This is a genomic window from Salipaludibacillus daqingensis (genome assembly GCF_029891575.1).
GTDB classification, from domain to species: domain Bacteria; phylum Bacillota; class Bacilli; order Bacillales; family Salisediminibacteriaceae; genus Salipaludibacillus; species Salipaludibacillus daqingensis.
The window spans coordinates 1-57671 of record NZ_JARZHF010000006.1; the positions used below are offsets into that span (position 1 = coordinate 1).

51 protein-coding genes and 1 pseudogene (1 of these 52 running past the window's edge) are annotated in these 57671 nt (G+C 42.7%); 47 read left to right on the forward strand and 5 right to left on the reverse strand.

From position 1 onward, the window contains the following. Positions 1-233 precede the first annotated feature (233 nt). The 6 genes from speE to QDN89_RS12460 all read left to right on the forward strand — a co-directional run bounded on the left by speE (position 234) and on the right by QDN89_RS12460 (position 5902). Positions 234-1064: a spermidine synthase gene (speE, locus tag QDN89_RS12435; protein WP_280770472.1), complete on the forward strand. Its 831-nt coding sequence runs from the start codon at positions 234-236 to the stop codon at positions 1062-1064. Between the two features lie 12 nt (positions 1065-1076). After that, positions 1077-1949: an agmatinase gene (gene speB, locus QDN89_RS12440; protein ID WP_280770473.1), complete on the forward strand. Its 873-nt coding sequence runs from the start codon at positions 1077-1079 to the stop codon at positions 1947-1949. 421 nt (positions 1950-2370) lie between these two features. Continuing rightward, positions 2371-2808, forward strand: a complete 438-nt coding sequence (locus tag QDN89_RS12445) for a YwiB family protein (RefSeq protein WP_280770474.1) — start codon at positions 2371-2373, stop codon at positions 2806-2808. A 7-nt stretch (positions 2809-2815) separates the two neighbouring features. Continuing rightward, positions 2816-4483: an arginine--tRNA ligase gene (gene argS, locus QDN89_RS12450; protein ID WP_280770475.1), complete on the forward strand. Its 1668-nt coding sequence runs from the start codon at positions 2816-2818 to the stop codon at positions 4481-4483. 411 nt (positions 4484-4894) lie between these two features. Further along, a complete protein-coding gene (locus tag QDN89_RS12455; RefSeq protein WP_280770476.1) occupies positions 4895-5065 on the forward strand; it encodes a XapX domain-containing protein in 171 nt (56 codons plus the stop codon). Positions 5066-5125: 60 nt separating this feature from the next. Beyond that, positions 5126-5902, forward strand: a complete 777-nt coding sequence (locus tag QDN89_RS12460; protein WP_280770477.1) for an alpha/beta fold hydrolase — start codon at positions 5126-5128, stop codon at positions 5900-5902. A 70-nt stretch (positions 5903-5972) separates the two neighbouring features. Here the strand turns inward: QDN89_RS12460 and QDN89_RS12465 are convergent, their stop codons facing one another. From QDN89_RS12465 to QDN89_RS12475, 3 genes are all read right to left on the reverse strand, one after another. After that, positions 5973-7910, reverse strand: coding sequence for a heavy metal translocating P-type ATPase (locus tag QDN89_RS12465; protein WP_280770478.1), 1938 nt, complete (start codon positions 7908-7910; stop codon positions 5973-5975). Positions 7911-8180: 270 nt separating this feature from the next. Beyond that, positions 8181-9380, reverse strand: coding sequence for a cardiolipin synthase (gene cls / locus QDN89_RS12470; protein WP_280770479.1), 1200 nt, complete (start codon positions 9378-9380; stop codon positions 8181-8183). 388 nt (positions 9381-9768) lie between these two features. Then, positions 9769-10185, reverse strand: a complete 417-nt coding sequence (locus QDN89_RS12475) for a hypothetical protein (RefSeq protein WP_280770480.1) — start codon at positions 10183-10185, stop codon at positions 9769-9771. 555 nt (positions 10186-10740) lie between these two features. On the opposite strand from QDN89_RS12475, the gene QDN89_RS12480 reads away from it, so the two are divergent. The 10 genes from QDN89_RS12480 to QDN89_RS12525 all read left to right on the forward strand — a co-directional run bounded on the left by QDN89_RS12480 (position 10741) and on the right by QDN89_RS12525 (position 25821). Next, a complete protein-coding gene (locus tag QDN89_RS12480) occupies positions 10741-12846 on the forward strand; it encodes a (Fe-S)-binding protein (RefSeq protein ID WP_280770481.1) in 2106 nt (701 codons plus the stop codon). Positions 12847-13068: 222 nt separating this feature from the next. After that, the gene (locus tag QDN89_RS12485) at positions 13069-14247 is read left to right on the forward strand and encodes an acetyl-CoA C-acetyltransferase (RefSeq protein ID WP_280770482.1); all 1179 of its coding nucleotides are present in this window, start codon (positions 13069-13071) and stop codon (positions 14245-14247) included. A 171-nt stretch (positions 14248-14418) separates the two neighbouring features. After that, positions 14419-15273: a 3-hydroxybutyryl-CoA dehydrogenase gene (locus QDN89_RS12490; protein WP_280770483.1), complete on the forward strand. Its 855-nt coding sequence runs from the start codon at positions 14419-14421 to the stop codon at positions 15271-15273. An 18-nt stretch (positions 15274-15291) separates the two neighbouring features. Beyond that, entirely contained in the window at positions 15292-16434 is a 1143-nt protein-coding gene (locus QDN89_RS12495) for an acyl-CoA dehydrogenase (RefSeq protein WP_280770484.1), read from the forward strand. Positions 16435-16494: 60 nt separating this feature from the next. Continuing rightward, entirely contained in the window at positions 16495-17637 is a 1143-nt protein-coding gene (locus QDN89_RS12500; protein WP_280770485.1) for an acyl-CoA dehydrogenase, read from the forward strand. A 126-nt stretch (positions 17638-17763) separates the two neighbouring features. Next, positions 17764-18726: a methylmalonyl Co-A mutase-associated GTPase MeaB gene (gene meaB / locus QDN89_RS12505; RefSeq protein WP_280770486.1), complete on the forward strand. Its 963-nt coding sequence runs from the start codon at positions 17764-17766 to the stop codon at positions 18724-18726. A gap of 17 nt (positions 18727-18743) precedes the next feature. Continuing rightward, complete coding sequence (locus QDN89_RS12510; protein WP_280770487.1) at positions 18744-19415, forward strand: TetR/AcrR family transcriptional regulator; 672 nt, start codon at positions 18744-18746, stop codon at positions 19413-19415. Further along, positions 19412-22666, forward strand: a complete 3255-nt coding sequence (icmF, locus tag QDN89_RS12515; protein ID WP_280770488.1) for a fused isobutyryl-CoA mutase/GTPase IcmF — start codon at positions 19412-19414, stop codon at positions 22664-22666. Before QDN89_RS12510 ends, icmF begins: the two co-directional genes overlap by 4 nt. A 606-nt stretch (positions 22667-23272) precedes the next feature. Further along, on the forward strand, positions 23273-23773 hold the full coding sequence (rpoE, locus tag QDN89_RS12520) for a DNA-directed RNA polymerase subunit delta (protein ID WP_280770489.1): 501 nt from the start codon (positions 23273-23275) through the stop codon (positions 23771-23773). A gap of 446 nt (positions 23774-24219) precedes the next feature. Then, complete coding sequence (locus tag QDN89_RS12525) at positions 24220-25821, forward strand: CTP synthase (RefSeq protein WP_280770490.1); 1602 nt, start codon at positions 24220-24222, stop codon at positions 25819-25821. A 78-nt stretch (positions 25822-25899) separates the two neighbouring features. Here QDN89_RS12525 and QDN89_RS12530 read toward each other — a convergent pair whose 3' ends face one another. Then, entirely contained in the window at positions 25900-26412 is a 513-nt protein-coding gene (locus QDN89_RS12530) for a DUF2529 family protein (RefSeq protein ID WP_280770491.1), read from the reverse strand. A gap of 470 nt (positions 26413-26882) precedes the next feature. On the opposite strand from QDN89_RS12530, the gene QDN89_RS12535 reads away from it, so the two are divergent. The 10 genes from QDN89_RS12535 (at position 26883) to QDN89_RS12580 (ending at position 36035) form a co-directional block, all read left to right on the forward strand. Then, complete coding sequence (locus QDN89_RS12535) at positions 26883-27251, forward strand: response regulator (protein ID WP_280770492.1); 369 nt, start codon at positions 26883-26885, stop codon at positions 27249-27251. Between the two features lie 270 nt (positions 27252-27521). Then, the gene (fba, locus tag QDN89_RS12540; RefSeq protein ID WP_280770493.1) at positions 27522-28385 is read left to right on the forward strand and encodes a class II fructose-1,6-bisphosphate aldolase; all 864 of its coding nucleotides are present in this window, start codon (positions 27522-27524) and stop codon (positions 28383-28385) included. Between the two features lie 109 nt (positions 28386-28494). Next, entirely contained in the window at positions 28495-29139 is a 645-nt protein-coding gene (gene fsa, locus QDN89_RS12545) for a fructose-6-phosphate aldolase (RefSeq protein WP_280770494.1), read from the forward strand. 192 nt (positions 29140-29331) lie between these two features. Continuing rightward, positions 29332-30618 (forward strand): UDP-N-acetylglucosamine 1-carboxyvinyltransferase, encoded by a 1287-nt coding sequence (locus QDN89_RS12550; RefSeq protein WP_280770495.1) that lies wholly within the window; start codon positions 29332-29334, stop codon positions 30616-30618. 604 nt (positions 30619-31222) lie between these two features. Further along, positions 31223-32497: a transcription termination factor Rho gene (rho, locus tag QDN89_RS12555; protein WP_280770496.1), complete on the forward strand. Its 1275-nt coding sequence runs from the start codon at positions 31223-31225 to the stop codon at positions 32495-32497. Between the two features lie 228 nt (positions 32498-32725). Continuing rightward, a complete protein-coding gene (locus QDN89_RS12560) occupies positions 32726-32965 on the forward strand; it encodes a type B 50S ribosomal protein L31 (RefSeq protein WP_280770746.1) in 240 nt (79 codons plus the stop codon). Positions 32966-33684: 719 nt separating this feature from the next. Continuing rightward, entirely contained in the window at positions 33685-34308 is a 624-nt protein-coding gene (locus QDN89_RS12565; RefSeq protein WP_280770497.1) for a thymidine kinase, read from the forward strand. A gap of 208 nt (positions 34309-34516) precedes the next feature. Continuing rightward, a complete protein-coding gene (locus QDN89_RS12570) occupies positions 34517-35032 on the forward strand; it encodes a hypothetical protein (RefSeq protein WP_280770498.1) in 516 nt (171 codons plus the stop codon). A 118-nt stretch (positions 35033-35150) separates the two neighbouring features. Beyond that, complete coding sequence (locus QDN89_RS12575; protein ID WP_280770499.1) at positions 35151-35534, forward strand: hypothetical protein; 384 nt, start codon at positions 35151-35153, stop codon at positions 35532-35534. 45 nt (positions 35535-35579) lie between these two features. Further along, positions 35580-36035, forward strand: coding sequence for a hypothetical protein (locus QDN89_RS12580; protein WP_280770500.1), 456 nt, complete (start codon positions 35580-35582; stop codon positions 36033-36035). Positions 36036-36198: 163 nt separating this feature from the next. Here the strand turns inward: QDN89_RS12580 and QDN89_RS12585 are convergent, their stop codons facing one another. Further along, complete coding sequence (locus QDN89_RS12585) at positions 36199-37524, reverse strand: CoA-disulfide reductase (RefSeq protein WP_280770501.1); 1326 nt, start codon at positions 37522-37524, stop codon at positions 36199-36201. Positions 37525-37789: 265 nt separating this feature from the next. Here QDN89_RS12585 and prfA point away from each other — a divergent pair, with 265 nt between their 5' ends. The 21 genes and pseudogenes from prfA to atpA all read left to right on the forward strand — a co-directional run. Then, positions 37790-38860 carry a peptide chain release factor 1 gene (prfA, locus tag QDN89_RS12590; protein ID WP_280770502.1) on the forward strand — a complete coding sequence of 357 codons (1071 nt, stop codon included), beginning with the start codon at positions 37790-37792 and terminating at the stop codon, positions 38858-38860. Positions 38861-38862: 2 nt separating this feature from the next. Then, a pseudogene (locus QDN89_RS12595) lies at positions 38863-39039 on the forward strand (peptide chain release factor N(5)-glutamine methyltransferase); the annotation flags it as partial. A gap of 213 nt (positions 39040-39252) precedes the next feature. Further along, a complete protein-coding gene (locus QDN89_RS12600) occupies positions 39253-39900 on the forward strand; it encodes a N5-glutamine methyltransferase family protein (RefSeq protein ID WP_280770747.1) in 648 nt (215 codons plus the stop codon). Between the two features lie 1256 nt (positions 39901-41156). Continuing rightward, positions 41157-41825 (forward strand): stage II sporulation protein R, encoded by a 669-nt coding sequence (spoIIR, locus tag QDN89_RS12605; protein ID WP_280770503.1) that lies wholly within the window; start codon positions 41157-41159, stop codon positions 41823-41825. Positions 41826-42026: 201 nt separating this feature from the next. After that, positions 42027-42479, forward strand: coding sequence for a GNAT family N-acetyltransferase (locus tag QDN89_RS12610; RefSeq protein ID WP_280770504.1), 453 nt, complete (start codon positions 42027-42029; stop codon positions 42477-42479). A gap of 251 nt (positions 42480-42730) precedes the next feature. After that, positions 42731-43792 (forward strand): L-threonylcarbamoyladenylate synthase, encoded by a 1062-nt coding sequence (locus QDN89_RS12615; protein ID WP_280770505.1) that lies wholly within the window; start codon positions 42731-42733, stop codon positions 43790-43792. A gap of 64 nt (positions 43793-43856) precedes the next feature. Beyond that, positions 43857-44402 carry a manganese efflux pump MntP gene (locus QDN89_RS12620; RefSeq protein ID WP_280770506.1) on the forward strand — a complete coding sequence of 182 codons (546 nt, stop codon included), beginning with the start codon at positions 43857-43859 and terminating at the stop codon, positions 44400-44402. A gap of 198 nt (positions 44403-44600) precedes the next feature. After that, the gene (locus tag QDN89_RS12625; RefSeq protein WP_280770748.1) at positions 44601-45266 is read left to right on the forward strand and encodes a low molecular weight protein arginine phosphatase; all 666 of its coding nucleotides are present in this window, start codon (positions 44601-44603) and stop codon (positions 45264-45266) included. A 26-nt stretch (positions 45267-45292) separates the two neighbouring features. Then, entirely contained in the window at positions 45293-46579 is a 1287-nt protein-coding gene (locus QDN89_RS12630; protein WP_280770507.1) for a methyl-accepting chemotaxis protein, read from the forward strand. 144 nt (positions 46580-46723) lie between these two features. Continuing rightward, on the forward strand, positions 46724-47161 hold the full coding sequence (rpiB, locus tag QDN89_RS12635) for a ribose 5-phosphate isomerase B (protein WP_280770508.1): 438 nt from the start codon (positions 46724-46726) through the stop codon (positions 47159-47161). An 87-nt stretch (positions 47162-47248) separates the two neighbouring features. After that, positions 47249-47824, forward strand: coding sequence for a TIGR01440 family protein (locus tag QDN89_RS12640; protein WP_280770509.1), 576 nt, complete (start codon positions 47249-47251; stop codon positions 47822-47824). A gap of 873 nt (positions 47825-48697) precedes the next feature. After that, positions 48698-49957 carry a serine hydroxymethyltransferase gene (locus tag QDN89_RS12645; RefSeq protein ID WP_280770510.1) on the forward strand — a complete coding sequence of 420 codons (1260 nt, stop codon included), beginning with the start codon at positions 48698-48700 and terminating at the stop codon, positions 49955-49957. A gap of 219 nt (positions 49958-50176) precedes the next feature. Beyond that, positions 50177-50806: a uracil phosphoribosyltransferase gene (upp, locus tag QDN89_RS12650; protein WP_280770511.1), complete on the forward strand. Its 630-nt coding sequence runs from the start codon at positions 50177-50179 to the stop codon at positions 50804-50806. 451 nt (positions 50807-51257) lie between these two features. Further along, positions 51258-53798: a S8 family serine peptidase gene (locus QDN89_RS12655; RefSeq protein ID WP_280770512.1), complete on the forward strand. Its 2541-nt coding sequence runs from the start codon at positions 51258-51260 to the stop codon at positions 53796-53798. Between the two features lie 559 nt (positions 53799-54357). Further along, positions 54358-54591 carry an AtpZ/AtpI family protein gene (locus tag QDN89_RS12660; RefSeq protein ID WP_280770513.1) on the forward strand — a complete coding sequence of 78 codons (234 nt, stop codon included), beginning with the start codon at positions 54358-54360 and terminating at the stop codon, positions 54589-54591. Continuing rightward, positions 54588-54968 (forward strand): ATP synthase subunit I, encoded by a 381-nt coding sequence (locus QDN89_RS12665; protein ID WP_280770514.1) that lies wholly within the window; start codon positions 54588-54590, stop codon positions 54966-54968. The genes QDN89_RS12660 and QDN89_RS12665 overlap by 4 nt, the downstream gene beginning before the upstream one ends. 98 nt (positions 54969-55066) lie before the next feature. Beyond that, a complete protein-coding gene (gene atpB / locus QDN89_RS12670; RefSeq protein ID WP_280770515.1) occupies positions 55067-55792 on the forward strand; it encodes a F0F1 ATP synthase subunit A in 726 nt (241 codons plus the stop codon). A gap of 128 nt (positions 55793-55920) precedes the next feature. Next, entirely contained in the window at positions 55921-56142 is a 222-nt protein-coding gene (atpE, locus tag QDN89_RS12675; RefSeq protein WP_280770516.1) for a F0F1 ATP synthase subunit C, read from the forward strand. Positions 56143-56437: 295 nt separating this feature from the next. Further along, on the forward strand, positions 56438-56935 hold the full coding sequence (atpF, locus tag QDN89_RS12680) for a F0F1 ATP synthase subunit B (protein ID WP_280770517.1): 498 nt from the start codon (positions 56438-56440) through the stop codon (positions 56933-56935). Next, positions 56932-57486, forward strand: coding sequence for a F0F1 ATP synthase subunit delta (locus tag QDN89_RS12685; protein WP_280770518.1), 555 nt, complete (start codon positions 56932-56934; stop codon positions 57484-57486). Before atpF ends, QDN89_RS12685 begins: the two co-directional genes overlap by 4 nt. An 11-nt stretch (positions 57487-57497) precedes the next feature. Further along, on the forward strand, positions 57498-57671 hold the beginning of the coding sequence (atpA, locus tag QDN89_RS12690) for a F0F1 ATP synthase subunit alpha (protein ID WP_280770519.1). Its footprint extends 1332 nt past the window's final position; only the first 174 of its 1506 coding nucleotides appear in the window; it begins with the start codon at positions 57498-57500; its stop codon lies beyond the right edge, outside the window.

Here is a 57671-nt window from a genome sequence, read left to right on the forward strand (position 1 = left end):
CGGGGTTGGGTGTTTTTAGCACACCACTGTGTCAACTCCACTAGCGGTTAATCGTCATCTTGAAAGTCGATACCCTAGAAACCCCCACTTCAAATTTCGTTAGAAATTAAGTGGCGGGAGTATTCATTTGTGTCTGTTTTCGATATACTTTTACTGTAGTTTCATTCATGGATAAAATGAAAATAAACATACTGTAAACGGGGAAACCCGATAAATTAGAAGAGGTGACGAGATTGAGTATTTGGTTCACAGAGAAACAAACAGAGAATTTTGGTATTACCGCAAAAATCAAGCAGACGTATGTCAGTGAAAAAACAGATTTTCAACAACTGGATATGGTCGAAACAGAAGAGTTTGGCAACATGCTTTTACTTGACGGCATGGTTATGACAACAGAAAAAGATGAGTTTGTGTATCACGAAATGATCGCGCACGTTCCACTTCACACCCATCCCAACCCAAAGAAAGTCCTCGTCGTTGGTGGGGGAGACGGTGGCGTCATTCGAGAAATTCTTAAGCACCCTGAAGTAGAAAAAGCAACACTCGTTGATATTGATGGCAAAGTCATTGAGTATTCCAAACAGTACTTGCCGACAATTGCTGGCAAATTGGACGACCCTCGTGTAGACGTCCAAGTGGACGACGGTTTCATGCACATAGCCAAAAGTGAAAAAGAATATGACGTGATTTTGGTTGATTCCACGGAACCCGTTGGTCCAGCCGTCAACTTATTCACGAAAGGTTTCTATGAAGGTATTGCCAAAGCATTAAAAGATGATGGTGTTTTTGTTGCGCAAACGGACAACCCTTGGTTCCAACAAGACCTGATTCGAAATGCATACCAAGACGTGTCGGAGACGTTTCCAATTACACGACTATACACTGCCAACATTCCAACGTACCCAAGTGGCCTTTGGACATTTACACTCGGTTCAAAAACATATGATCCACTAGAAGTAACGGAAGAACGCTTCCATGAGTTAGATACGAAATATTACACAAACGACATCCACCGTGCTGCTTTTGCCTTGCCTAAGTTCGTGGCTGATTTGTTGAAAAAATAAGGGGGGAATCGGATGTTTTTCGATGAAGGTTACTCAGGAAGAAAATTTATTATGGCCGATAAATCCTATGACGAAGGAGATATCGTGCTGTTTGGAATGCCAATGGACTTCACCGCTAGTTTTCGCCCAGGCTCTCGCTTCGGTCCAAACCGAATTCGAGAAGCGTCCATCGGCCTAGAAGAATACAGCGTCTATTTGGATCGGCATTTAGAAGAGATTTCAGTGCACGATGCCGGCGACATGCTATTGCCATTCGGAAATGCAGCGAAAAGCATTGATATGATTGAACAGTTTGCCGATCAGCTCGTTGCGGAAGGGAAGTTTCCCGTTGGACTCGGTGGCGAGCATTTGGTCACGTGGCCAATCATCCGCTCAATGTTCAAAAAACACGATGATCTCGCTGTCATTCATATTGATGCTCATGCCGATTTAAGAGAGTCCTATGAAGGGGAAGCACTCTCTCACTCGACACCGATTCGCAAATCATGCGAACTAATCGGACCGGAAAATGTCTACTCATTCGGTATTCGTTCAGGCATGCGTGAAGAATTCGACTATGCAAAAGAGTCTGGCATGCACATGAGCAAGTTTGAGGTGGCCGCACCATTAAAGCAGGTGCTTCCGAAGCTATCAGGACGCCCTGTATATGTGACGATAGACATTGATGTTCTCGATCCAGCATTTGCGCCTGGTACGGGGACAGCTGAAGCGGGTGGAATCTCATCGAAAGAGCTTCTAGAAGCGATCCATTTGATTGCTGGATCTGATGTAAATGTTGTCGGCTGTGACCTAGTCGAAGTTGCCCCAGCTTATGATCCATCAGAACAAACGTCGATTGCAGCAAGTAAATTCATCCGTGAAATGCTACTTGGCTTTAAAAAATAAGAATACGAGAGCCTCATTTCGGTTGAATACTGAATTGGGGCCTTTTGTTTCTAGCAACCCAATTCACTAGCATGGTAAAAGAAAGGTCACTAGAGCGACTGGCTAGTGCCCCTAAAACGAGCATTATGGTAAAAGAAAGGTCACTAGAGCGACTGGCTAGTGCCCCTAAACGAGCATTATGGTAAAAGAAAGGTCACTAGAGCGACTGACTAGTGCCCCTAAACGAGCATTATGGTAAAAGAAAGGTCACTAGAGCGACTGACTAGTGCCCCTAAACGAGCATTATGGCAAAAGAAAGGTCACTAGAGCGACCAACTAGCGCCCCTAAACGAGAACGATTAAACCTGCCTCTTGAACTCGTGCTACCTTTTTCGTTATAATAGATAAGTTATTAAAAGGAAGGATCAGGTGATCAAACGCCATGTCTTCAAGCGGACTAGCAGTAACGATTGAAATGAAAACAACCATCAAAGATGGCAAGCGAAAAGAAGTCCATACGATGGAAGCGACCGGTGAACTATTTCAGCGTGGACAACTGACCGTCCTTCGTTTTTCGGAACCGAAAGAAGAAGGACAAGAGCAATCCACAACGCAGACGGTAAGGCTTACCGATGAAGGAATGACTGTTCAGCGCAAAGGTGCGATTACGATGAATCAACGGTTTATCCCGGGAGTAGAGACGGAAGGGATGTATCATAGTGCTTTCGGACCGATGAGTATGCGGACAGATACGAGTAAAATAGATTATGACTGGGATCAAGACGCACAGGAAGGGTTTATTGTGTTGCAATATGCGCTCGAGCTGCAAGGGTCTGATACTGGAAATTACGATATGTACGTAAAAATCAAGGAGGTTTAAACGAACCATGAGCCAAGTAGAAAAGTTAAAAGATGGCCTGAAAGATCAGCTTATTGCAGCTGTGAAAAAAGCCGAACTAGCATCAGAGGAACAAATACCGACGATCATTATTGAAACACCAAAAGACAAAACGCACGGTGACTTCGCATCGAATCTAGCGATGCAATTAGCCCGTGTTGCAAAAAAAGCACCTAAGATGATTGCCGAAGATATTGAAGCGAATTTCGATTATGAAGCAGCTCAAGTAGAAAAACTCGACATTGCCGGACCGGGATTCATTAATTTTTTCATGAAAAAAGATTACTTAACAGACATTGTCGCCACCGTTCTTAGTCAAAAAGAAGCATTCGGTGAAACAAATGTCGGGAATGGCAAAAAAGTTCAAGTGGAGTTTGTTTCGGCAAACCCAACAGGGACGTTGCACCTTGGACATGCTCGTGGAGCGGCAGTCGGAGATTCGTTAAGCCACGTGTTGGAAAAAGCAGGTTACGAGGTAGCGAGAGAGTATTACATTAACGATGCAGGAAATCAAATTGACAATTTAACACTATCGTTAGAGGCGCGTTACTTACAAGAGTTAGGCGAAGACGTAGCGATGCCTGAAGATGGTTACCAAGGCAAAGATATCATTGGATTTGCGAAAGAAATCGTGGATAACTATGGAGATCGTTTTAAAGATGTGGAAGTGGAAGGCCGACGGGAATTTTTCCGTGAGTACGGATTGAAGCGTGAGTTAGATAAGCTGAAAAACGACTTAGCGGACTTTCGCGTTGAGTTTGACAACTGGTTCTCAGAATCATCCCTTTATACGAACAATAAAGTAGTGGAAGCTTTACAAGAGTTGACAGAACGAGGCGAAACATACGAGCAAGATGGCGCTACATGGTTCCGATCTACGACATACGGCGACGATAAAGATCGAGTACTCGTGAAAAGCGATGGCTCTTATACGTATTTAACACCGGACATTTCTTATCATAAAGATAAGTTTGCTCGTGGATTCGATGAATTGATCAACATTTGGGGAGCGGATCATCACGGCTACATCCCACGGATGAAAGCGGCGATCCAAGCTCTTGGTCACAAAGAAGACGAGCTAGACGTTCAAATTATCCAAATGGTCAACTTGTTTGAAAACGGCGAAAAAGTGAAGATGAGTAAACGAACGGGGAAAGCCGTAACGATGCGAGAGTTGATGGAAGAAGTTGGCATTGATGCAACGCGTTACTTCTTTGCCATGAGAGCAGCCGACACCCATCTCGACTTTGATTTGGACTTGGCGAAATCGAGCTCCAATGAAAACCCTGTTTACTATGTGCAATACGCGCACGCTCGTATTTGTAGCATGATTCGCCAAGGTGAAGAGAAAGGATTTACCGTTGATACAAACGCAGATCTTTCTAGCCTTAAAGCCGAGAAAGAGCAAGATTTAATGAAAAAAATTGGAGAATTTCCGGAAGCAGTTGCAGATGCGGCGAAACGCCGATCTCCACACCGCATCACGAATTACGTTCACGAATTAGCGCAAGCGTTGCATAGTTTTTATAATGCAGAAAAAGTGATTAGTGAGGACGAAGCATTAACAAAAGCTCGCCTAGCTTTAATGGAAGCTGTCAGAATCACATTAAACAATGCGCTCCGTCTTGTCGGCGTAAAAGCCCCAGAAAAAATGTAATAGATAGTTGGAATCCCCTCGCCGGTCGAGGGGATTTTTTGGTTGTTGTTGTGGCGGATATTTGCTATGGGAGGTGGAGATGAAGGTGGTAAAGACTATTTAGTGCCCTTAAAAGAGCAATTTTGATTGAGTAAGGACAGTAGAGAAGGCGACTAGTGCCCCTAAACGAGCAATATGGCAAAAGAAAGGTCACTAGAGCCCCCGTCTGCCGTCTAGCCCCCAAAAAAAGCAATTTAACAAATTAATCTTTCTATCCATTCCTCGTAAGAAAAATTTACATAATTAAATTTTAGAAAAATATAGATGTACGTACCTCTTTCTGTTAGGATAGAGAGAGCTTATAGTTGTCAAACTATAATGGAACAAATGACGTACAATGGTTGCGTTATCAAACAAAAGAAGGTGAAAAAAATGCAAGAAGTTATTTTAGCGTTAATTGCAGGGGCGATTGTAGGATTTGTTTTTGCGCTTATTAAGCTACCTATACCAGCACCACCAGCACTACCAGGTGTCATGGGTATATTTGGAGTCTACTTAGGTTTCAAATTATTCCAGTATGTTTCTACTACATTTTTTGGATAGAAAATCGAATCATGGCATAACCTAACCACATCTGCGACAGAACGATGGAGGGTGAAGCAAATGCCATGGACGAAAGACCGAAATAAAGACGCGATATATTTTGAAAAGGAGGGGAAGGGAATTCCGCTCCTTTTTGTGCATCCGCCTTCTATGGGGCACGTGACGTTTCGTCGGCAAAAACTAGAATTAGCAAAATATTTCACCGTGATAACAATGGATCTTCGCGGAAACGGAAGGAGCGGTCATGACGGCAGGCCGCTTTCAATGGAATTACTTGCAGACGATGTTATAAGAGTGCTAGACGCAGCCAAAGTGAAAAATGCGGTCATTTGTGGATATTCAAACGGGGGATCAATCGTACAAGAAACAGCGATTCGCTATCCTAAACGAGTTCGTGGACTCATTTTAATGGGTGGATTTTCTGAAGTGAGCACATTTTTACTGAAAAATGAATTTCGTATCGGTATTCTCGCAGCAAAAGCAAAACAAATGAAACTCATTTCCATTGCTTTAGCAATCGCTCATGAACGAGAGTGGAGTATAAGGAAAGATTTGTCGGACTATATTTTACGAATGTCGCCTGAGTTATTAGAAGAATACTATCGAATTGGACTTGAATACAAAGCGACGGATCGGTTGAAGGATATCAATTGCCCAATCCTCCTTCTCTATGGTAGTAGGGATGAATACGTTCACGACTACCGACTTCCCTTTGAAAAATACGCACCAGGTCCGGTTCAGACAGTGCTTATTGATGACGTAGCCCATCAACTTCCGACAAAACGAGCATCCGCCGTCAAACAAATTGTAAAGCAATTTGTATCAAATACAGCCTAATCCACCAACTGACAAATAAAGGTACTGCGCTCATTCATTGAGTGCAGTACCTTTTATGTCTACTTAATGATTATTTCAACAATCTTAAGCCATTTAAAATGACGAGAATCGTACTTCCTTCATGACCAATGACGCCAAGAGGAAGGGAAAGCTGTTGAGCAAAATTCGCAGCAATCAACAGTAAAATCACAGAAACGGAGAACACGAGATTTTGTTTTACGATTCGATTTAACCGACTAGATAATTTAAAGGATGAATTAATTTTTTTTAACTCACTCTTCATCAAAACAATGTCAGCCGTATCAATGGCAACGTCGGTTCCAGAACCCATCGCAATCCCGATGTCTGCTTTGGCCATGGCAGGGGCATCATTGACGCCGTCACCAACCATCACCACCGAGCCGTACTTTTCTCGTAAACGTTCAATCTCAGAAACTTTCTGTTCTGGAAGACAATGCGATATCCAGTCATCCAATCCTGCTTCCACTGCGATGGATTTCGCTGTCGCTTCATGATCTCCAGTAATCATAATCGTTTTCATACCTAGTTTGTGCAAGTCGGCAATTAATTCTTTAGCTTCTTCACGAATCTCATCTTTGATCGCTAACATCGCAGCAACTTCATTGTTCCGAGAGATGTACACAACTGTTTTTCCTTCCCCTTGCCACTTTTCTTCAAGTGTATGATCGATCGAAGGATTGCTTTGAAATTGGCTCATCATCTCAAAATTCCCAATCATCCATGTTTCTTCGTTGATTTGAGCTTTCACACCATAGCCGGTTATATCTTCACTGGATTGAATCATTTCAGCCCCATTTACTTTTTCCTTATCACCAAAAGCAACAATCGCTTTCGCTAACGGATGATTCGACTGCCTTTCAATCGAAACAGCATTAGCAAGAATTTGATTACGGTCATTCTCATGAAAAATATGAAAATCCGTCACAGTCGGTTCGCCTTTTGTAATCGTCCCTGTTTTATCAAACGCAATGGCCTGAGCTTTGGATAGCTGCTCCAAATAGGTGCCACCTTTCATTAACACACCGCGTCTTGCTCCGTTGGAAATCGCTGCAAGAAGTGCCGGCATCACTGACGCAACAACAGCACAGGGAGACGCCACAACGAGAAGCACCATCGCCTGATAGAAGGTTTCTTGAAACGGAGCGCCAAAGACAAAAGGAGGAACAACAAGCATGAGAGCAACGAGAATTAACACGGTAATCACGTAAGGTCCTTCCACTTTCTCAATGAATTGCTGCGTAGGTGGACGGTTGGATTTAGCCTGTTCCACGAGCCGGATCATTTTTTGAAAAAGAGAGTTGGCGTTTTCTTTCGTCACTTCCACAACGATAGAGCCACGCTCATTCATCGTTCCATTAAAAACGTCATCGTCGATATCTTTATTCACAGGAACAGATTCCCCCGTGATGGTGGATTCATCTATGGATGTTGTTCCACGAGTGACAACTCCATCGGCGGGAACTCGTTCGCCACTGCGAATCATAATCCGGTCGCCAATTTGAAGTTCATCAACCGATACTAATTCGAGTTCTTCTGTATCAGTAACGCGATTTGCTTCTAGTGGTGCCATTTTAACAAGAGCAGATAAATCTTTCTCGCTTTTTTGCCACGTGTAGGTTTCCATTGCACCACTTAAGGAGAAAATAAAGATGAGAATAGCCCCTTCATTCCAATAACCTATCGAGGCCGCTCCTAATGCAGCAAGGATCATTAACACCTCGACATTTAAAGAACGATCTTGGATTAAATCATCTAATCCTTCCTTCGCTTTGTAAAAACCACCGACGCCGTAAGATAGAACGTAAAATATGACTGCTGCCACGCCCCATAAAGATCCTTCTCCAAATTCTGCTAAAAATCCAGCTAATAAAAATCCTCCACCCGCTAACGACATAACTAATTGGCGGTGTAACACGATTTTTTCTAGAAAAGAGGAATAAGAAGACGGTTTTGTTGTCACAGTTGAATTTGCTTGCTCTAATTCCATAGGAATCAGTCCCTTCTTTAGTTGATAAAGACTATCATCGTCAATAAGGCCATTAAACCAGAAATTGCTGCCACCTATTGGTGACAGCAAAAACAATTGTGTTCAAAAACATATGAATGTCAGAAATGAATCACCTTACCCAACAATCTTCCAACTCGAAAAACGTAGTTGATACATGACGCGATAGGGGATAGGATGATTATTTTTTTATAGAAAATATCTCTTACGTTATATTATATTCCCTTTCTTGAATTTATGAAACAAAAACGCTCACAAAAAAGGGGAAAAGAGAGTGGCAATTTTTTCTTTCAGCTTTTCAATGATCGTACGATTTTCGATCGATTCGAGCGTAATCTTTTCCGCACTTTCATAAAAATCCTTCTCAATCTCTTGTTTTGTCGAATGAACCCAATGAGGGCTCTCGATAATGCAGTTGACTTCTTTGTTGACGTGAAAGCTTCGCTTATCAAAGTTCGACGTCCCAATATCCGCTAAATGCTCATCGATAACAAGAACTTTAGAATGATAAAAGCCTTCATAAAATTGCCTTACGTCAGCCCCTGCTTTTACTAAATCGTAAAAATAAGGATAGGCAGCATCTTTAACAAAAGGATGATCCGGATATTTTGGGACGAGTATTTTTACGAGAACACCTCGTTCACAGAGATCTAACAACTTTTGTTTCACTGTTTCTCCTGGAACGAAATAGGGGGTACCGATGAATACGGATTCCTTCGCACGGTTCAACAATTCGATCACCGTTTCAATGACATGACCTCCGTTCGTCGGGACAATCCGGACCGGAGTCGAGTCTTTAAGAGTGACAGGAGCGGAATATAGATCATCTAAACGAACGTTCAACCCGGTTGCTCGATTCCAATCTGTCACAAATTGCTCCTGCAAATCTTTGCTCGCATCCCCTTTAAGGTAAAGGTGGTAATCTCGCCATCGACCCATCTCAGGGTCTCGTCCTAAATATTCATCTCCAACGTTAAACCCACCAATGTATCCGTGAACGCCATCGATGACAGTTACTTTCCGATGATTTCGTTCATTGAGCGAATAAAATAGAAGTGGGAACGTTGGTATATTTGTTTTTGCTAACTGTACACCGGCCTTTTTCAAAGATTTCTTTTCTTTTTTAGAGATAGCATAACCTCCAAAATCGACAAGAAGCCTCACATCTACCCCAGCGATTGCTTTTTCCTTTAGTAGATCGAGATATTTTTGACCGATATGATCGTTGCGAAAAATAAAAAATTGAACGTGAATGTGATCCGTAGCTTTGTCGATTGTTTGAAACATATGATCAAATAATTTGTCTCCATGGGAAAAAAAGTGTAAGTGGCTTTGCCGAATGATGTTTCCCCGTATTTTAGTAAGACGGGAACGATGGATTCGAGTACCAATTATTAAATCGAGAGTGATCCATAGGATAAGGAACAAAAAGATACCAAGAAAAATAATCATACAACCCCAACTTTCAAAATAATCAATATGGGAAATATCATTCCCTATGCGAATGGTATTCAATCATACTTAGAAGGAATCACTATCATTTTCCTTTAAAAATTTTCGCTAGGTAAAGATAGATGAGATTGGACCGATTCAAAAGGAGATAGAAAGCCGAATCGATGCAAGGGCAGAGATTGGACCGATTCACTAAAAGATACAAGACCGAATCGTTCTAAAGATTAAAATAAACAAAAAAAGCTTCTAGTTCTCTTTATAGTTGTTACTAGAAAATGTAACAAATAAGGAGAAAACTCAGAAGCTTCTTCTTGATGATTGGCTAATCTGATAATAGAAAAGTCATGGAAGAGCTCCCATGTTTTCCTACGAACTATCCTTGGCATTACTACTGCACATGTTTCAGATGATTGGAAACATTACCATGTAAAGCTTCGATTTCTGAAATCAAGCCTTTAAGTTCATCCTCCGTCACTTCTTTGGAGAAAAACACAGATTTCCAACCTTTTAGAGAGAAGTAAATCAACCTAAATTGATTCAACAATTGATTATTATTTTTCTCAAATAATGCAATTCGGAATGGCTCTAGTGCAAGAGGAATCACTTTGTTTTGCTCTCGGATGTGGCAGCTAACGTAATATCCTTTTGAAGTGAGCCACTCATAGATCATTCGTTCATGTTCATTTAAGCGATTTTGTTTCCACTCCTTTACAGAAGTGATTCTAGGCCTACTAGATTTAATAGGGATGTGACTAACTAAACCGACAATAACAGCAATGGAGACGACAATGATTAAATCTAACACGATATTACTTCCTTTCAAAATGAATGTAGATTTGTTCTTTACTATCATAAAATGACAAGTAGTGAAAATTCACTTTTATGTCATATGACGTCATTACTTTTACAAATATAACCAAAATGTATTTCGTTAGTTTGTGTAAAAGACAGAAGTAATATCCAATAATCGGAAATTACTTGGTGATTTCGAAGAGAAAATTGTTTTTCGCGACTCAACTAATAAAATTGTAATTATTATTGATAAGTACAAATACTAATCTAATACAACTGAGGGTATTTGTAAATGGTTTAAAGTAAATTAATTTAATAAAGTTGTTTTTTATTTGTTATTTCAACGATTATTAGGAATAGTATCCAAAGTTTGTTCGAACTGTAATAAAGTAGATAAAGAGTAACAATTGAGAAAACTTAATATTAAATGATAAAAAATGACAAAGAGAAGGAAAAAACAACTAAAATATTTCTTGAAGAAATATTCATGAATGAATACTCATTCATAATTATCTGTGCTATAATAAAAATCAAATTGAGGTTGATTACATTGAAAGGAGCTGGTTCCATGAACCCGATTGTTATTAATTGGATCATGTTCATTCTTGTAACCGGTTACGCGGTTTATTTATTCGCATCTTTAGTGCAAACGAGGATGGAATATATCAAGTTAGGCAAGAAAGCAGAATTCATTATGACCATGAAAGAACGTAAAGAGGCCATGATGACGATGGTTTTTGGACAGAAAAAGTTATTGAAGGATAAGAAAAGCGGAATTATTCACGTTATGTTTTTCTATGGATTCCTTCTCGTTCAGTTCAGTGCTATTGATGTAATTTGGAAAGGATTGAATCCTGGTGGACATTTACCATTAGGTCCGTTATATCCGTTTTTTACCTTTTTTCAAGAGATTGTTGTATTAATGATCTTAGTTGCCGTAGTTTGGGCATTCCACCGACGTTACGTGGAAAAGCTTGTACGTCTGAAGCGGAATTTCAAAGCAGGACTTGTTTTAATTTTCATTGGGGGATTAATGATCTCCAAGTTATTTGCAAAGGGAATGGAAATGATCTGGCTAGACAAATCGACAACGGCTGCTGAGCCGATTGCCTCAGGAATTGCTACTGTTTTTGCCGGAATCAGTCCAACAGCAGCATCTGTAGGATTCTTCGTCTTTTGGTGGGCGCACTTGTTGTTCCTATTAATCTTCCTTGTATACATTCCTCAGTCCAAGCACGCGCATTTAATTGCTGGACCGGCGAACGTTTGGGTAGGACCAACGCACAAACGAGGACAATTAGAAGCGATTAATTTCGAAGACGAAGATGCTGAGAAGTTTGGAAAAAATCAAATTGAAGATTTTGATCAAAAACAATTACTAGATTTATATGCTTGTGTGGAATGTGGTCGCTGTACAAATATGTGTCCGGCAACAGGAACAGGGAAAATGCTGTCTCCAATGGACCTTATTTTAAAAATGCGAGACCACTTAACCGATAAAGGGGCGGCAGTTACGTCAAGAAACCCTTGGATGCCAAGTTTTGCATTCAGTCATACGAAAGGAAACCAGCTCGCAGCAACAGGAACAGAAGAAGCAGCAGCTGCGCTGGATTTCAACCCTTACGATGTTAATTTAATTGGGGACGTCATCACAGAAGAAGAAATTTGGGCTTGTACGACATGCCGTAACTGTGAAGACCAATGTCCTGTTATGAATGAACACGTAGATAAAATCATCGACATGCGTCGTTACCTCGTATTAACAGAAGGTAAAATGAATCCAGATTCTCAACGAACGATTCAAAATATCGAAAAGCAAGGTAACCCATGGGGGATTAACAGAAAAGAGCGTGAAAATTGGCGTGATGGACGGGACGATATCGACGTTCCAACAGTGAAAGAATTGAAGAAGAGTGGAGAAGAATTTGAATACTTATTCTTCGTTGGATCCATGGGCTCTTATGATAAGCGTAGTCAAAAGGTCGCTCAATCGTTTGCAAAAATCATGAACGAAGCGGGAATAAAATTTGCGATTCTAGGAAACAAGGAAAAGAACTCCGGTGATACGCCACGTAGAATCGGAAACGAATTCCTATTCCAAGAGTTAGCAACGGCAAATGTGCAAGAATTTGAGAAAAACGGTGTGAAGAAAATCGTCACGATGGACCCTCACATTTACAACTCATTCAAAAATGAATACCAAGACTTTGGACTTGAAGCGGAAGTATTCCACCATTCGGAGCTGTTGTTCCAATGGATCCAAGAAGGTCGAATTAAACCAACACATGAAGTGAACGAGCAAATCGTTTATCATGATTCTTGTTACCTTGGCCGATACAACGATGTATACGATCCACCACGTGAAATTTTAAAAGCGATTCCAGGAATCGAATTAGTTGAAATGGAACGTAACCGTGAAAATGGCATGTGCTGTGGCGCAGGTGGCGGAATGATGTGGACAGAAGAAGATACAGGAACACGGGTCAATGAAGCTCGCACAGAGCAAGCATTAGAGACGAAATCAAGCGTCATTGGTAGTGCGTGTCCATATTGTCTCACGATGTTAAGTGATGGAACAAAAGCGAAAGAAGTAGAAGAAGATGTAAAAACGATGGATATCGTAGAAATTTTAGAAAAATCGATTGTCAAAAAAGAAGAGGCTGTTAGCGTCTAAAAGAGGATATGTGCGTTAATATTTTTCAAAAGATTCGGGTGTCTCTATGGATTATGCGAGACATCCGAATCGTTATGTTTTACAATAGGAGTACAGTTAAAATGAAAGCGCTTCATTTTATTTACTTTAATACCGAGTGAGCGTTCGATCACAAAGCGTTGAGAAGCGTACATTTGCACTTTGTCGACACTCACTTGAGTCATAAAAAGGGGGAAACAGTGTATGAGTAAGACGGTCATTGTCAGTGGAGCAAGAACACCTGTTGGAAAATTAGGAGGTGGACTTTCCAGCTTTACAGCATCTCAATTAGGCGGGAAAGCTATCAAAGGGGCGCTTGATCGAGCAGGACTAGAAGGAAAAGATATTGGTCATGTTATTTTTGGGTCCGTTCTCCAAGGAGGACAAGGGCAATTGCCATCACGACAAGCCATGCACGAAGCCGGAATCCCGTGGGAAACAGAGACAGAAACGATTAACAAAGTATGTGCTTCAGGAATGAGAAGTGTCACATTAGCTGACATTCTCATCCGTGCGAACGAACAAGATACGATCGTTGCAGGAGGCATGGAGTCAATGAGCCAAGCTCCATTTTTCGTCAAAGGAGCTCGGTTTGGCTTTAAAATGGGCGAGCAAAAGTTTCATGACATGATGGTTCATGATGGCTTGACGTGCACATTTACAGGTGTGCACATGGGGAACTACGGAAACAACGTTGCAAAAGAACATAACCTTTCACGAGAAGCACAAGATGAGTGGTCGTACCGCAGCCACCAAAAGGCAGGGGAAGCGATAGAATCAGGCAAGTTTGCCGAAGAGATTGTTCCGGTCGAAGTGCCACAGCGAAAAGGCGACGCCCTCGTCGTGGAACATGATGAATCTCCGAGAAAAGATACAACGGTAGAGCGTTTGGCGAAACTACGCCCAGTATTTGGATCAGACGGGACGATTACCGCTGGAAACGCACCTGGTGTAAATGACGGAGCGGCAGCTGTTGTTTTAATGTCCGAAGATAAAGCGCAAGAACGAGGAATCGAACCTCTAGCAACGATCCTAGCCCATACACAACTTGCTGTGGAACCAGAAAACTTCCCGAAAACGCCAGGACTTGTTATTAATAAGCTGTTAGAAAAAACGGGCAAGTCAGTGGAAGATATAGACTTATTTGAAGTAAACGAAGCATTTGCTGCTGTTTCATTAGCAAGTGGCCAAATCGCAGACTTAGATCCTGACAAGCTAAATGTCAATGGAGGAGCTGTAGCTCTTGGTCATCCGATCGGTGCTAGTGGTACGAGAATCATCTTGACATTAGCTTATGAATTGAAACGCCGCGGAGGCGGAATTGGGATTGCTGCGATTTGTAGCGGTGGCGGTCAAGGCGATGCGATCATGATTGAAGTGTAATTTTGGGAGAAAATGTGTTGGGCGCGCGCAATGACGCTTATTGCGCGCGCCCAACCCAGAAATACGCGCGCCCACATGGGATTATCGCGCGCAGTCCTAGTAATTCCGCGCGGCAAAACCACCGAATTGAAATAAAGGAACGAGTTAGCGATAAAGGAGAGTGAAAACGAGATGAAAATCCAACGAGTTATGGTCATCGGCGCAGGACAAATGGGAGCAGGTATCGCCCAAGTATGCGCCATGAACGGCTATGACGTAACATTACATGATTTAAAAGAAGAATACGTAGAAAAAGGCATAAAAGGCATCCAAAAACAACTCCAACGCCAAGTGGACAAAGAGCGAATCTCCGAGTCAGACATGGACCGATTTTTGCGACAAATTCACGTTTCCACAAAGATCAGTAACGCAGAAAATCAAGACATCATCATTGAAGCAGCAGTGGAAAACATGGACATTAAAAAAACGATCTTTGCTCAATTAGACGAATTCGCGCCAGATCACGCGATTCTTGCAACAAACACGTCATCCCTTCCGATCACGGAAGTCGCCGCTGAAACGAAACGACCAGAAAAAGTAATTGGCATGCATTTTATGAATCCTGTTCCAGTAATGAAACTCGTCGAAGTCATTCGTGGTTTAGCCACATCCGATGAGACGTTCGAGCAAGTGAAGGAAATGGCCGAATCGTTGAAAAAAACAGCAGTCGAAGTGAACGATTTCCCAGGTTTTGTCGCAAATAGAATCTTAATGCCTATGATCAACGAAGCGATATACACGGTTTTTGAAGGAGTTGCCACAGCAGAAGACGTGGATGAAGTGATGAAGTTAGGCATGAATCACCCAATGGGGCCGTTGACGTTGGCTGATTTCATCGGACTCGATACGTGTTTGTACATTATGGAAACGCTCCACGAAGGATTCGGAGATGATAAATACAGACCGTGTCCACTCTTGAGAAAATACGTCAAGGCTGGTTGGCTCGGCAAAAAAGCAGGACGAGGTTTTTACAACTATAGCACTTAAAGAGGTAGGTGGGCATCAATGAATCTCAACTGGACAGACGAACAACAAATGATGAAGCAGATGGTTCACAAATTTGCCGAGGAGAAAGTGGCCAAAGCAGCAGAGCATATGGAAGAAACGGATGAATTCCCGCGTCACATCGTCAAAGAAATGGGGGAGCTTGGACTGATGGGCATCCCCATTCCAGAAAAATACGGCGGCTCGGAAATGGACTACACGTCATACATTCTTGCCATTCAAGAAATATCACGAGTGAGTGCAGCGGTCGGGGTTATTTTATCGGTACACACTTCCGTTGGTACAAATCCTATTTTATATTTCGGGACGGAAGAACAGAAACAGAAGTACATTCCAAAGTTAGCATCAGGCGAGTACCTTGGCGCTTTTGCACTATCAGAACCAAGTGCTGGAAGTGACGCTGCTAGCATGCGAACAACGGCCAAACTCGATGGTGACAGCTATGTGCTAAATGGATCGAAAGCATGGATTACGAGCGGAGGCGAGGCAGATACGTACATTGTTTTTGCCAAGACAGACCCTGCTGCCGGAAAAAAAGGCGTTAGCGCATTTATCGTTGAAAAAGATATACCTGGATTTTCTGTTGGTCCGAAAGAGAGAAAAATGGGACTCCATGGATCAAACACAACGCCACTTTCTTTTGAAGACTGCCGTGTACCTAAAGAAAACTTGTTAGGGAAAGAAGGCGAAGGATTTAAAATTGCCATGTCCAATTTAAATACGGGACGAATCGGTATCGCCGCACAGTCACTTGGGATTTGCCAAGGGGCACTGGAAGCAGCAACAGCTTATGCAAAAGAGCGAAAGCAGTTCGGCAAGCCGATTGGTGAGATGCAAGGAGTGGCCTTTAAACTTGCAGAAATGGCGACAACGTTTGAAGCGGCAAAACTATTAACCTATCAAGCGGCGGATCTCGTGTCCCGCGGATTACCAGCAGGGAACCAAGCAGCAATGGCGAAAATGTTTGCATCAGACTCGGCCATGAATATTACAACAGAAGCGATCCAAGTGTTCGGTGGCTATGGGTACACAAAAGATTATCCAGTAGAGCGGTTTTTCCGCGACGCCAAAGTCACACAAATTTATGAAGGAACAAATGAAATCCAACGAGTAGTCATTAGCAACAAACTGTTAAGAGATTAAAGTCCAGAGGGACGTTTTCAGCATATCTAAGAAAACAGTTATAAAAAGGGGGAAATAAAAGTGAATTTTCAACTATCAGACGAACAAGAAATGATTCGTAAAATGGTTCGTGATTTTGCCAAAAATGAAGTAGAACCAACAGCAGCAGAAAGAGATGAGGAAGAACGGTTCGACCGAGCAATCTTCGACCAAATGGGAGAGCTAGGACTTACCGGCATTCCGTGGCCAGAAGAGTACGGTGGAATTGGCGCAGACTACTTAAGCTACGTCATTGCAGTCGAAGAACTATCTCGTGTTTGTGGCTCAACTGGAGTGATGCTTTCCGCACACTTATCCTTAGCAGGGTGGCCAATTTACAAATTCGGTACAGAAGACCAGAAGCAGAAATTTTTACGACCGATGGCAGAAGGGAAGAAACTAGGTGCTTACGGATTAACAGAACCGAGTGCTGGAAGTGACGCTGCCAATATGAAGTCAACTGCTAAAAGAGACGGCGACGACTATATTCTTAATGGATCCAAGATTTTTATTACAAACGGTGGAGAAGCCGATACGTACGTGGTTTTTGCCTTAACAGACGCTGACTTAAGACACAAAGGCTGTACGGCATTTATTTTAGAAAAAGGCATGGAAGGTTTCACGATGGGGAAAAAAGAGAAAAAGCTCGGCATTCGCTCATCGCCAACACTCGAAATTATCTTTGATAACGTTCGCGTACCTGCAGCAAACCGACTAGGAAAAGAAGGAGAAGGGTTTAAAATCGCGATGATGACGTTGGACGGTGGCCGAAATGGTATCGCCGCTCAAGCTGTTGGGATTGCCCAAGGAGCTCTTGACGCTGCGGTGGACTATGCGAAAGAACGAAAACAGTTCGGCAAGCCAATTGGCGCGCAGCAAGGAATCGGGTTTAAAATCGCTGAAATGGCAACAAAAGTAGAAGCGTCTCGCCTTTTAACGTATCAAGCGGCTTGGAAAGAGTCTGAAAACCTTCCTTACGGGAAAGAATCGGCCATGTCGAAACTATTTGCTGGAGATTCAGCGATGGAAGTGACAACAGAAGCAGTGCAAGTATTTGGTGGTTACGGATATACGAAAGATTATCCGGTGGAACGCTACATGCGCGATGCAAAAATTACGCAAATTTATGAAGGCACAAACGAAGTACAACGTCTTGTTATTGCAAAAATGCTATTAAAAGACTGATGATGGTATACTAACGAAACGGAAAGAAATAGGCTGTTTCTGCAGAGAAAGAGACACAAGCTCTTCCAGTATGACATCCATCAACCGAATGGATAACCTAAAATCAAGGTAAGGAGGCGACACGCGATGGAGATACCAAAGATTGATCCAATTTTAAACGGCAATCAACGAGCATTAGCAAAAGCGATCTCCATCGTGGAGGATCGCAAACCGGAACATCGCGAATTAATGAAACAACTTTATGCTTACACAGGGAATTCGCACATTATTGGTATCACCGGATCACCAGGAGGCGGGAAAAGCTCTCTCGTTAATGGACTTGTTCGCGAATGGCGACGTAAAGGGGACACGGTTGCTATTGTAGCCATTGATCCGACAAGCCCATTTTCCGGAGGGGCACTGCTCGGTGATCGTATCCGTATGCGAGACCATGAAGAAGACGATGGTGTATTTATTCGCAGCATGGGGACAAGAGGAAGTCTTGGAGGGTTATCAGAAGCTTGCCAAGATACTGTGAGACTAATGGAAGCAGCAAAGTTTGATCGGATTATTATTGAAACCGTAGGTGTTGGCCAGTCAGAATTAGACATTATGAAAACAGCCGATACGATCGCACTCGTCCTTTACCCATCAGGTGGAGATATGATTCAAGCGTTCAAAGCTGGGATTATGGAAATTGCTGATTTATTTATCATTAACAAAGCAGATCTTCCAGGAGTGGAACAACTGAAAGGGGAGCTGGAAGATTTGCTTCATATTACCCATATTCCAGGAAATTGGGAGCCGCCAATTTTAGCAACGATCTCGACCGAAAAAAAAGGGATAAAGGAAGTGACGGAAGCTTTGGAAAATCACCATGATCACCTTCTATCATCGGAAGAGAAAACTGAACGACGACTCAGTCAGAAAGAGGTCGAAATCGAACGCCGTTTAGTAGAACGCCTGAAAACAGATTTCGCACCGCTTATTCAACAAGAGCTTAAAGAAACCGAAGGACAAACACCAGAACAAGCTGAGCAAAGGGATCCATATGAATCAGCGGAAAAAATTTATAAACGATGGATGAAACGAATCACTGCTAAGGAATAGAGAGGAGAGTGATTTTTTTGCAGAAGAAAAACGTGCCTTCTTTAGTGAAAGACCAAAAATTAATTAAAAAACGCCGGAGCCAAATTGTTAAAGCAGCCGTTACCCTTTTTAATCAAAAAGGGTATCACAAAGCCACAACACGTGAAGTGGCTCAAGCTTCAGGTTTCAGCATTGGAACGTTGTACGAATATATTGGTTCAAAAGAAGACATCTTGTACCTCGTTTGTGATGCCGTTTACGATGAAGTCGTCGAAAAGTGGGAAAAATTAATGGACGGAGAACTGCAAGGGTTGGATAGGCTTCATCAAGTCATTGAAGCTTATTTCCGAGTCATTGATAGTTTGCAAGATGAAGTTCTTGTGATGTATCAAGAGTCTAAGTCGCTGTCAGACGAAGCGCTCTCCTACGTTTTAGAAAAAGAATTAAAAATGAAAGCGATGTTTGAGAAAGAACTAAGAGTTGCTAAAAGTGAGGATATCGTCCATTTAGACGAGTCAGAATTTTCGCTCGCTTGTCATAATATATTAGTCGCTGGCCATATGTGGACATTCCGTCGCTGGGCGATCCAACGAGACTACGATATTGATTCTTACTGCAAATGGCAAATTCATCAGCTTCTGCAAAGCTTTGGTGTGAAATTACCTAAACCAGGAGCTACGATCGAACGAGAAACAGGAGGGACGGTATGACGATGTATAAACCTACACATCCGGTGCGATTTGTCACAGCGTCCAGTCTATTTGACGGACATGATGCATCGATTAATATTATGCGAAGAATGTTACAAGCGTCAGGAGCCGAGGTCATCCATTTAGGACACAATCGCTCGGTGGATGAAGTTGTGCAAGCCGCCATTCAAGAAGATGTTCAAGGAATAGCGATCTCTTCTTATCAAGGTGGTCACGTGGAATACTTCAAGTATTTGTATGATCAATTGCAAGAACGAGGTGCTAGCCAAATCAACATTTATGGTGGTGGTGGCGGAACAATCATTCCATCTGAAATGAAAGAACTCCATAAGCATGGAGTTAAACGAATTTTTTCACCAGAAGACGGACGGAAACAAGGCCTTCAAGGGATGATCGATGAGATGATCCGTGAATGCGATTTTTCCACAAGTGAGAGCTCAGAGCTTTCTAGTGCTCACTTGTTGAAAAAAGAAGACGGCGCCGTTGCTCGCTTCATTACAACAGCTGAAAAAAAAGCGTTTGAAGAGGCAATGACAAAAGATGAACAAGAAGTATTTCAACAGACGATTCATGAAGAGGAATTACCTTCCCCACCAGTTCTAGGGATAACAGGAACGGGTGGAGCGGGTAAAAGTTCGTTAACCGATGAATTAGTTCGCCGATTTATGATGGCGTTTCCAGAAAAAACGGTGGCTATTTTGTCCGTTGACCCGACGAAAAAGAAAACAGGAGGCGCACTGCTTGGAGATCGTATTCGCATGAACGCAATTCATTCTCCAAATGTGTATATGCGTTCTTTGGCAACGAGAGACAGCCGCCAAGAGTTGTCGAAAGCGATTACAGAAGCCATTCCAGTCGTGAAACGTGCTGGCTTTGACTTGGTAATCGTCGAAACGAGTGGGATCGGTCAAGGAGACGCGGCGATTACCGACGTAGCTGACGTCTCCATGTATGTAATGACAAGCGAATTCGGTGCGCCGTCTCAGCTGGAAAAAATCGATATGATCGATTTCGCAGATGCGATTGCGATAAATAAATTTGATCGCAAAGGGTCAGAAGACGCCCTTCGAGAAGTTCGCAAAGCATTTCAACGAAGCCACACGCGGTTTGAAGAATCACCAGAGCAAATGCCTGTGTTCGGTTCGATGGCGAGCCAGTTTAACGATCCAGGAACAAATAAATTGTTCTACGAACTTGTGCAAATTATCAATAACAAATGTGATGTGGACTGGCAGACCGATTTGGGGAAAAACGATGAAATTCAGCTACGAAACGCCGTGATTCCACCAGAGCAAATACACTATTTACGAGAAATTGCGCAAACGGTGAAAGGATACCATCAGGAAACGATGGCGGAAGTGAAAAAAGCACGTCGCTGGTTCCAACTTCAAGGCACGTTAGATGCGTTGAATGAACACGATGAAGTGTCTGTCGATCAAGCGGGACTTCTTGAACTAAGGGACCATTACAAAGAGACACTTGTGCCAGACGTGAAGCAAGCACTCGATCGTTGGGAAGATAAGAAGCACGCCTATAAACAAGATCAGTTCGTAACGAAAATCCGCGACAAGGAAATCGTGACGGACTTGCAGACGCGAACGTTATCCGGACTTGATATTCCGAAAGTGTCACTGCCAACGTTTGCTGACTACGGAGAAATCGTTCGTTGGATCCGTTCGGAAAACGTTCCAGGGGAGTTTCCATATACGGCTGGTGTGTTTCCGTTCAAACGAAAAGGAGAAGATCCGAAGCGCCAGTTTGCTGGAGAAGGTGGTCCAGCGAGGACGAACCGCCGCTTCCATTACTTATCCGAAGGCGATGATGCGAAACGCTTAAGTACAGCATTTGATTCGGTCACGTTATATGGGGAAGATCCTGGTCATCGTCCAGATGTGTACGGCAAAGTAGGCGAAAGTGGCGTCAGCATTTGTACGCTAGACGATATGAAAACGTTATATGACGGCTTCAACCTAGTGGATCCTTCCACGTCCGTATCGATGACAATCAATGGGCCTGCACCGATCATTCTCGCCATGTTTATGAACACCGCGATTGATCAGCAAATCGAGATTTTTGCAGAAAAAGAAGGTCGTAAGCCATCGGCAACGGAAGAGGCAGATATTCGTGCCAGCACGTTAGCCGTCGTTCGCGGAACGGTGCAAGCGGACATTCTTAAAGAAGATCAAGGCCAAAATACGTGCATCTTCTCGACGGAATTTGCGCTACGCATGATGGGGGATATTCAACAATACTTTATCGATCATCGCGTGCGGAATTATTATTCGGTGTCGATTAGTGGCTACCATATTGCGGAGGCCGGTGCGAATCCGATCAGTCAGCTGGCGTTTACGTTAGCGAACGGCTTCACGTACGTGGAATATTACTTAAGCCGGGGCATGAACATCGACGATTTTGCACCAAATTTATCGTTCTTTTTCAGCAACGGGCTAGATCCAGAATACACGGTCATCGGCCGCGTCGCTCGTCGTATTTGGGCTGTGGCGATGAAAAATAAATACGGTGCCAATGAACGTAGTCAAAAACTAAAGTATCACATTCAAACATCTGGTCGTTCCCTTCACGCACAAGAAGTGGATTTCAATGATATTCGTACAACGCTGCAGGCATTAATGGCGATTTACGATAATTGTAATTCGCTTCATACGAACGCGTACGATGAAGCAGTAACAACGCCTACGGAAGAAAGCGTCCGCCGGGCGATGGCGATTCAGATGATTATTACGAAAGAAATGGGACTTGCCAAAAACGAAAACCCTCAGCAAGGGTCGTTTATTATGGAAGAATTAACGGACTTAGTCGAAGAGGCTGTGCTATTAGAATTGGAGCGAATGAATGACCGTGGTGGTGTGCTTGGGGCGATGGAAACCCAGTACCAGCGTGGAAAAATTCAAGAAGAGTCGTTGTTATATGAGACGAAAAAGCATAACGGTGAGTTGCCAATCGTCGGCGTAAACACGTATCTCAATCCAAACCCTCCATCTGATGACGATTTCGATATGGAGTTAGCACGAGCATCCACCGAAGAAAAAGAAGGACAAATTGACGACTTGCTAACGTTCCAGAAAGCAAATGACAAAGAGGCAGCAGAAGCATTGCAGCGATTGAAAAACGTTGCTCTATCTGGTGGCAACTTGTTTGAAGAATTGATGGAAACGGTCCGAGTTGCTAGTCTCGGTCAAATTACCGGTGCCTTGTACGAAGTTGGCGGTCAGTATCGAAGGAACTTATAAAATAGTCGACGAGAAAACTGGCCTTGGCGGGCCAGTTTTCTTCCTTTTTGAGGTTGAGGGTGGCGCGGATAAGTCGGGAGATTAGTTTAGTGCCCCTAATGAGCAAGAATTAGAATGGAATGGTAACTAGTGGGAGCGTCTAGTGCCCATTGGGGACATTGGTTTCGAATGAAGGGTCAGTAGTGGAGTCATCTAGTGACCCTAACGAGTCAAAATTAGGTATGAATGGTCACTAGTGGGAGCGTCTAGTGCCCATTGGGGACGTTGATTCCGAAAGAAGGGTCAGTAGTGGAGTCATCTAGTGACCCTAACGAGTCAATATGACGCATGAAAGGTCAATAGTGGATGCCTTGCCTGATACCTGTCTGATTCGCACAATAACAGAGCCTAACAAACCTTCAAAATATGCGTCACTATCTCTCTTCTTTACTAATTTCTTTGTAAACTTCACCTTCCTCTAGCATAAATGGTAGTATTGTGTTTATAATGGAAGGTATGGATTTGACAAACCGTTAACAATGACTCGGAATCATAAGTAGGTTCAACTACTGACACAACAACATGAAAACCAATGAAACTTAGATTATATAGTGAAAGGAAGTGCCAATGATGAAATTAAAAGATTACTCAGAAGAACAAGTTTTAGAAGTATCTATGCTTGAAGTGGCCTATGCTATTCTTGAAGAGCAAAAGAAACCAGAAGAGTACCATTCATTACTAAAGCGTGTAGGTGGATTTAAGGGGTTAGCTGATGAACAGCTAACAAGTCGAATTTCCCATCTTTACACGGAGATGTCCGTTGATGGACGTTTCGTTAACCTTGGTGACAATAGTTGGGGACTTCGTTCATGGTACCCGTTTGACCAAACAGAAGAAGAACTTTCCCAAGCAGCATCAAAAGCTCGTAAAAAGAGAGCGAAAGACAAGGAAGATGAAGATAAGTTTGATGAAGATCCAGAAGACTTCGATGAATTCGAAGACTTGGAGGATGAATTAGACGATTTAGCAAATGAGGAAGATACTGATTATGATGAATTAGATGATGAGGAATTTCCTGATACAATAGGCGGAGATTCCGATGAAGAAGACGAAGAAGAGGATAAGTAAGAAAAACGCGCTTGACTTTTCTGCTAGATCTCGCTAAAATCATTTTTGGGCTTCACAAAACATATGTTTAAAAAATGCGTGAAAATAGATCGAGAATAGCCAATGATGGAATATTCTCTCACCAAAACAAAAGTGCCCCCTCTGTCAGGTTTATTAGAGGGGCCTTTTGTTTTTTATTGTTTATACGGATTTTTAAATTTTTACGAAAGAAAATGGGAAACGTTTGATTGTAGAAATAAAAAATCCGAGATAGTGAACAACTGACATACCCCACAATGGAATAAAAAATAAAAAAGACTCTGTAACATGTTGTTTTCCAAAACTTTAGGATGTTAAAAACGTAAGTTAACGGAAAGTCATTCGGCAACAAAGCAATAGGGGAGTGACCCGTGTCCGACGTTCAGCAAAAAAACAGAGCTAAAAACAAAAAAGCGAGGGATTGAACGATGTCAACGAAGTATATTTTTGTCACAGGTGGAGTCGTGTCGTCATTAGGAAAGGGAATTACTGCCGCTTCTCTTGGGCGACTGTTAAAAAACCGCGGAATGAAAGTAACGATTCAAAAGTTTGATCCTTACATTAACGTAGATCCAGGAACGATGAGCCCTTATCAACACGGGGAAGTTTTCGTTACAGACGATGGCGCAGAAACCGACTTGGATCTAGGGCACTATGAGCGATTTATTGATATTAATTTAGGGAAGTACAGCAACGTGACAACAGGAAAGATTTATTCTTCCGTTTTACAAAAAGAGCGTCGCGGTGATTACTTAGGTGGAACAGTTCAGGTCATCCCTCACATCACAAATGAAATCAAAGACCGCGTATTCCGTGCAGCACACGAAGGCAGTCCAGATGTTGTTATTACTGAAATTGGTGGAACTGTCGGTGACATTGAGAGTTTGCCATTTCTAGAAGCGATTCGCCAAATTAAAAGTGATGTTGGTGCAGCGAATGTGATGTACATCCACTGTACGTTGATTCCTTATTTAAAAGCAGCTGGGGAAATGAAGTCAAAACCAACACAACACAGTGTCAAAGAACTTCGAAGTTTAGGCATTCAGCCAAACGTCATTGTTGTTCGAACAGAACGTCCTGTTCCAGAAGAGATGAAAGACAAGATTGCCTTATTCTGTGATATCGACAAAAATGCCGTCATTGAAGCTCGTGACGCAGAAACACTTTATCAAGTCCCTCTAGAACTTCAAGCGCAAAAGCTCGATGAGTTCGTTTGCAATTATTTGAATCTTAATTGTAAGGAAGCAGATATGACAGAATGGATTGGTCTAGTAGACAAAGTGATGAACTTATCGAAGAAAGTTCGTATTGCTTTAGTCGGAAAATACGTTGCGCTTCCAGATGCATACTTATCAGTCGCAGAAGCATTGAAGCATGCCGGATACATGTTTGATGCAGATGTGGAAATTGAGTGGGTCAACTCAGAAGAAGTAACAAATGGAAATATGGCAGAAAAATTAGCCGATGTGGATGGAATCCTTGTACCAGGAGGATTTGGTGACCGAGGCATTGAAGGAAAAATCAATGCGATTGAATACGCTCGAACGAATAATGTTCCGTTCTTAGGTATTTGTCTCGGAATGCAGTTAGCATCTGTGGAATTTGCCCGAAACGTATTAGGTTATAAAGATGCTCATTCCGCTGAATTGAATCCAGAAACAAGTCACGCCATCATTGATTTGTTGCCGGAACAAAAGGACGTAGAAGATTACGGTGGTACGCTTCGATTAGGCCTCCAACCTTGTAAATTACAAGAAGGAACAAAAGCTTATGCTGCGTATGAGGAGCAAGTCATTTATGAACGTCACCGTCATCGCTATGAGTTTAACAATCAGTATCGTGAAGAAATGGAAGAGAAAGGGTTCGTTTTCTCAGGGCTAAGCCCAGACGGACGACTTGTTGAGATTGTCGAGCTCGAAGATCACCCATACTTCATGGCGTCTCAGTTCCATCCTGAATTTGTGTCACGCCCAACGAGACCTCAACCACTATTTAGAGAATTTATTCGCGCATGTTCAAAAGATAAATAACACTAAAGCCTTTGATAGGGCTGCCTTAATGGGCTTCCTGTCAAAGGCTTTTTTTAGTTATGAAAAGGGAAGCGAAAATTATTCCAACATTTCATGTTCCTCTAGCATTTCCATGACTGCAAAATACAGGTGATAATAAAGCTGGAGGGCGACAAGAAGGTGAGGAGTCCCGATTCTCTCCCCTGACTCCATAGGAACGAGTCCACCCTTCACACCAGTACAAAAAGAGAAATCCCCACCATCTTGTCCATCATTGTGATGGGAATAAATTGTAATGACAGAAGCGGATGCGTCCGAAGCTTTCTCTATCAGTCGTTTAACCTGCGTTACAGAAAGAGTTGGACTAGCGATAATTAGCGTATCCATTGGAGAAAAAATCGTTTGATCGTCTGCAACAGAACTATTCTTAAATTTATCAGCACCGAAACATGCTTGAGACACGATTCCAGCCATCTCTTCTTCTCCATGCCAAAAAATACGACCGTCACTTACCATACTTTGGGCAATCACTCTTGCTGCATCCTCGAGGTCTTCTTCATAGTGATTAAGTTTTTCGATTAACCCTTTCATTTGTGTTTCAAAAATCTTCATTGTCCATTCGATCCTTTCGTTAATATATTTTCTATTTTGCGAACAAATACTTTTATTTAAAAAAATAAAAAAACATGTTGTTCGGAGTAAGACTCAATATAAAATGGAGTATTGTTCGACTTCATCATACCTTATTCTATTTTACTAGTCTAAAAGTCGAGGGAAAATGATAAAATTAGTTGTAGGGAAAATACAATATGGGGGAAGGGGAGGGACTATCATACAAAAAATGTTCGTTAATAAGAACGAATGTAGTTTAAACGATTGCTCTTTCGTAATTTATTGCTTATAATTATACTAAAGACATGGTAGAAAAGGGTTAAATTTACAGAGGACGCTTATAATCGATAATCTCATACATAAGTAGGCAGGAAATACCTCATATTTAGCGGAAATTAGTTATTAGTAAAGATCACGTCGAACGACGACACTTAACTAGATGATTTAAATGATTTAAAGGGGGATCTTATATGACAGAAAAGCTATTAATTGTTGACGACCAGTTCGGCATTCGAGTGTTATTAAAAGAAGTTTTTGAAAAAGACGGTTATGAAACGTTCGATGCTTCTAATGGTAATCAGGCTTTAAAAATAATCAAAGAAGAAAATCCAGATCTCGTTTTATTAGATATGAAAATCCCTGGAATGGACGGGTTAGAAATTCTGCAAGAAATAAGGAATCGGAAGTTAGAAACAAATGTGATTATGATGACGGCCTATGGAGAACTTGAAATGATAAATGAAGCAAAAAAGTTAGGGGCAAAAGCGCATTTTGCCAAGCCGTTTGATATTGATGAAGTGCGCAGAGAGATCAGAGAATTTTTCGAATCGCTAGATTAAAATCGTTTGTCCACGAATTTTTCATATAATTTACGTGAAAAATAATAGCTATATGCTATAATGTTCCTGTGAGTCTGTCTAAGACATGGTTTGCTGTGAGCTTAGTTTCATGGCTTTTTTCACGTAAACGTCCGAAGTGTACAAATAATAAGTTTGGGAATGCTAAGGTCTGTTAACATAATGATCTTGTTATTTGTATGTTTGTTTTGTGGAAAACGATATCTCAAGACAGATTAATCATGCACGTGAATTCAAAGGAGGATATTTAGAATGCCTTTAGTATCAATGAAAGAAATGCTTGAAACAGCAAAAGAAAACTCTTATGCGGTTGGACAATTTAACTTGAACAACCTTGAGTTTACGCAAGCTATTTTACAAGCGGCAGAAGAAGAGCAATCTCCAGTAATCTTAGGTGTCTCTGAAGGGGCAGCACGTTACATGGGTGGATTCCACACTGTTGTAGCGATGGTTGAATCTTTAATGGCAGAGTATGAAACGACAGTTCCAGTGGCGATTCACTTAGACCACGGTTCAAGCTTTGAAAAGTGTGTAGAAGCGATGTATGCAGGATTTACTTCGGTTATGATCGATGGTTCTCATTTCCCACTTGAGGAAAACATTGCACTTACGAAAAAAGTTGTAGACGTAGCTCACACGTTAGGTATTTCTGTGGAAGCAGAACTTGGCCGCATCGGTGGACAAGAAGATGACCTAATTGTTAGTGACGCAGAAGCAGCATATGCTATTCCTGCAGAGTGTGATAAGTTAATCAGTGAAACAAACGTTGACTGTTTCGCTCCTGCATTAGGATCTGTACACGGACCTTACAAAGGGGAACCAAACCTTGGTTTCGACCGTATGGAAGAAATTTCTAAATTAACTGCAGTTCCACTTGTTCTTCACGGTGGTACTGGAATCCCAACACATGACATTAAAAAAGCGATCTCTTTCGGATCTGCAAAAATCAATGTTAACACGGAGAGCCAAATCACTTCTGTGAAGCGTGTTCGTGAAGTGTTGAATGAAAACCCAGATATGATCGATCCACGTAAATATCTTGGACCAGCTCGCGAAGCAATCAAAGAAACAGTGATTGGTAAAATGCGTGAATTCGGTTCTTCAGGTAAAGCGTAATACAACGATTAAATAAATGTTAGACGGTAGCACCAACGGTCGTTGGTGCTACATTCCCATCTTTTAAGTAAGCGCTATCAAAGACAACTCAAATTGGAGAGGTGAAACGATGAAATTTTTCATTGACACGGCAAATCTAGATGAAATTAAAGAAGCGCACTCATTAGGAATTCTAGCTGGGGTAACAACAAACCCTTCCCTCGTAGCAAAAGAGGGAATCAATTTCCATGAACGCCTAAAAGAAATTACCAGTCTTGTTTCAGGTTCAGTCAGTGCCGAGGTTATCGCGACAGATGCCAAAGGCATGATTGAAGAAGGAAAAGAACTGGCAGCGATTGCCCCGAATATTACCGTGAAAGTTCCGATGACACTAGAAGGATTAAAAGCTGTTCGGACGTTCAGCGACTTAAATATTAAGACGAATGTCACTCTAGTTTTTTCGGCAAATCAAGCGTTACTAGCAGCGCGGGCAGGTGCTTCTTACGTTTCACCATTCCTTGGAAGACTAGACGATATTGGTCAGAATGGGTTAGACCTCATTTCTACCATCTCTGAAATGTTCATCATTCATGATATTGATACGGAAATCATCGCCGCATCGATTCGTCACCCGCAGCACGTAACGGAATCAGCTATGCGAGGAGCACATATTGCAACAGTTCCATTGAAAGTGATCGGTCAACTCGTAAAACACCCGTTAACGGACGCTGGAATTGAAACATTCTTATCTGACTGGAATAAAGCAAACAAGTAGTTATGGGAAAAAAGATAAGTGAATAGGATATAGAAAGGCACCTTTATGATGAGGTGTCTTTCCTTCTCTATCAAGCTATTTTCAAATATTAGAAAAATTTATTGTCTAATTGGTCGGTACATCGTGTAGAATGGAAACTAAGATAATAGATAGAGATGATTAATTTTGCAAGACAGAAGGGAAGCTGTTTTTATGGAAAAACTATTGATCGAGGGCGGTCACCCGTTAAAAGGCACCGTTCAAATCAGTGGAGCAAAGAACAGTGCCGTAGCGTTAATACCTGCTGCGGTACTGGCAGATTCAACGGTTACAATTGACAACTTGCCCGATATATCTGACGTAGAAACGTTGGCTCACCTACTCGAAGAGATCGGCGGGAGCACAGAATTAACAAAGGACACGCTAGTGATTCACCCAGAAAACATGTTTTCGATGCCGCTCCCAAATGGCCGAGTCAAAAAATTACGTGCGTCTTATTATATGATGGGGGCAATGTTAGGGAAATTCAAAAAAGCAGCCATTGGACTTCCAGGGGGATGTAACCTTGGACCGAGACCTATTGATCAACATATTAAAGGATTCGAAGCGCTTGGCGCAAAAGTGACAAATGAACAAGGTGCGATTTATCTGCAAGCCGATGAGCTCGTTGGCGCAAGGATTTATCTTGACGTTGTTAGTGTAGGAGCTACGATCAATATTATGCTTGCCGCTGTGAAAGCAAAAGGGCAAACGATTATTGAAAACGCAGCAAAAGAACCAGAAATCATTGATGTAGCAACGTTGCTTACTAGCATGGGAGCGAACATCAAAGGTGCTGGAACGAATGTTATTCGTATCGACGGGGTGGACAAGTTGGATGGCTGTCGTCATTCGATTATTCCAGATCGCATCGAGGCAGGAACGTATATGATTATGGCTGCAGCAATGGGGCAGGGGGTCATCGTAGATAACGTTATCCCGCTTCACCTGGAGTCATTAAGCTCCAAACTTCGCGAAATGGGTGTTCATGTGGAAGCAAGAGATGATTCCATTTATATAGAAACGCAACCTGAACTGAATCCGGTAGATATTAAAACGCTTGTTTATCCAGGGTTTGCTACGGATTTACAACAGCCGTTTACGAGTTTACTAACGAAAGCAGATGGATCGAGTATCGTCACCGACACCATTTATGGGGCAAGGTTTAAACACATAGATGAGTTGAGACGTATGGGAGCGAACATTAAGGTTGAAGGCCGTTCGGCTCTCGTCAATGGTGGTTCTCGCCTTGAAGGTGCAAAGGTAAGAGCGAGCGATTTACGAGCGGGAGCATCGCTTGTTGTGGCAGGTTTAATGGGAGAAGGGGTTACAGAAATAACTGGAGTAACCCATATCGATCGCGGATACGCCTATTTAGAAGAGAAACTAAAAGGTCTAGGGGCCAACATATGGCGTGAAGCTCTTAATGCTAAAGAGTTAGAAGAAATGAAAAGTTTATAACTCATAAATAATTGGCGTGAATAAAATTGGTTTACGATGGTTGCAAGGTGGCTTGTCTTTCTTGGCTGCCTTGCCGCCAAGTATCCTTTAGAAATTTAAATGATTAGAATTTGTGGAAAAATAACTGTTATGAAGGAAGTCTCGAAGATTCTGAGATCGCATTGAAACTAGATTGAAAAGGAACAATAAGCTCGCTTTTCAATGGAGTATTGCTATTTCCATGAGTCTCTCGCGATTTTTAAAATCAACAATATTTTTTGCCGTCTTAGCTGATTTCATTCGTATTTACTCCGAATTAACTTGAAACATTGATGTGGCATTCGTCTTAAAAAAACGGACAACCCTTGTTTTCCAATCAAAAATATGCTTAGATTAAGGGTGAAACAGGCAAGACTGAAATGAATAAGAAAACTACGTAATATAAATAATCTTTACTTCCTGCCTCACGATTCTTCTGCAATAGCTTCTAGTGTTATTTCTACTATCCTCATTCTAGATCTAATTCAATAGCTGTTTTTAATAAATATCTAGCTTTAGAAGATCGTTTAGACGTGTTTTAAAACAGATACCAGGAATCAAATTATGAAAAGGTGTGATGAATCGCATGGCTGTGACATTGAAACAAATGGAGCACATGAAACTAAAGGAACTATATGAATTGGCTAAAGAACAAAAGGTCCAGTATTACAGTCAATTAACGAAGAAAGAACTGATTTTTGCTATTTTTAAAAAACAAGCAGAAAACGAAGACTTGATGTTTATGGAAGGGATTCTTGAAATCATCACAACAGAAGGATTCGGTTTTTTACGATCGAACACGTACAAGCCTTCCTCTCAAGATATCTATATTTCAGCATCGCAAATACGCCGATTCCAACTAAGAAATGGCGACACCGTTTCAGGGAAGGTTCGTAAACCGAAAGAAAACGAACGTTATTATGGCTTGCTTCAAGTAGCTGCTGTAAATGGTGAAGACCCCGAGAAAGCAAAAGAACGACCTCACTTCCCACAGCTCACTCCACTATACCCAGATCATAAGCTCACGTTAGAATATCAACCGGACATGATCGCTTCACGGGTATTAGACATGATTTCTCCAGTAGGTTTTGGTCAGCGTGGACTTATCGTTGCACCACCAAAAGCTGGTAAAACATTATTGCTAAAAGAAGTGGCAAATAGCATTGCTCAAAACCATCCTGATGTGGAACTAATGGTTCTACTCATTGATGAACGTCCGGAAGAGGTAACCGACATGGAACGCTCCGTCAAAGGGGAAGTAGTAAGTTCTACGTTTGATGAAGTGCCAGAAAATCATATTAAAGTGGCAGAACTCGTTCTTGAGCGTGCCATGCGTCTTGTGGAATCGAAGAAAAATGTTGTTATATTAATGGACAGCTTGACTCGTTTAGCGCGTGCCTATAACTTGGTCGTTCCACCAAGTGGCCGAACGCTTTCCGGTGGTATTGACCCAGCTAGTTTCCATCGTCCGAAACGATTCTTTGGTGCTGCGAGAAACATTGAAGAAGGCGGAAGTTTAACGATTCTTGCTACTACGCTTGTGGAAACTGGATCCCGCATGGATGATGTGATTTATGAAGAATTCAAAGGGACGGGTAACATGGAACTTCACCTAGATCGTAAACTAGCAGAGCGAAGAATTTACCCAGCGATCGATATTCGTCGCTCAAGTACTCGTAAAGAAGAGCTCTTATTACCACAAGATCAAATTGAGAACCTATGGGCGATTCGAAAAACAATGAATGACTCTCCGGATTTCTTAGATCGCTTCTTGAAAAAAGTGCGTAATACGAAAACAAACGTCGAATTTTTCGAGTCATTTGAACAAGAAAAATCTGGTAAGGCACGCCGTACGACGTAATCATTAACTGTTAAATGGCGGGAAACGTTTACTAACTTTATTAGACAACAACTTTTTTACAATAAACTTTGCATATACTTGAACGAACGTATGACGATTCTTTTTCATACTTTCTATTGCAATATTAGTAAACTGTTGTTATAATTTCGTCATGTGTGAAAAAGGTCTAATAAAGACTGGAATCGTAACTCTGTTTCGAAAGATTCAGGGCGGAAGGAGATGAAAAGGATGAAACAAGGAATTCACCCAGAATATCGTGAGGTAGTTTTCAAGGATTCAAGTACTGGTTTTATGTTCTTGACAGGTTCAACTCGTTACTCAAAAGATACAGTTGAGTTCGAAGGCGAAACTTACCCACTTATTACTGTTGAAGTAAGTTCTGACTCTCACCCATACTACACTGGTAAACAAAAATTTGCCGATGCAGGTGGACGTGTGGACAAGTTCAAAAAGAAATACGGTATGTAATTTACAACCACATGATAAAACAGGCAAGGGGGTTGCCCTTGTCTGTTTTTTTGTGTCTAAAATACGATTAATTGATTAGTTTGAAACATTTTTGGCGAGGGTGTCCTGGACTAGTGCCCCATGCGAGTTGATTTAGTGAATTAAGGGTAACTAGAAGCGACGCCTAGTGCCCCATGCGAGCTGATTTTGGTGAAAGACGGTCAGAAGAGAAGGCGTCTTGTGCCAGACGTGAGCTGATTTTGGTGAAAGACGGTCAGAAGAGAAGGCGTCTTGTGCCAGACGTGAGCTGATTTTGGTGAAAGACGGTCAGAAGAGAAGGCGTCTTGTGCCAGACATGAGCTGATTTTGATGAAAGACGGTCAGAAGAGAAGGCGTCTTGTGCCAGACATGAGCTGATTAAACCTAAAGGTCAGCTAGAACTTAGGCAAAATGTGCCCAAATCCAACTATCTTTTTCAAAAATAGGTAACAAAAATCAAGAAATTCACATAAAAAAGTAAATGGACCTAATTATGAAAAAGTGATTGTTTTGATGATCGATGAGCGACTATAATAGAGAAGTCATCTTTTGAAAATCAATGTCAAAAAAAGTCTCTTTATGTAAGAAAATGTTATTATTTATAAATTTAATGATACATAGTTAGAGACATTGACTATAATCACCATGAAGAAGTACGTCATTCATTAAGTAAAGCCATAAAAGAACGGGAGAGTCATATTATGCATTTAACGAGGAGAGAGGGCTGGCTTGAAGTCGTTTGCGGAAGCATGTTTTCTGGAAAGTCAGAAGAACTAATTCGACGTGTACGCAGAGCAAGCTTTGGGCGCTTAAAAATTCAAGTTTTCAAACCTATTATGGATAATCGTTACAGCGAAAAAGAAGTTGTATCACATAACGGTACAAAAGTTTATGCGATTCCAATTCAGCAGGCGACAGACATTTTGGATAATATGGAGAAAGATACACAAGTTGTTGCCATTGACGAAGTTCAATTTTTTGACGATAAAATCACAGGCATCGTGCAACATTTGGCTGATGAAGGCATCCGCGTCATCGTTGCAGGGTTAGATCAAGATTTCCGTGGCGAGCCTTTTGGTTGTGTTCCAGAATTAATGTCACTAGCAGAAACAGTTACGAAGCTTCAAGCGATTTGTTTATCATGCGGGTCACCAGCGAGCCGAACGCAACGCCTAATTGACGGAAGTCCAGCATCTTATGATGATCCAATTATCCTTGTTGGCGCATCAGAATCATATGAGCCCCGCTGCAGACACTGCCATGAAGTTCCAGGGCAACCAGTGCTAGATGATATCAAAGATCGCACGATTGCAACAAATAATTAATCTAGAACGTATTGGAAAAACATGATGAAAATGCATGCTAATCTAAGTAGCCAAAATATAAATGACCTCAAGCTCTCGCGACAGCGAGAGCTTTTTCTGTTTGGTCTTTATTCTCATGCTATTTTTCCAAAAATATTCTGTCTCTACTCGTTTTCTTTTTGCATGAAAAAGTCTGTTACGGAAACCCTTATTGTAAGAGGTGATGAAAATGAACACAAAACAAATGATGATTTGTTTTATGATAGCACTTTGTTTTATAAGCGCATGTAATCGTCCAAATCCACCTGAAGTGGAAGGAAACGCACAAGGACAAGCGCAGGCACAATCGGAAACTCGTGGAGAAAGAAACAGCACACAGAAAGATTGGTCAAGAAGTTTATTTGGCCCTGGCCCGGCTAATTATGGATTCATTAATCATCAAAGTGACGCTTATGATCCAGAGCTGGAGGCTAATGTAACTGGAAAAAGTTTCAGGTCACTAAACGCCCCAAGACAAACCGAGGGCAATGATCAAGACCTGATTGAAGCGACTATTATCGACATGCCTGGATTCACTCCTGGTATGGTTATTCTTATTGGGTCTAAGGCTTGGGTAAATGTCACAGTTGAAACGAATTTGAACAAAGATGAGCAAGAAGAACAAAAAAAATACGTGGAACAGAAATTAATAGAAGCGAATCCTCGCTATCATTATGAAGTGAGAATATTTGATGCAAAAACATGAAAAGGTGACCAAATGGAAATGGATGTATTTAGTAGAACGTAGCTGCTGTGCTGGAGCTGCGTTTTTTATGTATGCATAAAGACTCATAAGGCAAAGCTTTTACGAAGAGGTGAGGAAGATGAAGATCAAACAAATCATGCTATACGTGTCAATATCACTTTGTGTGTTTAACGTCACGAGTGTCTCATTTTTTGAGACATTAGAGGGAAGAGTGCATGCTGTAACTTTCGATCTAACAAGTACCGAAAACGAGGGAAGATCAATCATAACGGAAACAGAAGCGGACGATGAATTCCAAATAGAGGACGTTCTCTACGACATGCCGGATGTGACGCCAATTTTTGTTAGCATTATTGACGGTCAAGCATGGGTATACATCTCGTTTGAAAGAATGTTAACGAGAGAGGAAGAGCAGGAGAAAAAAGCATTTATCGAACAAGAATTAACGAGGACAAACCCTCAATACGACTATAAAGTGAAAATTTATGGAGAAACAGAGTAAACAACGAAGCGATTCAATCGATGTTCGAAAGGAGAAGCGATGATCATGCACGCAAAACAAAGCATTGTTTGTTTCACGATTGGACTCGTATTTATGAGTGCCTGCAATCAGTCAAAGCCCCCTGAAGAAGAGGGAAATGCTCAAAGTGGAACAGCATTGCAAGAAGAGCAACCGGCACATAATATGGTCGATCGCAACATTTCCACTCATAGCCTAAAAGCGGACGAAACGTATATCGGAAAAAGTCGTCGTTACCTAGAAACGCCGCATCCAATGGAGGGGGACGACCAACTTTTAATAGAAGGGCTTATTTACGATATGCCTAGAGTAACGCCTGGAATGGTTTTGCTTATTGGAGAAAAAGCTTACGTAAACGTCATGTTCGACGAATACTTAACCGAAGAAGAGGAAATCGAACAAACCGCTTCCATATTAGAACGTCTTATTGAAGCGAATCCAGCCTACGAGTATCAAGTGATCATTAATCATTTCATGAAATAACACGACGCAAAAGCTTGGAAGGTTTCTAAACCATCACAACTTCAGCCGATCATCCAAGCACGCGGCTAAACGACAAATGTAAATAACGCAGCACCTATGGAGGTGCTGCGGCATTTTTCTATCCATTTTTGTTACCTGCTATCTTGCAAAAAATCTGTCTATCTTACAGCCTTCGCGCTCCTTGTTGCAAAGGGTCCCATGGAGAATTAAATGGTGGCGCGTAGCTAATGTCCAAGTTTTCCATATCTTCTGTCGTCATCTGATGATACAACGCTGTTGCCGCCACATCGATTCGCTTATCGATGCCGTGACCACCAATCGCTTGCACACCTAAAAGGCGATCTGTTTTCTTGTTTTTAATCATTCGGATGAACATATTATCTCCACCAGGGTAATAGTGAGCGTGAGGAGCACTGTCATAACCAATTACTTTATAATCGACTCCTAAATCTTTCGCTTCCTGTTCCCCTAATCCCGTTTTTCCAACAGCTAAATGAAAGAACTTCATCACAGACGTTCCGACCATTCCTTTAAACGTTTTGGATCCGCCAGCAATATTGACCCCAGCAATCCTGCCTTGCTTATTGGCGTGCGTGCCTAACGGAATGTAGTCGTCTTTTTCCTTGATTCGGTGATACTGCGTGGCACAATCTCCCGCAGCATAAATATTTTTCACGCTCGTTTCCATATAAGGATTAACGAGAATCGCACCCGTTTCGTGCAAGTGTATTCCAGTATTTTTCACAAAACTACTGTTTGGCTTCACGCCGATCGCGACGATGACCATGTCTGCTCGATACTCGCCTTTGTCGGTACGAACAACTTGAACCCGGGACTCCCCTTCAAACGCTTCGACCGATTCTCCCAACACAACTTCAATCCCTTTATCTTCCGCTTCCTTTTGAATGATTTCGCTAATCTCTGGATCATAAACCGTGCCGAGACGATCAGCTAAGTCGATAATCCTCACTTTTTTCCCTTTTTCCACCAAGTTTTCCGCGACTTCAAGGCCAATGTAGCCGCCACCAACAACCGTGACGTTTAACACGTCCTCTTTCATATCTTCCACAATTTTTTCTGCGTCAGGTATCGTTTTTAACACATGAATGCCCGTTAAATCTTTGCCCTCAAACGGAGGCAGAATCGGTGATGCCCCAGACGCAACGAGTAACTTATCATAGCTCACTTCAAACGGCTTCCCAGAGTCCGTCACCGTGCCTTTCACCACTTGGTTTTTCGCATCCACGTCTTGCACTTTATGATAAATACGAGCATCGATCCCTTTTTCTCGGAAAAATGAAATCTCACGTGCAATCAAATCATCTCGTTCAGGAACGACCCCACCTATGTAATATGGCAGTCCACACTGGGCATACGAATACACCGCTCCTTTTTCAAGAACCATCACGTTCCAATCCGGTTGCGCGCGAACCACCTGCATCGCCGCACTCATTCCTGCTGCATCTCCACCAATAATCACCACATTCATCTCATTTCCTCCTCCATAATGTTCATTCTCTTTGCTGAAAAAATCGCGTCCATCCAATTTTCGATAACGGATAAACCAATGATTCAGCTATCTACTTTATCTATTCCACAAAACATCCAATTAAAAACGTATACTTTATAGGGTATTTTGAAAACATAAAAAGCAACTTATATATCAGTACATTTCAATAACAGATTGATTTTAAGTAACTTAGGTCATATACTATAGAAAGACTTAAAAGAGTCATTAAAATGAGGTGAAGAATGTGTTTGACCGCCTAGAATCGGTAGAAGACCGCTATGAAAAACTGAATGAATTGCTTATGGACCCTGATATCACAAGCGACACGAACAAACTGCGCGATTATTCGAAAGAACAATCAGACATACAAGAAACAGTGGAAACGTATCGCGAGTACAAAAATGTCAAAAGTCAAATCGCTGAAGCGAAAGAGATGTTTAACGACAATCTTGACGATGAAATGCGCGAAATGGTGAAGATGGAAATCGACGAGCTCGAAGAACAAATCCCGCCATTAGAAGATAAATTACACTTTCTTCTTTTACCAAAAGATCCAAATGACGATAAAAACGTGATCGTCGAAATTCGTGGAGCCGCTGGGGGAGACGAAGCCGCATTATTTGCCGGCGACCTATTCCGCATGTACTCTCGCTACGCAGAAACGCGCGGCTGGAAGATGGAAGTCATCGAAACGAACGAAACAGGCATCGGTGGTTTTAAAGAAGTCATTTTCATGATCAACGGAAAAGGCGCTTACTCTCGCATGAAATATGAAAACGGAGCACACCGAGTCCAACGCGTTCCATCCACCGAATCAGGTGGTCGTATTCATACGTCAACAGCAACCGTAGCCGTCTTACCGGAAGCAGAAGAATTCCAAGTCGACATCCACGAGAAAGACATCCGCGTTGACACGTTCACGTCTAGCGGACCCGGAGGACAAAGCGTTAATACAACGATGTCCGCCGTCCGATTGACCCACATGCCAACCGGTACCGTCGTACAATGTCAAGACGAAAAATCACAAATCAAAAATAAAGAAAAAGCCATGAAAGTTCTTCGCGCAAGAATTTACGACAAATTGCAAAAAGAAGCCCAAGCAGAAATTGATCAGGACCGAAAATCGGCTATCGGAACAGGCGACCGCTCTGAGCGAATTCGCACATATAACTTCCCACAAAGCCGCGTCACCGATCACCGCATCGGCCTGACGATTCAAAAGCTCGATCAAATTCTCGAAGGTAAGCTCGATGAAATTATCGAAGCGCTCATCATCGAAGAACAATCATCACTCATGGAAGAAGCGAATAAATAATCATGACGAACGACCAAACAACCAAAGTATACGAAGCCCTCAACTGGGCTTCGTCTTTTTTACAAGCTAACAATTACGAACACCAAATAGGCCACCGGCTCCTGCAACACCACACCGGCTGGACCCGAACACAAATGCTAACCGAGTTACAAACCCAACTCACAAACGACATGCACGAGAAATTTGTCCGCGACGTCAAACTCGCCGCCACCGGCATACCTGTCCAACACATTACCGGCAGCGAAACATTCTACGGACGCAACTTTACCGTCAATAAACACGTGCTCATCCCACGACCCGAAACCGAAGAACTCATCGAAGCCATCATAGGCGCCACCGATGACGTCTTTCCCAGGAGAAGGCACAAGGACGATAAGGCACGACATGAAGGCGTGAGAAATAATCAACAACGATTATTGGACGACCATATCGCGGAAAATCCAGAAAACGCACGACATGAAGGCGTTGGAGCAAATCAACAACCACCAATGGACGGGCGTATTGGGGAAAATAAAGAGGAACCGCTACAAATTGTCGATGTAGGAACAGGAAGCGGCATCATCGCCATCACCTTGGCACTCGAGCTTACAAATAGTCGCGTTTTCGCATCAGACATCAGCTCCGAAGCCCTCGCTGTCGCGAAACAGAATGCAACCAATCTCGCAGCAGACGTGAGCTTTTTCGATGGAGACCTTCTAGAGCCCTTTCTAGAAACTGGAAAAAAAGCATCGATTATCGTATCAAACCCTCCTTACATTCCGGAAGTAGACCGAGCAAGCATGAAAGAAAACGTCACCGAGCACGAACCAGAAACGGCTCTCTTCGCAGGAGAAGATGGACTCGTTATTTACCGACGTTTAGCAAAACAAATTCCAAAGATGCTGTTGCGTCCAGGTATCATCGCCTTCGAAATCGGTCATGATCAAGGAGAAGCCGTCCGCGATATACTGGCAGCAGAACTTCCCAAAACAGCAAGCCTTCAAATCATAAACGATATTAACAACAACCAACGCATCGTCTTAGCAAAACTAAAAGAGTGATGAGCAAGTCCGATCCCAAACTGACTGGGATCGGACTTTTGTATTTCTAAGAGAGAGGCTGTTGATACGAGCCGTCCGCTTAAATGAGATAAGAAGTGAGTGTCAGCGTCTTGTGCCCGATGCGAGCTGATTTTGGAGAAAGACGGTCACAAGAGAAGGCCGCTTGAGACCGTTGCGAGCTGTTTGTGGAGAAAGACGGTCACAAGAGGAGCCCGCTTGTGCCCGATGCAAGCCGATTTTGGAAAAAGACGGTCACAAGAGGAGGGCGCTTGAGCCCGATGCGAGCTGTTTGTGGAGAAAGACGGTCACAAGAGGAGGGGGCTTGTGCCCGATGCGAGCTGATTTTGGAGAAAGACGGTCACAAGAGAAGGCCGCTTGAGACCGTTGCGAGCTAATTTTGGTGAAAGACGGTCACAAGAGGAGCCCGCTTGAGCCCGATGCAAGCCGATTTTGGAAAAAGACGGTCACAAGAGAAGGCCGCTTGAGACCGTTGCGAGCTAATTTTGGTGAAAGACGGTCACAAGAGGAGCCCGCTTGAGCCCGATGCAAGCCGATTTTGGAAAAAGACGGTCACAAGAGGAGGGCGCTTGTGCCCGATGCAAGCCGATTTTGGAAAAAGACGGTCACAAGAGAAGGGCGCTTGAGCCCGATGCGAGCTGATTTTGGAGAAAGACGGTCACAAGAGAAGGCCGCTTGAGACCGTTGCGAGCTGTTTGTGGAGAAAGACGGTCACAAGAGGAGCCCGCTTGTGCCCGATGCGAGCTGTTTGTGGAGAAAGACGGTCACAAGAGGAGGGCGCTTGAGCCCGATGCGAGCTGTTTGTGGAGAAAGACGGTCACAAGAGGAGGGGGCTTGAGCCCGATGCGAGCTGATTTTGGAGAAAGACGGTCACAAGAGGAGGGGGCTTGTGCCCGATGCGAGCAGTTTATGGTGAAAGACGGTCACAAGAGGAGCCCGCTTGAGCCCGATGCAAGCCGATTTTGGAAAAAGACGGTCACAAGAGGAGGGCGCTTGAGCCCGATGCAAGCCGATTTTGGTAAAAGACGGTCACAAGAGAAGGGCGCTTGTGCCCGATGCGAGCAGTTTATGGTGAAAGACGGTCACAAGAGGAGGGCGCTTGAGCCCGATGCGAGCCATTTTCGCAAATGACTGTCACAAGCCTCACCTCTCATTTGTCTCATTTTGTCGGACGTTTTCCTGTTTATTTTCCAACTAGTTTGCCAACAATGAGGAACATGAGGGAGGGGATGAACACGATGACGAAATTAAATCTATTAAACAAGCACAAACGATTTGTGCAAATGCCATTATATGTATTATTTATTATTTCCATACTATTTTTATCCTGGGAGGCGCATATCTTCTATCCATACTATGCAGGAGCGTCAGCATTATCGATGCCAGCAATGTCGGACGAGCAAGCGGTTCCTGAGGAGTCCATTCGGCTTCGTATTAAATCCAACAGCAATTCACCTGTTGACCAGCAAGTGAAGATCAATATTCGCAATGAGGTGAACCGACAAATCAGCCAATGGACAGGCAACCTTACTAGTTTAGAAGATGCAAGAGAAGAAATCGAATCTAGAATGCCAGCACTAGAGCAAATAGTTAGCGATGAGTTAGAAAAAGTAGGCAAGAAAACATCATTTCGAGTATCTTTAGATGACACCGACTTTCCAACCAAACAATATGGTAACCGAGTTTATCCAGAAGGAGAATATGAAGCCGTCTTTATCGAACTTGGGGACGGACTTGGGGATAACTGGTGGTGCGTACTATTCCCACCGCTCTGTTTCGTAGACGTAGCCGACAAAGACGAAGAGAAAACCGCGTATGCGGCTGATGATGTGGAAGACGAAGAAGAAGTAGAAGTATCCTTTTTCGTTGTAGATGTTGTTAAGAGTCTTTGGGCAAAAATCACGTGATATGCGTAACTATCCACAACTTATCCACAAATATTGGAAGCGTTATCTTTCCTTTTAAAACAGCAATTATTAACGAAAGGAATAATCATTTTTAGAAAAAGATCATATTTTCTCATCTCGTGAATAGTTTATAGTACAAGCTGTTTTACTATAGCTCTTGTTTTTTCAGGGATAGAGCTAGACGAGAAAGAGGGGATATCGATGAGTATGATTATACGCGAAGCAGTAGAAGCAGATGTGCTTCCACTCCAGCACTTTATTAGTAAAGCGGGTGTACCGCAAGATTTCATCCTTCGTGATTGGAAACTGTTTATAATAGCGGAAGGTGATCAACGAGAAATCATTGCCACAGCAGCATTGCAACCCGTAACAGAAGGGGAAACGCTCATACGCTCTGTTATCGTGGATGCAGATAAGGTAAATGGTAGTTTCGTGTTAAAGATGTTAGAGACAGCGCTGCAATATGCTTGGCAAAAAGAAGCCGACGTCGTATACGTCATGGCGACCCAGGCAAGTGACATGTTAGAAAAACTAGGGTTTTCCAAAGTCCCTCAAGAGGAATTATCAGAAGACATGCAACAAATTCCAGAAGTAGCAAAGTACCTTGATAAACGAGGGTATCTTTATCGACAACATCGACCTGTGGGTAAATAAGCGACTTATACCCACTCCTCCACAGACATATCCACAAAATTATCATCGTTATCCACATTAATTGTGGATAACGTTTTGTTTTTCCACTACTTAATCGTTATTGACGAACGAAACCGCTCTGCTTCTCATCGGTAGAAACGTGAACCGAATAACGAACCTCCAAAAAAACAAACCATGATAAAACGATGATTCCCCTTGACATTGAACGCAATCAAACGGACAATAATGAGCAGCAAGGAGGAACGATCGAGATGATAAATGACAAAACAATAGCATGGACTGTGGATAGAAATGTGGATAACTTAACGTTTTCCACAGAAATTCTGGAAGCGGCAGAACACATAAAGCAAAACCGCGTCATCGCATTCCCAACAGAAACCGTCTACGGACTAGGTGGGAACGCCGAATCGGACGAAGCGATCAACTTGATTTTTCAAGCAAAAGGAAGACCGTCAGACAACCCATTGATTGTCCACATCGCCTCAGAAGACCAGGTGGAGCGGTATGTGGAGGAAATTCCCAACAAGGCAAAAGCATTGATGGATGCCTTTTGGCCAGGGCCATTAACGATCGTGTTTCGCCACAATGGCACGTTATCCACAAAGGTGACGGCTGGACTTGAAACGGTAGCGATTCGCATGCCTGATCACCCGGTGGCACTAGCGATCATTGAAGCGGCAGGACGTCCTGTTGCTGCACCTAGCGCGAACCGATCAGGTCGACCGAGCCCAACTACGGCTGCCCATGTGCATGAAGACTTAAGTGGTCGAATCGCCGGCATTGTGGACGGAGGTAAGACAGGGGTTGGCGTTGAATCAACCGTTGTTGACTGCACATCACAAGACGTGATGATTTTGCGCCCAGGCGGGTTAACGAGAGAAGCAATAGAACAAGCCGTAGGAAAGGTTCTAGTTGATCCGGCTTTAACCGAAATAGACCAAGCTCCGCGTTCACCCGGAATGAAATATACCCACTATGCCCCGACGGCACCACTCATTCTCGTGGAAGGGGATCGAGACTTTTTTTGCGAACAAATAGATGATGCCAAGGCTTCCGGAAAAAAAGTAGGGGCACTCGTCACCGATGATTGTCACGGTCTAACGACGGCTCATAAAGAAGTGCGTATCGGACCAAGAGCTGACTTATCCACTGTTGCTCAACAGTTATATCCGGCGCTAAGATCATTTGCAAAAAACGAAGTAGACGTGATTTTTGCCCAAGTATTTCCTGAGTCTGACCTAGGAAGTGCGATCATGAATCGTTTAAGAAAAGCAGCAGGTGGCATGATCATTCATCAACACGAAAACAAATGAAAATAATCATACTAAACCCCTTTGGACATGCATAAATTTAAGTAGTTGTCCAAGGGGGGATTTTGTGTTCTCAGAGATGGTTACAATTATCATAATGGCAGTTGCATTAAGCATGGACGCCTTTTCTATTTCGTTAGGGCTTGGATTGCTTGGAATCAACTATCGACGCATCGTATTAATTGGCGTAACGGTTGGTATCTTTCACGCAGCGATGCCACTCTTAGGGATGTTTATCGGTCAACTTCTCTCATACATGATGGGGACGATCGCGCACTTCGTAGGTGGTAGTGGCCTCGTGATCCTCGGTTCTCAAATGCTCCTATCCACTTTTCGTCAAGAATCATCGATTATATTTTCGCCAAGGGGTATCGGGCTCCTTTTGTTTTCTATAAGCGTCAGTATCGACAGTTTTACCATAGGGTTAAGCCTCGGCATGATCGGGTTAAAAACCTGGGTGACAGTCATGAGTTTCGCGTTGTTTAGTGCGACCTTTACGTGGGCAGGGCTTTTGCTCGGAAAAAAGGTTGGGCCGTTCGTCGGAAATCAAAGTGAGTGGATCGGTGGTTTTATTTTGATCTTTTTCGGGGTAAAAATGATGGTAGGGGCATAGTAAAAAAATAATCCAAAAGATTTATCGAATGGTTGGAAGGATTTGTCCGTTAGGTATGATAAAATAATGAGAAGTTGTACAATAATGGTAGAAATTTGCATGTTCCCGTCAAAATATAGGCTGAAAAATACCTAGACTTTTCATGAGACAAGGACAAAAAATTCCAATACTAAAGCAGGAAGTAAGGGTGTGACGAAAATGGAAAGAATCCTTTTTGTATGTACAGGAAATACGTGCCGAAGTCCTATGGCAGAGGCGATTTTTGAGCATAAAAAAGAGTCAGAAAAACTAGAAGCGCGGTCCGCAGGTATTCATGGCCTAGAAGGAATGCCAATGTCAGAAGGATCGAAAATGGCGCTTGCCAAACGAGGTATCATGGAAAGTCATCAATCAGCAACACTTACAAAAGAGTTGATCCGTTGGTCTGACGTGATCCTAACGATGACAGAAACACATAAACGATTGGTGATAGAGCAGTATCCTGACATGAGACCTTACGTATTTACGTTGAGAGAATTTGCGCTAAATGATCCTACTGTGAAAAAGAAGTTAGCAGAATTAGAAGATCATGTGACCCAACTGGAATTAAAGCGAGCATCGTTCTTAGCGAATAACCAAGATAAAGTAGAACAATATAACCAAAAGAAACAGATCAATAATCAGTCTGCATTAGAGGAAGAGCTCCTTAACCAGCTTCACCCTCACCAAGCAGCGATTGACCGTCTAGAATGGGATTTACCATCGCTAGATATTAAAGATCCTTTCGGTGGCGATCAAGACACGTATGAACAAACATTTATAGAAATAGAAAAAGCGATTGATGATTTGCTCCTGCGATTGAAAAAAGGGGACACATCAAACTAACTGGGGGAATTTGGGGGAGTTTACAAATGAATAGAGAGAAGTTTGGACTTCGCAAAAAAATGGTCATCGGGATTTGCTCGGTGGCTGGGCTTACATATGTGACAAGTGCATTTTTTATTTTTTATTTATCAGATTTGATTGCAGATAACTTCGGGTTAAGTAGTGACGGTTTCATTATTGCAACGTTTATTTTAGGCGTGTTCTGGTGCGGGGTTTTAGGATATTTCGGCGCCGGGATGATCGTCAAACCGTTGCAACGATTGGAAGAAGCAGCAACCAAAGTAGCCGCCGGAGATATTCGCGCAAATGTGGATATACCGAATTCAAACGATGAATTGCGATCTCTCGCCATCGCTCACAATCATATGGTCGATAGCTTACGAGACATGGTCCAAGAAGTGAACGTAAATTTTTCAGCAACAAACGAAAAAGTCATTGAAATGAAAGAGTCATCGTCAGCAGCAGCGGAGCAAGCGGAAAACATTAGCCAAACGGTAGAAGAAATCTCGTCTGGTGCGGAAGGCTCTGCCAATGCGATCCAAAACACGGCTAGCCGTATGGAAGAAGTCACGGAAATGGCTGCGAAAGTACAAAGTCATGCTCAAAGTTCGGACAAGCTATCCAAAGAGATGGTCACCTCCTTGCAAGATAGTAGGCAAGTAGTGGAGTCCCTCGTCGGTGGCATTCAGCAGTTAGCTAAACAAAACGAAACGTCATTAACGGCGGTGCATCGTTTGGAAACAAACGCCACCAAAGTCGGAGAGATCATTTCTCTTGTTGGGGACATTGCTGAACAAACGAACTTGCTAGCTTTAAACGCATCAATTGAAGCCGCTCGCGCCGGAGAACAAGGCAGAGGATTTGCTGTTGTAGCAGATGAAGTACGTAAATTAGCGGACCAAAGTGGCCAAGCTGTTCAAGGCATTTCCAACTTAATCAAAAATATTCAATTAGAAGTTTCCCAAGTTGTAACACAAATCACGAATCAAGTCAGTGCAGCTAACTCAGAAGCTGAAAAAGGCACCAAAACAAACGAAGCCATCACCGACATGGCGAGCTCTGTCAACGAAGTGGCGGAGTCCATCAACGAAATCTTGCTTCTTGTTGATAAACAAATGACGGCGATCGAAGCGACGACAAACGAATCCCAAGACGTAGCGGCCATCGCCGAACAAACGTCTGCTGGAGCAGCAGACGTGACGTCATCGGCGCAAGAGCAAACAGCGGTGATGGAAGAAATCGCTGCATCCGCAGAAATATTGCTAGATCAAGCGAATAACTTGAAAAATACGATCCGTCGATTTACAGTTTAATCAAACGCTTGTTTGAAAATAACATCGATGCTGAAGCGAATGAATGATTTTACAAAATCAACACAGAACGAGAGAAAACAGCCCTCATAAATAAGCTTACAAACAGATAACCTAAGAAAGATAATCAAATGGAGGTATTCACGAATGAAAATTGCAATTGGATCTGATCATGCAGGTTATGCCCTTAAGGGAGAAATCGTAAAGGTAATTGAAGAGTTAGGACATGAAGTAAAAGATGTCGGGTGCGACTGTGCCGATTCCGTTGACTACGCCGACTACGGTATTCCGGCAGCTGAAATGGTTGCGAATGGAGAAGCGGATCGCGGCATCGTTATATGCGGGACGGGTATTGGCATGTCCATTTCAGCCAACAAAGTGAAAGGCATTCGCTGCGCCCTCGTTCACGACCTGTTCACTGCAAAAGCAACGAGAGAACACAACGATTCCAACGTATTAGCGATGGGCGAGCGTATCATTGGCCCAGGTATCGCACAAGAAATTGCCAAAGTATGGTTAACAACAGAATTTGAAGGTGGCCGCCACGCCCGTCGTATTGAAAAAATTTCAGACTACGAAGCGTAGACTAGATTTTGGTTTAGTGTAGTACGAGGTGAAACGGACGTTGCGATGACTATTATCAGCGCAACATGATGTACGACCCCTATTCGGATGGAGGTATCGGTGATGAGTCATTCAGAGAAAATTGCGACCCAACTGACCCAGGCACTCACGGAATTTCAAGACATAGCCAAACTAGAAGACGGAGATCTTTTCGTCATTGGAACGAGCACAAGCGAAGTGATCGGCAAGCATATCGGCAGCGCCGGCACAACCGAAGTTGCCACGGAACTATGGAAAGCACTTAGCAATTTTGCTGGAAAAACGGGAGTGAAACTCGCTTTTCAATGCTGTGAACATTTAAATCGCGCGATCGTTCTAGAAAAACGCGTCGCAAAAGAGCACCGGTTACCACTCGTTTCAGCTATTCCTGTTCCACAAGCTGGTGGCTCGATGGCATCATTCGTATATGGGAAAATGGAAGAACCAGTTGTTGTCGAAGAAGTAGCGGCTGATGCCGGTATCGACATAGGTGACACTTTCATTGGCATGCATTTGAAAAAAGTAGCCGTACCTGTGCGCACGTCGGTGAAAAGCATCGGCGAAGCCCATCTAACATTAGCAAAAACAAGGCCTAAACTAATCGGCGGTGCACGAGCCGTTTACACACTAACCAAAAGCGATTAATTGCATAAACTATAGCAAGGGGCTTCGAGCATCGTCTCGGGGTTCCTTTGTTAGATTTTTACAGCTTGAGTGGGGTTGGGATGAGTCAGGGGGAGAGCGCACATACAATTAGAGAACGCAACTAGAGAGATCGTCTTGTGCCCGTTGCGAGCTGATTTTGATGAAAGACGGTCACAAGAGGATGTCGCTTGTGCCTTTGCGAGCTGATTTTGGTGAAAGACGGTCACAAGAGGATGTCGCTTGTGCCCGTTGCGAGCTGATTTTGGTAAAAGACGGTCACAAGAGGATGTCGCTTGTGACAGTTGCGAGCGGATTTTGATGAAAGACGGTCACAAGAGGATGTCGCTTGTGCCCGTTGCGAGCTGATTTTGGTAAAAGACGGTCACAAGAGGATGTCGCTTGTGACAGTTGCGAGCTGATTTTGATGAAAGACGGTCACAAGAGGATGTCGCTTGTGACCGTTGTGAGCTGATTTTGATGAAAGACGGTCACTAGAGGAACCAACTAGTGACCTAAACGAGATGATTTTTGATAATTAGGGGCACTAGTAAGCCAGCGCCAAAAAATACCAACATGTACAAACCCCCCCAACCTGTCAAAGCACCAATCGCCGTATCATTAACCAAAAATACTTAAAAATGAATGTAAAAGGTAATCGATGTTCAAAGGTTTGTGAATGTTCTTACCATGTTTACCATTAATAGACTGAAAATTCGTGAACATTTCAATTGGTAACGGATACATTTGTCTGACAAGTCGTTTGACCTTTTACATCTGACGAATAAACGTATAGAATAGAACACAGATTGATAACAACGCATAGACAATTTGGAACATAGTCAGCGTGAATGAGCTCAGGGAGGGTTTTGACAAATGACGACGATCGATAAACAAGATTTAAACCATGTAAGGACACAAGACCAAGAGGTTTTTGCAGCGATGGAGGCTGAGCTTAAACGCCAGCAAGATAACATTGAATTAATCGCATCGGAGAACTTTGTATCAAAAGCAGTCATGGAAGCGCAAGGATCTGTCTTAACGAACAAGTATGCAGAAGGATACCCAGGCAAACGTTACTATGGAGGGTGTGAGCACGTAGACGTGGTAGAAAACCTCGCTCGTGATCGTGCGAAAAAGCTATTTGGTGCAGAACATGCCAATGTACAACCCCATTCTGGTGCCCAAGCAAACATGGGTGTTTACTTTGCCTTTCTTGATCAAGGAGATACAGTGCTTGGTATGGACTTGTCACACGGAGGCCATTTAACTCACGGTAGTCGCGTGAATTTCAGTGGGAAGCAGTACAACTTTGTTGATTATGGTGTCGATAAAGAGACGAGCACGATCAACTACGAAGATGTGCGTGCGAAGGCAATCGAACATAAACCGAAGATGATTGTCGCTGGAGCAAGTGCGTATCCTCGTGAAATAGATTTTGCGAAGTTCCGTGAAATTGCTGATGAAGTGAATGCATATCTCATGGTAGATATGGCTCACATTGCCGGATTGGTCGCAACAGGTCATCACCAAAACCCTGTTCCATTTGCTGACTTTGTTACAACAACGACACATAAAACGCTACGCGGACCTCGTGGTGGTATGATTCTTTGTAAAGAAGAATATGCAAAGAAAATTGACAAAGCGATGTTCCCAGGTCTTCAAGGTGGACCGCTTATGCACGTGATTGCTTCCAAGGCCGTTGCATTTGGCGAAGCGTTACAAGAGGATTTCACGATTTATTCTAAGCAAGTTAAATTGAATGCCGCAGCTCTAGCCGCCTCTCTGAAAGAGGAAGGCATCGATCTTGTTTCTGGAGGAACGGATAACCACTTAGTATTACTTGATTTAAGAGGGTTATCTTTGACAGGAAAAATCGCGGAGGAAGCGTTGGACCATGTGGGGATTACAGCGAACAAAAATACAATCCCGTTTGACCCAGAAAGCCCGTTCGTTACAAGTGGTTTACGCATCGGTACGGCAGCTGTGACGTCTCGTGGTTTCAAGGAGAAAGAGCTTGAGAGTGTGGGTAAAATCATGGCGCTTGTGTTGAAGAATGTGGATGACGAAGATTCTTTGAAAAATGCAAAGGAAGCGGTTCTTGAGTTAACGGGGCGTTTCCCGCTTTACGAATAAAAATATGGTAAATGTTGTTAGCACCTGTCTTTGTGGCGGGTGCTAATTTTTGAGTTGTATCGGTGAGAATTTGTGGAATCGGTGAAAATGTCGAATTCGGTCTTGAATGTGGCGGTCTTTTTGTGTAAACTTTCCTAGAAGTACATAAATGATTGGCTTTTTTTGTCTAAAAATGGGTTGGGAAAAGCTGAAATATATTGGAAAAAGGAGCGGGAATTCATGGGTAAAGTATATGTGTTCGATCATCCTCTCATTCAGCATAAGCTGACGTATATTCGGGACAAGGGGACGGGTACGAAGGAATTTCGTGAGTTAACAAATGAGATTGCTGGCTTGATGGCGTTTGAAATTACGCGAGAGCTTCCACTTCGTGATGTTGAGGTGGAGACCCCGGTAGCGACGGCAAAGTGCCGAACGATTTCTGGGAAAAAGTTAGGGATCATTCCGATTCTTCGTGCTGGGCTAGGCATGGTTGATGGCATCATGGGATTAATTCCTGCGGCGAAGGTTGGTCACGTTGGGTTGTATCGTGATCCGGAGACGTTGAAGCCAGTGGAATACTACGTGAAGCTTCCGAAGGACATTGAAGAACGTGAATTAATCGTCGTGGATCCGATGCTTGCGACGGGTGGCTCGGCGATCGAAGCGATTAATGTCGTTAAAAATCGTGGCGGAAAGAACATCAAATTGATGTGCCTCGTTGCTGCTCCTGAAGGCGTTGACGAGATGAAGAAAGCTCATCCAGACGTGGATATTTATCTTGCAGCGCTGGACGAGAAATTGAATGAAAAAGGTTACATCGTTCCTGGTTTGGGCGATGCTGGTGACCGACTGTTCGGGACGAAGTAATCATCGACGCTCGAGTTCGCTGAGCGATACAAATGAAAATACGTTAACAAGGGAGAGAGCTGCGGCTTTCTCCTTTTTTGATGTTTAAAGAGGGTGTTCATAGTTCCCGACGAGAGAGAGCGACGGCGTTGAAAGGCAGTAAGTGACTAGAATCAAACAGGAGGGATCAAGGCAAAAGAATAATTGTTTATTTTTGGTAAGTTTTTTACGTTGTTTCAGGTTACGTTGTCACGCAGGGGCGAGCTAGTGCCCCATCCAGCGAAAAAAGAGCGATTAAGGGTCACTTAATCCCCAATACTAATGACGATCCAACAGAAAAAAGACAAAATGACTAATTTTAATAAAAACCATCAAAAGCCCCTCCATTGAAAATCTAGAATCTCAAAGGATAAAACAGTAACAAATGACAAAAGATAGAGGAGCATGAATGCTTACGAAAGGGGGATGGATATTGGTAGATAGTCATAACGATCGCACATTATCAAAGAAAATAGTGGCAGTCTGGCTCGTGTGCATAGCTTCAATATTATTCTTTCCGCTAGCAGGATCGGAAGCGACGCACGCAGCGGAAGCGATGCAAATGACAGAAAAAGCGCACGCATTAGAAGCTGCCCAAACAGCAGAGGCAAAGTATCCGATAGAAATTTCACAAATAAACGATCCAGCGTACGCTGCTAAAACGTCGCAAATGACAGAAACGCCACACGAAGCAGAAACAGAAACACAAACAGCGCACCAAACCGATGCGACGCACCAAATCAAAAAAGCACAACCCACTCAAACGCGCAATGACGAAAAGAAGCCAATCATTTTTCCGAACAGACCTATTATCGATGATGATGTACTAGCGATTGGCACGAGAAATGAACAGTCGTCGATTTACATTATTGAAGCAGAAGACAATCCAGAGAAACTCGCCGAAGAACTTCAAAAAACCGTCGATGGCGTCGAACTCCGCAAAATGTTTGGACGAATATACAATGGTTTTTCAATACAACTCTCCGAAGATCACCTTGAGACAATCGCTAATATGGAAGGCGTATCGAGAGTGGATGAGTTAGCTTATTATGAGCCTTATGTCGATGAAAGTATTCCGTTTATAGGCGGAACTTCTGGTGAATCGAAGAGCCTTTTCACCAGAGCTGATGACACCCTCACCGGGAAAGGCGTGAAGGTCGCGGTGATCGACACAGGAGTTGATTATGAGCATCCGGACTTAAAGGACAGTTACCACGGTGGTTTTGATGTGATTGACCAAGACGACGATCCGATGGAAACGCTGAGAGATGAAGGGATACCTACGTTCCACGGTACCCACGTAGCAGGAATTATTTCTGCTAACGGAAAACTAAAAGGGGTCGCGCCTGAATCAGAAATTTATGCGTATCGTGCGTTAGGTCCAACAGGGATGGGGACAACGGAACAGGTGATTGAAGCGATTGAAAAGGCTGTGGAAGATGAGGTGGATGTGATCAACCTATCGTTAGGAAATACGGTGAACGGGCCTGACTGGCCGACGAGTATAGCCCTTGATAAAGCAGTGGAAAGTGGCATTGTTGCGGTCACATCAAACGGGAATAGTGGACCGAATTTATGGACCGTTGGGTCACCTGGGACGTCGACAAAAGCCATTTCAGTCGGAGCGTCGACACCACCACTCGAAATTCCATACTTGATCACAGATTCCGAACGTAAAAGTGAAATCCCATTGCAACCGATGCAAAAAGCAGCAAAGTGGGAATTCAAACGTTCTCACCCTTTTGTAGACGTTGGACTTGGACGGCAGGAAGATTATGAAGGCATCGATGTGAAAAATAGCATCGTGTTAGCGAAGCGGGGGCTAATTAGTTTTACGATGAAAGCAAAAATGGCTAAAGCAAAAGGAGCAAAAGCACTCATCGTTTACAATCACCAGCCTGGAGAGTTTGCTGGTATGTTGGAGGAACCCGTCGATCTTCCTGCTGTCAGTGTCACAAAAGAGGACGGGGAAAAGCTCAGCGAGATCCTGGCAAAAAATAATGACGAACATATCCGCACGATTTATCGAGAAGAAGAGGATCAAATCGCCCCATTTAGTTCACGGGGACCAGTTACTCATACGTGGGAAGTGAAGCCTGATTTAGTTGCACCTGGAGTTCAAATTGATAGCACGATCCCATCAGGGTATCTCGATTTAAACGGGACAAGCATGGCTGCACCTCATGTGACAGGAGCGGTGGCTTTGATCAAAGAAAAGTATCCAGACTGGACGCCGGAACAAATCAAAGCTTCTTTAATGAACACGGCAAAAACGTTGTATGATAGCGATGGCAATCCGCACGCTCCACACGTACAAGGAACAGGAAGAATCCAACTAAATAAAGCGTTGTCCGCAGAAACTCTCGTTTATCCAGGACAAATTAGTTTCGGACAGTGGCTTCGTACAGAAAGTCGATTAGAAAAAGACGTGACGCTGACGATTGAAAATGTATCTGATGAAGCGAAAAAATACACGATTGAGCCACCGTTTGATGTGCCAGATGGGATTCAATGGAAAGTACCTTTTTCCGTTTACGTAAAGCCAGGTGAAAAAAAGGATGTCACCGTTTCTGTCGATGTTTTTCCGTCTGTTTTTGAAGAGGGAATGTATCATGATCGCATCAATGTCCGCAGCGGCGATGATGTGACACATGTCCCTTATCTCTTTTTTGTCGAAGAACCAAACTATCCGAGACTAATGTCATTTATGATGGAGCATAAAGAAGAACCAAAAAATTATCACTATGAAGTGTATTTACCAGGTGGGGCAGACGAGTTAGGCATTGCCTTATATGACCCTGACACGTTTCAATTTCTATCCTATTTAGATGTAGAGAAAGATATCCATCGCGGCATGTTTGAAAAAGACATTGTCATTGAAGATATAGACGTTGGTGTATACAAAGCGCTGATTTTTGCTCGAAAGGGAGATCAAGAAGATACGATTGAACAAATGCTATTTATTGGGGATTAAGCTAAGCGACTGCAACACGAGAAAACAACCTTCCCTCAAAAAACACCTGACCAAGTAGGAAAACGAGGTAACGTACGTGCAGAAAGGCAGAACAAAAATTCAGAACGAGATAGAGTCACCTTTCTTTCCAATATATACTAAAACTCAGCCTCAATAACATCCATTGCTACCAAATTTATATACAAACGTTCTGGGTATTTTATTGCCCGGAACACCTCTTTCCCTCTACAAAACTCTGGAAAATAGCTCCATAATAGTAAGATGAGCCCTTACCTGAAAAATACTTCTCTATACTGAAAATTCAGACTTTATTTTTATTGGAAATTAAACAGACAATTTAGCGAAATTTATGTATAATAGAAACGTGCAAAAGATCATATTTTGTATTTTTTGTGAACAAACCTGAAAGCGTTTCATCATATTTAAGTATTCGTTTTCATTGTGTTTTCCTACCCCAAGTTATATTGACAGTGACCCTTGCCTGTTGTACGATTACAAAGGATATCTACCATTATCAAAATTTATGTTGAACATGAATTCAACAGCAAGGTGGGGAACGATGTCTGAACCTTCTAAAAATCGTCAACTAATGAAAGCATTCGCGCTCATGACGACGATCAGCTCTTATCTTGTCGGATCCATAATACTTGGTGTATTTGGTGGCAGATGGATAGATGATCGATTCGATGGTGGCGGGCTTTATCTCGTATTAGGGATGCTCGTTGGTTTAGCAACAGCTATTTATGGCATTTTCAAAGCGGTTCAGCAATTTATGGGAGACGATTCAGCATGAACGACATTCGCGTCTTGGTTAAGCGCTATTCCATTTACACGGCGATCTTCATAGCCTTGTTGGTGATCATAGCTTTGTTCAGTTCTGAACCAGCATTTTTTATGGGGATGGCTTTTGGGACAAGCTTCAGTTTAGTGATTTTATTAACTACATACTTTCAAGTGAAGCGCATTGGAAAGTCGCTATCAGACCGCAAATTTCGGTTTTCAATTGGTACGCTAGGGAGAATGATCACTGTGGTCGTTGCGATCATAGTCGCCCAGCAGTTTCCTCACTATTTGAATCTAACAGGAGTGATCATAGGTTTGGCAGTAACGTATATCATCCTCTTGATAGATCCTATTCTCCACAGCAAGGCATTTGCAGATCAAGAGTGACTGCCTCGTTTTTAAAACAGGACCAGAGAATAACTCAAGGCTCCGTTAGAAAAACATTGGAAACACTCTGTGCAATTAGAGAAAAGAGGTGAAAAAGATTGGATAGTAAATTCTTAAAGATGGATCTATTTGGGATTCCGTGGTTAACGGTAAATATTCCTAATTTGATCTTGACTACTGTCGCCATGGCTATTGTCTTCTTTGTATCTTACTTCATGTCAAGGAAGATTCGAATGTATCCGACAGGTGCACAAAATGCTTTGGAGTACCTCGTTCAATTTATCAAAAACATTATTAGTAGTACGATGGATTGGAAGCAAGGAAAGAACTTTGTCATGCTAGGCATTACCATCATTCTTTATGTGTTCGTAGCGAACATGATGGGGGTTCCATTTGAGCTAGCAACAGCAGATCATGAAGTCTGGTGGAATTCACCGACATCGAATCCAGTATTAACGATCTCATTGGCAGCCTTTATTATCATCCTCACCCACATTTATGGGTGGAAGCTAAAAGGACCAAAAGAGTATGGAAAAGACTACTTCCGTCCGGCCTTTTTCATGGCCCCGTTTAAAGTAGTAGAAGATTTCTCCAACACACTCACGTTAGGCATGCGTCTTTACGCCAACATTTTTGCGAAAGAAATGATCATGGTCATGCTCGTGGGTCTTGGTGCAACAACAGGTATTTTTTGGGCATTCGCCGCATTTTTACCACTCGTTGTTTTCCAAGCATTCAGCGTATTTATTGGTTCATTACAAGCCTTTATCTTCTGTATGCTAACGATGGTGTATATGTCGCATAAGGTTAGTGAAGAACATTAACACTTTTTTGAAAAAAGAAAGACAGCACTATTAAACATCTTGAATAAGAACTCTTTTACATATGTTAAAGGGTGATTTATTTCATAAAAAAACTAAAATTTATACAATATCTAAGGAGGATTTTTATTATGGGTACTATCGCTATTGCAGTAGCAATTGTAGCAAGTTTAGCAGCTGTGGCTGGAGCATTTGGAGTGGCAATCGTTGTAAGAGCAACACTACAGGGGATTACTCGTCAACCAGAGATTCGCGGACCACTTCAAACAGTCATGTTTATCGGTGTTCCATTGGTAGAGGCACTTCCAATCTTCGCGATCGTTATTGCTTTCTTATTACTAGGAAACATGTAAGCGAAATTTTTTAAATGAAAAGCACTGTTAGACGTTTAAACGTAACAGTGCTTCATAAAAATGGCGAAGAAGGTTATTCATACAATCTTCGCCATTCCTTTTAAAGTAAGAAAGGATAAGGTTCTATCATGCTGTCAAGCTATCATTCATGAGCTTACCATCACGAAAAGCCTCAAGACTTCGATAGATGATGTTGCAAGTAAATCTTGCACAGGAAGAAGCAGCGCTTGTCTATCAAGGCAGGCACCTTACGCTTTTCTTACAGCACTGACTGAGAAAAAAGGAGGCGAATTCGTTGTTTGATATCTATGAAATAGAATGGGTCAATGCGCTTTATCAAATTGCCGCATTTGGTGTATTATTGTGGCTTTTGAAAAAGTTTGCATTCGGACCTATTATGGATATGATGGAAAAGCGTGAACAACACGTGGCCGATCAAATTGCTTCCGCGGAAAAAAACCGTAAAGACGCTGAGAAATATTTAGCTGAACAACGGGAAGCGATTCAAGCTGCCCGCCAAGAAGCAAAGGAAATTGTTGAAAACTCGAAAACAATGAGTGACCAGCAGGCTAGCGACGTTCTAGCAAATGCTAGAAAAGAAGCTGATCGTATGAAACAATCAGCCGTAGCTGAAATCAATACAGAAAAAGAACAAGCCATCTCTGCACTTCGTGAGCAAGTTTCGACCTTGTCTGTACTTGTAGCAACGAAGGTCATTGAGAAAGAACTCGATGAAAAAGAGCAGGAGAAGCTCATCCAAGATACACTTAAAGAAGTAGGCGAAGATTTATGAGGAGACATCCAGTAGGTTACCGCTACGCCTATGCTATGTTTGAGCTTGCCAAAGAGCAAGGGACTCTCGAAGCTACATTAGAAGACCTTGCCGTTGTGTCACAAGTATTTGAGGATTCGAACCTTCTTGACGAAGGGTTTAGACATCCAAACATTACAGATGAAGAGAAAAAGAATATTTTAACAGAGACGTTCTCTGGAAAAGTGAGCACACACGTTTTACATCTTTTGTTGTTATTAATCGACAACAAACGAATCGATGTCCTTGATCCCATCGTTGACAACTTCAAAGGTTTAGCCAACGAAGCACGCGGGATCGCCGAAGCAACCGTTCATTCAGCAAAAGCATTAACAGAACAAGAAAAATCAGCTGTTGCCACTGTATTCGCGAAACGAGCAGGCAAAGCACAGCTTATCATTCGTAATATCATAGACGCAGACATTATCGGTGGACTGAAAGTACGTATCGGAGACACCGTATATGATGGAAGCGTCGCCAACCAACTTGCACGCATTCAAGCGCGCATGATTCACGGGAACGTTAGTAGATAGGGGTGAAGGAAATGAGCATCAGAGCCGATGAAATTAGCTCGCTGTTAAAAAAACAGATCGAAGGCTATCAATCAGAAATTGAAGTTAACGATGTAGGAACCGTCATCCGTGTCGGGGACGGAATCGCCGTGGCTCACGGACTTGAAAACGCAATGGCCGGAGAGCTACTTGAATTTTCAAACGGT

Coding starts and splice junctions, on each gene's coding strand:
- speB (WP_280770473.1), top strand. CDS start 1,077: ATGTTTTTCGATGAAGGTTACTCAGGAAGAAAATTTATTATGGCCGAT.
- QDN89_RS12445 (WP_280770474.1), top strand. CDS start 2,371: ATGTCTTCAAGCGGACTAGCAGTAACGATTGAAATGAAAACAACCATC.
- argS (WP_280770475.1), top strand. CDS start 2,816: ATGAGCCAAGTAGAAAAGTTAAAAGATGGCCTGAAAGATCAGCTTATT.
- QDN89_RS12455 (WP_280770476.1), top strand. CDS start 4,895: ATGCAAGAAGTTATTTTAGCGTTAATTGCAGGGGCGATTGTAGGATTT.
- QDN89_RS12460 (WP_280770477.1), top strand. CDS start 5,126: ATGCCATGGACGAAAGACCGAAATAAAGACGCGATATATTTTGAAAAG.
- QDN89_RS12465 (WP_280770478.1), bottom strand. CDS start 7,910: ATGGAATTAGAGCAAGCAAATTCAACTGTGACAACAAAACCGTCTTCT.
- cls (WP_280770479.1), bottom strand. CDS start 9,380: ATGATTATTTTTCTTGGTATCTTTTTGTTCCTTATCCTATGGATCACT.
- QDN89_RS12480 (WP_280770481.1), top strand. CDS start 10,741: ATGAACCCGATTGTTATTAATTGGATCATGTTCATTCTTGTAACCGGT.
- QDN89_RS12485 (WP_280770482.1), top strand. CDS start 13,069: ATGAGTAAGACGGTCATTGTCAGTGGAGCAAGAACACCTGTTGGAAAA.
- QDN89_RS12490 (WP_280770483.1), top strand. CDS start 14,419: ATGAAAATCCAACGAGTTATGGTCATCGGCGCAGGACAAATGGGAGCA.
- QDN89_RS12495 (WP_280770484.1), top strand. CDS start 15,292: ATGAATCTCAACTGGACAGACGAACAACAAATGATGAAGCAGATGGTT.
- meaB (WP_280770486.1), top strand. CDS start 17,764: ATGGAGATACCAAAGATTGATCCAATTTTAAACGGCAATCAACGAGCA.
- icmF (WP_280770488.1), top strand. CDS start 19,412: ATGACGATGTATAAACCTACACATCCGGTGCGATTTGTCACAGCGTCC.
- rpoE (WP_280770489.1), top strand. CDS start 23,273: ATGATGAAATTAAAAGATTACTCAGAAGAACAAGTTTTAGAAGTATCT.
- QDN89_RS12525 (WP_280770490.1), top strand. CDS start 24,220: ATGTCAACGAAGTATATTTTTGTCACAGGTGGAGTCGTGTCGTCATTA.
- QDN89_RS12530 (WP_280770491.1), bottom strand. CDS start 26,412: ATGAAGATTTTTGAAACACAAATGAAAGGGTTAATCGAAAAACTTAAT.
- QDN89_RS12535 (WP_280770492.1), top strand. CDS start 26,883: ATGACAGAAAAGCTATTAATTGTTGACGACCAGTTCGGCATTCGAGTG.
- fba (WP_280770493.1), top strand. CDS start 27,522: ATGCCTTTAGTATCAATGAAAGAAATGCTTGAAACAGCAAAAGAAAAC.
- fsa (WP_280770494.1), top strand. CDS start 28,495: ATGAAATTTTTCATTGACACGGCAAATCTAGATGAAATTAAAGAAGCG.
- QDN89_RS12550 (WP_280770495.1), top strand. CDS start 29,332: ATGGAAAAACTATTGATCGAGGGCGGTCACCCGTTAAAAGGCACCGTT.
- rho (WP_280770496.1), top strand. CDS start 31,223: ATGGCTGTGACATTGAAACAAATGGAGCACATGAAACTAAAGGAACTA.
- QDN89_RS12560 (WP_280770746.1), top strand. CDS start 32,726: ATGAAACAAGGAATTCACCCAGAATATCGTGAGGTAGTTTTCAAGGAT.
- QDN89_RS12565 (WP_280770497.1), top strand. CDS start 33,685: ATGCATTTAACGAGGAGAGAGGGCTGGCTTGAAGTCGTTTGCGGAAGC.
- QDN89_RS12570 (WP_280770498.1), top strand. CDS start 34,517: ATGAACACAAAACAAATGATGATTTGTTTTATGATAGCACTTTGTTTT.
- QDN89_RS12575 (WP_280770499.1), top strand. CDS start 35,151: ATGAAGATCAAACAAATCATGCTATACGTGTCAATATCACTTTGTGTG.
- QDN89_RS12580 (WP_280770500.1), top strand. CDS start 35,580: ATGCACGCAAAACAAAGCATTGTTTGTTTCACGATTGGACTCGTATTT.
- QDN89_RS12585 (WP_280770501.1), bottom strand. CDS start 37,524: ATGAATGTGGTGATTATTGGTGGAGATGCAGCAGGAATGAGTGCGGCG.
- spoIIR (WP_280770503.1), top strand. CDS start 41,157: ATGACGAAATTAAATCTATTAAACAAGCACAAACGATTTGTGCAAATG.
- QDN89_RS12610 (WP_280770504.1), top strand. CDS start 42,027: ATGAGTATGATTATACGCGAAGCAGTAGAAGCAGATGTGCTTCCACTC.
- QDN89_RS12615 (WP_280770505.1), top strand. CDS start 42,731: ATGATAAATGACAAAACAATAGCATGGACTGTGGATAGAAATGTGGAT.
- QDN89_RS12625 (WP_280770748.1), top strand. CDS start 44,601: ATGGAAAGAATCCTTTTTGTATGTACAGGAAATACGTGCCGAAGTCCT.
- QDN89_RS12630 (WP_280770507.1), top strand. CDS start 45,293: ATGAATAGAGAGAAGTTTGGACTTCGCAAAAAAATGGTCATCGGGATT.
- rpiB (WP_280770508.1), top strand. CDS start 46,724: ATGAAAATTGCAATTGGATCTGATCATGCAGGTTATGCCCTTAAGGGA.
- QDN89_RS12640 (WP_280770509.1), top strand. CDS start 47,249: ATGGAGGTATCGGTGATGAGTCATTCAGAGAAAATTGCGACCCAACTG.
- QDN89_RS12645 (WP_280770510.1), top strand. CDS start 48,698: ATGACGACGATCGATAAACAAGATTTAAACCATGTAAGGACACAAGAC.
- upp (WP_280770511.1), top strand. CDS start 50,177: ATGGGTAAAGTATATGTGTTCGATCATCCTCTCATTCAGCATAAGCTG.
- QDN89_RS12660 (WP_280770513.1), top strand. CDS start 54,358: ATGTCTGAACCTTCTAAAAATCGTCAACTAATGAAAGCATTCGCGCTC.
- QDN89_RS12665 (WP_280770514.1), top strand. CDS start 54,588: ATGAACGACATTCGCGTCTTGGTTAAGCGCTATTCCATTTACACGGCG.
- atpE (WP_280770516.1), top strand. CDS start 55,921: ATGGGTACTATCGCTATTGCAGTAGCAATTGTAGCAAGTTTAGCAGCT.
- QDN89_RS12685 (WP_280770518.1), top strand. CDS start 56,932: ATGAGGAGACATCCAGTAGGTTACCGCTACGCCTATGCTATGTTTGAG.